We start from the raw sequence: 56,327 nt of genomic DNA, 5'->3' as shown, positions 1-56,327 counted from the left end.
TTGGGATATCCAGCGTCAGCAGCCAGCCTTCCTGCTCTTTGGCCTCGGCCTGTGCTTTCGCCGCCGCCATTGCGCTTTCCGGCATACCGGCCAGTTCGCTTTCATCGGTGATCAGCTTGCTCCAGCCCATGGTGGCATCAAGCACGTTGTTGCTGTAAGCCGAACCCAGCTCAGAGAGACGCGCGGCGATTTCGCCATAGCGCTGCTGTTTCTCTTTTGGCAGACCAATACCGGAGAGTTCAAAATCACGCAGGGCATTGTCGACCGCTTTCTTCTGCGCCAGATCCAGTGCAGCGTACTGATCACCCTCTTTGAGGTTGCGATACGCCTGATAGAGACCTTCGTGCTGACCGACCCACGTGCTGTATTCAGAGAGCAGTGGCAGCGTCTGCTCATAGGCTTCACGCAGCTCCGGGCTGTTTTTAACCGCGTTGAGGTGGCTGACCGGTGAGAAGATACGGCTCAGGCGATCGTCGGTTTCCGCCAGCGGCTGAACCAGATTATCCCAGGTGTAGGGCGCGCCCTGTGCCACCACTTTTTCAACTTCTGCGCGACAGTGGCTCAGCACTTCCGTCACGGCAGGTACCACATGTTCAGGCTTAATGGCAGAAAAAGGGGGAAGCGTAAAAGATGTCAGTAGCGGATTGGTCATAGCGCAGTCCTTTATAGATGTATGGGGCGCAGCGGGTCGCGCAACGCAATCTAAGTAACATGCGGCTTAGTGTAGCGGAAATCAATGGCAGCCAGGATGAGGTGGGGAAGAAACGCGCGAATGGCCGCACGGAAGATGCAGGCGGGAGTCTCATGCCCGAGATCCTGGCGGGCACGCCGGGCAGGTTTTGCGGCCGGTTTATGCATCTGGAAACCACAAACCAAACCTGCCACCCTGAACCACGCCCTGCAATCCCGATTTGTTATCACGCTTCTGGCCCATCAGCGGGTCATCCCTGATATAATCGCGAATTCTCATGCTTTTCCTGCGTCGGTTGCTGTGCGTCGTTCTGTGGGTAATACGTGAGGTAATAATTGGTATAAATTGATTTTCCATCAATTAAAACCTTATACATTCAACAGGATAAACAATGCTGAGTTATCGCCATAGCTTCCATGCTGGCAATCACGCCGACGTGCTGAAGCACACCGTTCTGAGCCTGATCATCACGGCGCTGAAAGAGAAAGAGAAACCATTTTTCTACCTGGATACCCATGCGGGCGCAGGTCGCTACCAGCTGAGCGGCGAGCACGCCGAGCGTACCGGTGAATATCTGGAAGGCATCTCACGTATCTGGCAGCAGCCCGATGCGCCGGAATTGCTGCAACCCTATTTTGACGCGATTCGTGCGCTGAACCGTAGCGGTACGCTGCGCTACTATCCCGGCTCACCGCTGATTGCCCGTCACCTGCTGCGTGAGGATGACAAACTGCAACTCACGGAGCTGCACTCCAGCGACTACCCGCTGCTGCGTAACGAATTCAGCAAAGATGACCGCGCGCGCGTCGATCGTGCCGACGGTTATCAGCAGTTAAAATCGAAACTGCCACCGCCATCGCGTCGCGGACTGGTGCTGATCGATCCACCGTATGAGATGAAAAGCGACTACCAGGCAGTAGTGAAAGGCATTCAGGAAGGCCATAAGCGTTTTGGCACCGGCGTCTTTGCGCTGTGGTATCCGGTGGTGTTACGCCAGCAGATCAAACATATGCTGCGCGACCTGGAAGCAACCGGCATCCGTAATATCCTGCAGATTGAACTGGCCGCCCGTCCAGACAGCGATCAGCGCGGCATGACCGCTTCCGGCATGATCGTGATTAACCCACCGTGGAAGCTGGCCCAGCAGATGAATACCCTGCTACCGTGGCTGCACCAGAAACTGGTTCCGGCGGGTACCGGCCACTTCGTGGTTAACCAGATCGTCCCCGAATAACTCTCTTTGTCTTCTACGCCGCTCACTACCGGTGCTGCGGCGTTGTATCAGGTCTTTACCATGTGGATCATACTGGCTGGCGCGCTGGCCGCGCTGCAACCGGCCCGACGGCTGGCATTATTATTACTGGCGCTCGCCACCCTGCTGGGTTTTTATCAGGACGTGTTAGCGTGGCCGGCACTGCTGCTCTTTACCGGCACCGCCGCTGTGGTGGCACTCCGTATTTATGACCGTGACCATCATCGACGACAAATGCTCTCCGAAGCGCTGCTGGTACTGATTGCTATCGGGTTGCTCCTCCATCTTTTCCCAGGCTTTACTAACCCCCTTCAGGCAGAGGATGTGCAGGCCGGGCCGCGCAGCGTGCCTTTCAGCTTCGGGTTTAACTTCGATAAAGCGCTTATTCCTTTTGTACTGCTGGCCTGCCTGCCGACGCTGTTTCGCGCGCCTGCCACGCCACCACGCTATCGGCTGCCCGCCGCACTGGCGCTGGTCGCGGCCATTCCGCTGTTGCTGTACTGCGCGGTATTATTGGGCGGATTAGCGTTTGAGCGACACTCGCCAGACTGGCTGGGCGCATTTATGCTCGCCAATCTGTTCTTTGTTTCACTGGCGGAAGAGGCCCTGTTTCGTGGCTATCTGCAGCAGCGCTTAAAGCCGGTAGTGGGCGGCATCCCGGCGCTGTTACTGAGTGCGCTGCTGTTTGGTCTGGTGCATCTGAGCGGCGGCCTGTTGCTGGTGATCTTCGCCACCCTGGCCGGGCTGTTATATGGGCTGGCGTGGCACTGGAGCGGCCGCTTATGGCTGGCGACCGCCCTGCACTTTGGCCTTAACCTCACCCATCTGCTGTTTTTCACTTATCCCGCACTGCATCATTAGAGGTTAAAAACTGCCAGGTCCGAGGCCAGCTCGGTGCAGGGGAAAATGGTCTGGCACTCCGCCAGCAGGCGGCTCATGTCCTTTGCCAGATAGCGGGAGCTGAAATGGGTGGCGATCAGCCGTTTTGCCCCGGCACGCTTTGCCACTTCCGCAGCCTGCAGTGTCGTGGAGTGTCCGCGACCGTTGGCTTTTTCCACCATCGCCGCCTCCAGCGTGGTTTCATGCACCATCAGGTCAACATCCGCCGCCAGTTGCAGCGCGACCTCGGTCGGTGCCGTATCGCCGAAGATAGCCAGCTTTTTGCCGGGTGTTGCCGGTCCAAGGTAGTCAGCACCGTTAACTATCCGCCCATCCTCCAGCGTCACACATTCCCCCTGCTTCAGTTGCTGAAACCATGGGCCGCGAGGCACCCCTTCCGCTTTCAGACGCGCGGCATCCAGCAGGCCGGGTTTGTCATGCTGTTCAATGCGGTAGCCAAAACACTCCACCGGATGGCTCAGCGGCCAGGCACTGATACGAAACTCTCCGTCATCCAGCGTCCAGCCCGCCTCAATCTCAACAATGGTCAGCGGATAGTCAGTGTAGGAGCCGCTGATCGACAGCGCCGTCTCCACAAAGGTCTTTAATCCTTTGGGGCCATAGACCGTCATCGGTGAGGTCAGTCCGGCCATCGACCGGCTGGTGAGTAATCCCGGCAGCCCGAAAATATGATCGCCATGCAGATGGGTGATAAAAATCTTATCCAGCTTGCCCGGTTTCAGGCTGGAGCGCATAAACTGTAGTTGCGTGCCTTCCCCGCAGTCGAACAGCCAGGTTTCACCACTCAGCGCGCGGGTAAAAGCGATGGACGTTACGTTACGTTGCAGGCTGGGAGCACCGCCGCCGGTGCCGAGAAAAGTAAGGTGCATGGTATGCTTCCCTGTAAGCGAATAAAAAACAGAACCCTATTACAATCATAGGCGCAAACTTTGCGTCATTTCGACCCGCAGCGTTACACTCAACCCCAATTTTTTTATGCAACCGGATGGATACTTCAATGACCCGACATTTCGACTATCTCGCCATTGGCGGCGGCAGTGGCGGCATCGCCTCAATTAACCGTGCGGCTATGTATGGCCAGAAATGTGCCCTGATTGAAGCGAAAGAGCTGGGCGGCACCTGCGTGAACGTGGGTTGCGTGCCAAAAAAAATCATGTGGCATGCCGCGCAAATCGCCGAAGCTATCCATCTCTATGGGCCGGACTATGGCTTCGACACTACCGTGAACCGCTTCGACTGGGCCACGCTGGTGAAAAACCGCAGCGCCTACATCGATCGCATCCACAACTCTTACGACAACGTGCTGGGTAAAAACAACGTTGAAGTGATCAAAGGCTTCGCCCGCTTTGTCGATGCGCACAGCGTTGAAGTTAACGGCGAGATTATCACGGCCAACCATATTCTGATCGCGACCGGTGGTCGTCCGGTTCACCCCAACATTCCGGGTGCGGAGTACGGTATTGATTCCGATGGCTTCTTCGAACTGGATGCCCTGCCAAAACGCACCGCCGTGATCGGCGCAGGCTATATCGCGGTCGAACTGGCGGGCGTGGTGAACGCGCTGGGTTCAGAAACCCACCTGTTCGTGCGTAAACATGCGCCGCTGCGCAGTTTCGATCCGCTGCTTACTGAGACGCTGGTCGAAGTGATGAACACCGAAGGCCCGGCGCTGCACACCGAATCCATTCCTAAAGCCGTGGTCAAAAACAGCGATGGCAGCCTGACGCTGCAGCTGGAAAACGGCAGTGACTACACTGTGGATTGCCTGGTCTGGGCGATTGGCCGTGAGCCCGCTAACGACACCCTCAACATTGAAGCCGCTGGCGTGGCGCTGGATGACAAAGGCTATATCAAAGTCGATAAATTCCAGAACACCAGCGTGTCAGGCGTCTACGCCGTGGGCGACAACACCGGTGCAGTTGAGCTGACGCCGGTGGCGGTCGCGGCGGGCCGTCGTCTCTCTGAGCGTCTGTTTAACAACAAGCCGGACGAGCATCTGGATTACAGTAATATCCCGACCGTGGTGTTCAGTCATCCGCCGATTGGCACCGTGGGACTGACCGAGCCGCAGGCACGCGAACAGTATGGCGACGATCAGGTGAAGGTCTACAAATCGTCGTTTACCGCCATGTACACCGCAGTCACCCAGCATCGCCAGCCGTGCCGCATGAAGCTGGTCTGTGTCGGCGCAGACGAGAAAATTGTCGGCATTCACGGTATCGGATTCGGCATGGATGAGATGCTGCAGGGCTTTGCCGTGGCGCTGAAAATGGGTGCGACCAAGAAAGACTTCGATAACACCGTGGCGATCCACCCGACCGCAGCAGAAGAGTTCGTGACGATGCGTTAATCTGCACCGGATTTCAGAAACAGAACAGGCGACTCCGGTCGCCTGTTTTTTTGTGTCACATTCTCTCAACCGCTTTCTGACCGTGAAGTGCAGCAACGCACCGCGCCAGTGCAACTCAGCTAACCCGATCCAGCCAGCGCACATAAGCCTGATCCCACAACGCCGCGGGCGTTCCCGCCTTGCCAAGACCAAACCCATGTCCGCCTTTGCTGATCTGAATCAGCTCAACCGGCACACGGTTGCGGCGACAGGTGTCGCGCATCAGCTCGGTGTTAAAGGGATTTGAGGTGTGATCGTCCTCGGCCTGCGCCAGAAACGTGGGCGGATATTGCCGGGTTACATAGTTCTGCACTGACCAGTTCGCCTCATCCTGCGGCGTAGCATTTTTGCCAACCATCATCAGATGCGTATTGGTGTGCTGGTAGGGCGCTTCCAGCGTAATGACCGGATAGATCAGGCCGACGCTGTCGACTTTCGGCACCACTTCATCCAGCGGGTCGATGGCCGGATAGGACTCAAAATCCGGCCGCGCCGCCGCCATTCCCAGCAGATGTCCACCTGCGGAGAAGCCCAGTACATGCACCTTGCGCTCAAAAGATCGCACCAGCCGGATGGCGCGTTGCGCATCCTGCAGCGGTGCCAGCCGACCTGCCTGCCACTTCTCATGCGGTAACCGGTAGCTGAGCACGTAGGCGGTATAACCACTGGCATTGAGCCAGCGCGCGACCGGCCAGGCTTCGCGTCCCATGCCGATCCAGCGATAACCGCCGCCTGCAGCGATCAATACCGCTTCGCCATTCGGATTTTCCGGTTTAAAGCGTTGAATCGCCGGGCTGACGATATTTGACCACGAACCGGTGCTGTTAATGTGCAACTGGCCGGATGGGCCGCCGCCGCCGGGCGGATCATCCGGCCAGAGGGGAATAATGTCATCACGGGCAAATAATTTGCCAGTGGTCATGGAGAGCCCGAGCGCTCCCGTGCCGAGAATAAAGCGTCGACGCGTAATCATAATGCCTGTTGTGTGATGCCCGAAGTGTCAGCAAACCGTTGCGGCAGGCTGCAGAAGATAGAACCGATGCAAGTGTGGTGCCATGGCTGGCGATTATGTACGCAATGGCCCCTGAAAAGCCATAAAAAAACGCCAGTCAGTTAAGCGACAGGTGATAATGCAGTCTGGTGCCGCTCAGGGGCTGGCGGTCCTCGCGCCGCTGCGCGGTTCCTTCACTTCATTCGCCTGCCTGACGGACCGCCGGGGATGGCACATCCTGTGCCGCCCCGCCTTTCGCCCGCGTCCTGCGGGCTCTCCTGGCAGACTCATTCTGTTCAGCGCTGCGGATTGCCTGCTCCTGATCGGCCCCGGCCTGCTCTGAAGCGTCAGTGCGTGCTGTTAAAAAGGGCACGAGAGTGGAAGCCTGAGCGCCTCTGCTGCTGAAAGGGCTATCCGCAGCGCTGAGGTGTGACGGTGGGCCAGAAGTCCACGCCGGGAAGCGTGGACAGTTCGGGGCCGGCCAGGGAGGGCCGATCCCCGAACGGTTCGTCGGCACGACGTCAAAGCCGAAGGTACCGCGTGAGCGGCGCGAGGACGGCCCGGCAGCAGCAGAGGTGCTCTGGCCCGCAATGCGGCTCGCTCGCCCAGAAAAAAAGCTGCCACGTTTGACCGTGACAGCCTTTACAAATCTAATCTTAACTGACCAGCATTAGCCCGACAGGCGCGTTTTTATTTAATCCGCTGGGGTTAATCTTCCTGCTGGAATTGGGCCATCACGGCCTGCTCACACTGCTGCTCGTTGACGCGCAGTTTGGCACGCTCATCATCACCCAGTTGCAGCCAGGCACTGGCCACTTCACGCGCAGACTCTTCATCAAATTCGGGCTGATTCATCGCCGATGACGACTGACTGCTCGCCACTGAAGATTTCATCTGTTCAACATATTGATCCGCACTCGCAACCTTTTTCTCGCCGCTGACAATGTGGCACAACTGACTGGCATAAACATTCTGCTCCGTATCAGTGTCGTCCGCCGCCAGCGCGCTGCCGGTGGCGAGGATGCTCAGCAGCACTATCTGAGTCACTTTCATTCTTAACTCCTGTTCGTTCGGGTTAAACCTTGCGCTGAAGGGCTTCGAGGCGCTTCTGACGCCAGTTCAGCAGCGGCGTCACTGTCGTGCCGTGAACCACCACGCTGCAGACCACCAGCGTTAACGCCATATTCGTCATAATTTCCATCTGCGGGCCTTGCATGCCGTGCGTCCAGGCATAGGCGATGTAGTTCAGGCTGCCAATGCCGCGGATGCCCAGCCAGCCAATCAGCAAACGCTGCCCCAGCGGCAGTCCGGCGCGAACTGTCACCAGCCAGACGGCCAGCGGCCGCACCACCGCAAACAGCACCAGGCCAATCAGCACGCCGTAGATGTTCCAGTGCTGCGCCAGTGTGACGCCCAGCACCACCATCATGCCAGCCGCCAGTAAACGTTCAATAGTATCGCCAAAAGAGAGGGCGTCGCCTACTACAAACCCAATCGACTTCACCATATTGTTGTCGCCCTGATGCGCCAGACGTTTGTTAGGGTTCACCAGCGCCTCAGAGGGCAATACACGCTCGTCGTCAGAGAGATCTTCCGGCTGATGGCGACGGAACACGCCCAGCTCGGCACGACGTAACCCCAGCCCGGCGGCGAAGGCGGCCAGGAAGCCGGAGGCACCCAGGTACTCCACCAGCGAATAACTCAGCGCAATCAGCGCCAGCGCCAGGAAATCATTGGGCGCAACGTCGCCATTAGCATTGCGCAGTCGGGTCGCCAGCATGCCGATTAACTGCCCCAGAACAAACCCGATCATCAGACCGCCGCCAATCGCCCAGAGCACCTCGACCGCACCCCAGTGCGCCAGCATCGCGCCGTTCAGGCTTTCGCCATTGAACAGCAACAGCGCCAGCATCAGCAGTGGTAATGCGGAGCCATCGTTCATGCCTGCCTCGCTGGAGATCGCCACGCGCAGCGAGTCATCATCCTGCGCATCGTTGACCGAGATTAAACTCGCCAGCACCGGATCGGTCGGCGCGACAATGGCCCCAAACGCCAGCGCAATCGGCCAGTCTAATCCCACCAGGAAGTGGGCCAGCAGGGTCATCGCGGCGACGGTGAGCAGCATGGCGGGAAAAGCCAGTTTCAGCCCGGTGTGCCAGCAGTTGTTCTGCAGCGGCTGACGCAGCTTGAGACCGGTGATAAACAGCGAGGCCGCCATGGTGATTTCAGTGATATGGGCCACGGCTTCGGAATGGGTGACGATATCGAGGTGGATAACATCAAATCCCCACGGGCCGCACAGCATGCCCGCAATAAGGAACAGACCAAATGAGGTAACTGGCCCCCGGTGAATCCAACCGGAAGCCAGCGACATCAGCAGCAAGAGGCCGCCCGTCGCTGCTGTCCAGGCTAAAAAGTTCATAACACTCCACAATATTTTGGGTTTATGAATAAGCCTGGCACATTTTTTGACGGGCGCGGTGTCAGTTTTTCAGGTGGCGACTGGCGAAGCGGACCGCGAGAGCGGCGGCACCGGCTAAGGTGGCGAGCGCAACCACGCCATTCCAGCCCCAGTGTGCCAGCGCCAGACTTCCCAGCGCCGCACCGGTGGCCATACCGATAAACACCACGGTAAACAGCAGCGCATTCAGGCGACTGCGCGCTTCCGGCGCCAGGCCATAGACCAGCGTCTGATGCGCCACCAGCGTGGCCTGCACCCCTAAATCGAAGCCGATGGTACAGAGGACAATCAGCGCCAGCTGGGCCGGCATCGGCAGCAGCGGCAGTAGAAACATCAGCGCAAAGGAGATCGTTACCAGCGCGGCGCCAGCCTGCGTGACCCTTGCCGGACCGATGCGGTCAGCAAAACTTCCCGCCAGCGGTGCCGCCATGGCGCCCGCCGCACCGGCTAAACCAAACGCCCCGGCCACGGCACTGTCCAGATGAAAGCGGTCGCTGAGCATTAACGCCAGCGTCGACCAGAAGGCGCTAAAGCCCACTGACAGCAGCCCCTGAGCCAGTGCGGCACGACGTAGCGTCTGATGGTGACGCCACAGGTGCACCAGCGACAGCAACAGGCGCGGATAGCTCACCGAGGTGCCTGGCGCGAAACGCGGCAGTACCCGCCACAGCGTCAGCGTAATCAGCAGCACTGCCAACGCGGCGATCATATACATGGTGCGCCAGCCGAAATACTCCGCCACCACCCCGCTGACCACCCGCGACAGCAGGATCCCCACCAGCAGCCCGGTCATCACCGTGCCGACTGTTTTACCCCGGCTGCGTTCCGGGGCCAGCGCCGCCGAAGCGGGCACAATATCCTGCGCCACGGTGGCGGTCAGGCCGGTGATAAAACTGGCAATCAGCAGCGCGCTGAGTCCACCGGAAAAACCACACAGCAGCAGCGCCGCCACCAGCATTAAGCCTTTGATAAAGATAATGGTGCGCCGGTCATGGCGATCGCCCAGCGGAGCCAGCAGCAGAATACCCAGCGCATAGCCCGCCTGGGTCAGCATCGGCACCATGCCAACCGCGCCGATGCTGGCGTTAAACTGCTTGCTGATGATATCCAGCATCGGCTGGCTGTAGTAAATCGACGCGACGCTGAGTCCGGCACCGGCGGCCAGCGTAAATACCAGCGGCGCAGAGAGCGGTTCATTTTGAGTCTGGGTCTGTATGGCTGACATGCTGTAATCCTCATCATTTCGTCCTGCCATTAAAGCGCATTGCGGTTATACGCGGTAGACTGATATCAGGCAAAACCGTTATGCGTGGTGCGTATGAATAACCCAAACAGCAGCGATCGCATCGATCTGATGCAGACGTTTATCCGTATTGTCGAGAGCGGCAGCTTATCCGCCGCCGCCGCGCAGCTCGGCACGACGCAACCCACCGTCAGCCGCCGATTGCAGACCCTGGAGCAGCGGCTGGGCCTCAAGCTTATCCTGCGCACCACCCATGCGCTGAAGCTTACCGATGATGGCGAGTGCTGCTACGCCCAGGCGCGGCAGCTGCTGGCGACCTGGCATGCGCTGGAAGATGAGCTGACCGGGGCCAGCGATGACCCGGTCGGTACGCTGCGGGTTCGCGCCCCACACGCCTTTGGTCAGGATCAGCTGATCGCCCCGCTGGTGGACTATCTGCACCGTTATCCCCGGCTCAATATTGAGTGGATGCTGAATGACCGCACGCCCGACTTTATGGCAGAGAATGTGGACTGTGCCATTCAGGTCGGCGCGCCAACCGATCCTTCGGTGGTGGCGATACTGCTGGCAGAAGTGCCGCGTATTGTGGTGGCCGCCCCGCACCTGCTGGCGCAGCAGCCGCCGATAGAGCGGGTTGAACAGCTGCGCGATCTGCCGTGGCTGGCGCTGACCAGTTTTTACCGTAACGAAGTGGCGTTGCAGAAGATTGACGACGGCCAGCCGGTAAACCTGGCGATTACGCCCCGGCTGAGCAGCGACAGTTTATATGCGGTGCGTAAAGCGGCATTGGCTGGGATGGGAGCCGCGATTGTCTCGTCATGGGCAGTGCAGGAAGATCTGGCGGATGGCAGCCTGGTTCAGCTGATGCCCGCATGGCAGGCACCGCCGCTGCCGGTGTGGCTGACCTATCCCTGGGCGAGTTACTACCCGGCCAGGCTGCAACACTTTTTTGCCATGATCAAAGAGGTGATGCCGCAGCTGGCGGGCACGCGTCCGGCCTCACAGCCAGCGGGTCGTTCAGGGAGAACAGAGCGGAAAGGGTAAAGCAGGCGCCCGCCTCAGCGGGCCGCCAGAGAGGTTACTTCGGTTTTTTATCGCTGCGCGACATCTGATCCAGCCAGCCCATCACAAAGGCGGAGAGCACAAAGGTCAGGTGGATAATCACGTACCACATCAGCTTGTCGTTTTCGACGTTGCGCGCTTCCATAAATACCCGCAGCAGGTGAATCGAGGAGATGGCGACAATGGAGGCGGCGACTTTGTTTTTCAGCGAGCCGGAGTCCATCTTGCCCAGCCAGCTCAGCTTCTCTTTATCTTCGTCGATATCGAGCTTAGAGATGAAATTCTCATAACCCGATAGCATCACCATCACCAGCAGGCCGCCAACCAGCGTCATATCCACCAGCGACAGCAGCAGCAGGATCAGATCGTTTTCCGCAATGCTGAAAATGTTGGGCAGCAGGTGGAAAATTTCCTGGAAAAATTTAATGGTCAGCGCCAGCAATCCCAGCGAAAGTCCAATGTAAACCGGGGCCAGCAACCAGCGCGATGCATACATCAGGTTTTCGGTAAAACGTTCCATACAATCCCACGAATAATCAAACAGGTCCGGGAGTATAACCGATCAACTGTGAAGTTATTTCAGCCCTTCGTCAGAAATTTCAGGGACCGGCGGCAGCGGCAGCGAGAGACGAAATGCCGCGCCGCCTTCGGCCCTGTTCTCTGCCCAGATCTGACCGCCGTGGCTTTCGATAATGGTTTTACAGATTGCCAGACCCAGCCCGACGCCCGGCACCGCCGACTCTTTGTCGCCCCGCCAGAATTTATCGAATATCCGGCTTAAATCGTCTTCGGCAATGCCCGGTCCGCTATCCCAGACAGAGATCTCCAGCCGTGACGCCGCACGCCAGGCGCGAATGCCGCGTGGTGCGCTGTTACCGGCATACTTCAGGCTGTTCTCAATCAGGTTGGTGAAGACCCGCTCCAGCAGCGTGCTGTCGCCTTTGATCAGCACGATGTCGTCCGGCAGATCGAGCCGGACCTCATGCCCTTTCAGCGACGGTGCCATGCTGCTCAGCGCCCCGCCGACCACCTCTTCCAGCGCCAGCCACTCCTCACGCAGGTTGAGGCCGCCCGACTGAATGCGCGCCATATCCAGCATGTTGCTCACCAGCCGGATGGTGCTCAGCGTCTGCTCGCGGATCTGACTCGCCTGCGGCACATATTTTGAGTTGTCGCTGGCCAGGTCGAGCATCAGCATTTCCGCCTGACCAAACAGCACGGTCAGTGGGGTGCGCAGGTCGTGAGACAGCGCCGACAGCAGCGCATTGCGCAGCTGTTCACGCTCCGCCGAGAGCCGGGACGCCGCCTCGCTATGCGACAGCGCCATCCGTTCCAGTGCGTTAGCAATCAGCACCGTAAAGGTTTCCACCAGCCGCTGCTGCTCGGGGATCATCAGCTGACGCAGGTTCTGCGGCTCCACCACCAGCAAACCCCGGCAGTGCGCGCCACTTTTCAGCGGCAGGATCTGATAAGGCACCGCCGGTAAGGTATCGGTGCCCGCACCCGCAGGCTGGCCTTTGCTGTAACTCCATTTAGCAATCGCGCGATCCGGCTCGCTGGCCGGTAACGCATCGCCCACCGGTTGCAGTTCGCCCTGCTCATCCGGCAGCAGCAGCAGGCAGCGCGCCTGTAACGTGGCATCCAGCACCCGCTGGCTGGTGGCGGCGATATCCTGCGGCGTTAACGCACTGCCCAGCGATTTCGCCATCTCATAGAGCTGGCGCGCCCGCTGCTCGCGGTAGCGCGCCACCCGCGCCTGATAACGCACGCCTGCCGTGAGATTGCCGACGATTACGCCTACCGCCAGCATCACGCCAAAGGTCACCAGATATTGCAGATCGGAGACCGCCACCGTGCCGGTGGGGGCAACAAAGAAGAGATCAAAGGCGACGATATTCATCACCGTGGCGATCACCGACGGCCAGCGGCCATAGCGCAGCGCCACGATCACCACCGCCAGCAGATAGATCATCACGCAGTTGGCGGGATCGAAACCGATCAGCACCGACTGCCCGGCGGCGGTTACAAGGATACAGAGCACCAGCGCCATCATTACGCCGCGCAGCTGAATACGCCATTTTTCGCTGGTGACGCGGCCATCCGGCAGCGGATGCGGCGCATCCTTCAGCGGCTCATCCAGCGCCACCACCAGCAGGTCGAGATCCGGCCCCAGCTGGCCGAGCCGTTCGGCAAAACTGTCACGCCGCCAGCGACGCAGCGGGCGACGACCCGTGACAATTTTGCCCAGATTGTGCGCGCGGGCGTAACCCAGTACCGCTTCGGCTTCATCCGGCTCAGAGAGGGTCGCGGTTTCCGCGCCCAGCTCCTGCGCCAGCTGTAATGTGCGCAGAATAGCCCGTCGCCGCGCTTCCGGCAGCCGGTGCAGCCGGGGTGTTTCGACATAGACCGCGTGCCATTCACTGCCGAGCCGTGCCGCCAGTCGGGCGGCGGTGCGCACCAGCTTTTCACTGCCGCTGTCGTCGCCAATGCAGAGCAGAATGGCGTCGCGGGTGTGCCAGACGCGCTCCCGTCCCTGCTGATCGCGCCAGGCGCGCATCTGATCATCCACCCGATCGGCGGTGCGACGCAGGGCCAGCTCACGCAGGGCGAACAGGTTACCTTTGCGGAAAAAGTTTTCGATAGCGCGTTCCGCGCGGTCGCCAATATAGACTTTGCCCTCTTTCAGCCGCTGCCGCAGATCGTCGGGCGGCAGATCGACCAGCACCACTTCGTCGGCGCTGTCGAAAAAGGGATCGGGCACGGTTTCGCGCACCTGAATGCCGGTGACGCCGCCCACCACATCGTTGAGGCTCTCAAGATGCTGCACGTTAACGGTGGTCAGTACATCGATGCCCGCTTCCAGCAGCTCCTCAATATCCTGCCAGCGCTTGGGATGGCGCGAGCCCTGCACGTTGGTGTGCGCCAGCTCATCCATCAGGATCACCGCCGGATGGCGAGCCAGCGCGGCATCAAGATCAAACTCCGCATGACGCGAGCGGCCGGTTGCGCGACGCGGTAGCAGAGTTAACCCTGTCAGCAGCTGTGCGGTTTCCGGCCGGTCATGGGTCTCTACCACGCCGATTAAGACATCCAGACCCTGCGCACGCAGCCGCTGTGCCTCCTGCAGCATGGCGTAGGTTTTACCCACGCCAGCACAGGCACCAAAGTAAATTTTCAGCTGCCCGCGATGAGTCTCGCGGTTAGCCTGCAGCAGCGCGTCGGGATCGGGACGCTGGGGTTCGTGGTTCATCGCTTCCTTTACACCATTACAGTTCGTTGAGCGCCATATTCAGCTGCAACACGTTGAGGGTCGGTGTGCCAAGAAATGGCAGCAGCGGACGATGCGTCATCTTATCAATCAGCGCCTCGACCTGCGGCAACGGCAACTGGCGGCTGGCGGCGATACGCGGGGCCTGCCAAAGGGCGGCCTGTGGCGAAATATCCGGATCCAGCCCGCTGGCTGAGGCGGTGACCAGTTCAACCGGGACGGCGGCCGGTGCCTGCGGATTGGCGGCCCGCAGCGCAGCGACGCGATCGGCTACCGCTTTGTCCAGCGCCGGGTTGCTGGCGGCCAGATTACTGCCCCCTGAGGCCAGCGGATTATAAGGTTTATCGCCACTGGCTGAAGGGCGGCCCCAGAAATAGTTGGGCTGGGTAAAGTTCTGGCCAATCAGCGCCGATCCGCGCGCCACGCCATCCTCCTCCAGCAGCGAGCCGCTGGACTGGGACGGAAACAGCCACTGCGCCAGACCGGTGGTGAGCAAAGGATAAACCACGCCGGTAACAAGCGTAAGCAGCAACAACAGTAAAATTGCCGGACGTAACTGACTCATTTTTCTCTCCTCAGGCCATGCCTGAAAACACTAACAGCAGATCGATCGCTTTGATGCCGACAAACGGCACCAGCAGGCCACCCAGACCGTAAATCAGCAGGTTGCGGCGCAGCAGCGCAGCAGCGCTCAGTGGGCGGTAGCTGACGCCTTTCAGGGCCAGCGGGATCAGGAAGACAATCACCAGAGCGTTAAAGATCACCGCCGACAGAATCGCACTGGCTGGCGAGTGCAGGTGCATCACGTTAAGCATGTTGAGCTGCGGATAGGTCGCCGCAAACGCCGCCGGAATGATGGCGAAATATTTCGCCACGTCGTTGGCGATACTGAAGGTGGTCAGCGAACCGCGCGTCATCAGCATCTGTTTACCAATGTGCACCACTTCAAGCAGCTTGGTCGGGTTCGAGTCGAGATCGACCATGTTGCCCGCCTCTTTCGCCGCCTGGGTACCGGAGTTCATCGCTACCGCCACATCCGCCTGCGCCAGTGCAGGCGCATCGTTGGTGCCGTCGCCGGTCATCGCCACTAAACGTCCTTCCGCCTGATACTGGCGGATCAGCGCCAGCTTGGCTTCCGGCGTGGCCTCTGACAGGAAGTCATCCACGCCCGCTTCCGCTGCAATCGCTGCGGCCGTCAGCGGGTTATCGCCGGTGATCATCACCGTTTTGATACCCATTTTGCGCAGTTCGGCAAAGCGCTCTTTGATGCCGCCTTTGACGATATCTTTCAGCGCCACCACGCCCAGCACGTTTGCGCCCTCTGACACTACCAGCGGCGTGCCGCCACTGCGTGCCACCTCTTCCACCTGCGCATTGACCTCGGCCGGGAAACGGCCATGGTTCGCTTCGATGTGGCGTCGTACCGCATCGACCGCGCCTTTGCGGATCAGTCGATCCTGCACGTTCACGCCGCTCATGCGGGTCTGCGCAGAGAACGGAATAAAGCTGGCACCCATGCTGCTGAGATCGCGCTCACGCAGATTAAATCGCTGTTTCGCCAGCACCACGATGCTGCGCCCTTCCGGCGTCTCATCGGCCAGCGAGGCGAGCTGTGCGGCGTCGGCCAGTTGCTCTTCACTGACGCCCGGCGCGGGCAGGAACTGGGTCGCCTGACGGTTACCCAGCGTGATGGTGCCGGTTTTGTCCAGCATTAGCACATCCACATCGCCCGCGGCTTCTACCGCACGCCCGCTGGTCGCAATGACGTTAGCACCAAGCATCCGGCTCATCCCCGCCACGCCAATCGCCGACAGTAAGCCGCCGATGGTGGTCGGGATCAGACAGACCAGCAGCGCCACCAGCACCGTGATGCTGACCGGCGTTCCGCCCCATGCCGAGAACGGCCAGAGTGTCACGGTCGCCAGCAGGAACACGATGGTCAGTGACACCAGCAGGATGGTCAGGGCGATCTCATTCGGGGTTTTACGGCGTTTCGCGCCTTCCACCATGGCGATCATCCGGTCAAGGAAGGTTTCGCCCGGGTTGGCGCTACAGGTGATCACCAGCCAGTCAGAGAGAATGCGGGTACCGCCGGTGACGGAGGCGAAGTCACCGCCCGACTCGCGGATCACCGGTGCGGACTCACCGGTAATGGCGCTCTCATCCACCGAGGCACCGCCCTCCATCACTTCACCGTCGCAGGGGATGATGTCGCCCGCTTCCACCAGCACGGCATCGCCTTTGCGCAGCTCATCGGCACTGACCTGCTTCCACTCGGCGCCATAGCGCGCCGCTGAGAGTTTTTTGGCAAAGCTGGTTTTTTTCACCCCTTTCAGGCTGCTGGCCTGGGCCTTACTGCGCCCTTCTGCCAGCGCCTCCGCCAGGTTGGCGAACAGCACGGTGAACCAGAGCCAGACCGCAATCGCACCGGTAAAGCTGGCGCTGCCGCTGATCCGGCCGGTCAGCATCGCCAGCGCCAGCAGCGAGGTCAGAATGCTGCCGAGGTAGACCACAAACATCACCGGGTTACGGAACTGCACCCGGGGATCGAGCTTTTTCACTGCATCCCAGGCCGAGGTACGCAGCAATGCTGCGTCAAATAACGCCTGTTGTTGACGACTCATGAGGATTGTCCCTGAACAAGTTGCAGATGCTCAGCCACCGGGCCCAGCGCCAGAGCAGGAATAAAGGTCAGTGCACCCACCAGCAGCACCGTGCCGATCAGCAGTCCGATAAACAGCGGACCGTGGGTTGGCAGCGTGCCGTTACCCACCGGCTGCACTTTTTTCACCGCCATCGCACCGGCAATCGCCATCACCGGAATGATGATGCCGAAGCGGCCCAGCAACATGCAGGCAGCCAGTAGCAGGTTCCAGAACGGCGTGTTAGCACTCAGTCCGGCAAAGGCGCTGCCGTTGTTGTTGGCCGCCGAGGAGACCGCGTAGAGCACTTCGCTGAAGCCGTGAATGCCGGGATTGGCCATGGCACTGCGTCCGGCGTCGGTCATCATCGCCAGTGCAGTACCGATCAGCACCAGCGCCGGTGTGACCAGAATCGCCAGCGCGGTCATCTTCATCTCCCACACATCGATTTTTTTACCGAGGAATTCCGGAGTACGACCGATCATCAGCCCGGCGATAAACACCGCCAGCAGCACAAACAGCAGCATGCCGTAGAGACCGGCACCGACGCCGCCAAACACCACTTCGCCCAGTTGCATCAGCCACATCGGCACCATGCCACCCAGCGCGGTAAAGGAGTCGTGCATGGCATTCACCGCACCGCAGGAGGCGGCGGTAGTGATAACCGCGAACAGGCTGCTGTTAAGAATGCCAAAGCGCGTCTCTTTACCTTCCATGTTGATGGCGCTGTCAGCACCCAGCTGGAGGAAGTGCGGGTTGCCCTGCAGTTCGGCCCACATGACGACCGAGACCGCCGCCACAAACATCAGCGTCATCGCCCACAGCAGCATGTGGCCCTGACGACGGTCACGCACGCTTTCGCCAAACGCGAAGCAGAGCGCCGCCGGGATCAGGAAGATGCTCAGCATCTGCACCAGGTTAGTCAGCACCGTCGGGTTTTCAAATGGATGTGAGGAGTTGGCGTTAAAGAAGCCGCCACCGTTGGTGCCCAGCATTTTGATCGCTTCCTGCGACGCCACCGGTCCCATCGACAGCGTCTGCTGCACGCCTTCCAGCGTGGAGAAACTGTGATAAGCCGCGAAGTTCTGGATACTGCCCTGGCTGACAAAGAACAGCGCCATCAGCAGGCTGATCGGCAGTAAGACATAGAGCGTGATGCGCGTCAGGTCGCGCCAGGCGTTACCCAGGGTCGCAGAGCTGCGATTAGCAAAGCCACGGATCAGCGCAAATGCCACGGCGATACCGGTCGCGGCTGAGAGGAAATTCTGCACCGTCAGGCCCACCATCTGACTGAAATAGCTCAGGGTGCTTTCGCCGCTGTAGGATTGCCAGTTGGTGTTGGTGACGAAGCTCACGGCGGTGTTCAGCGCCAGATGCCAGCTCAGGCCAGGCAGCTGCTGCGGATTCAGCGGCAGCGCGCCCTGCATCAGCAATATTGCCAGCAGCACCACGAAACCCAGCGCATTAAACAGCAGAATCGCCAGCAGGTAGTGCGGCCAGCGCATGTCCGATTGTTGCGCGCCCAGCAGTCGCCACAGCGGCGCTTCCAGGCGGGCAAACACCGGCTTGTCAGCCACTAACGACGCCAGACCCCGTCCGAGCGGCTGCGCCAGCACCATCAGCAGCAGCAGATAAAATGCGATGAGTAAAAAAGCATTGGCCGCCATCAGAAGGCCTCCGCATTTAACAGGGCATAGATCAGATAGCCCAGTAACAACACCACCAGCACAATGCCGGTTATTACGCCCACGCTCACAGGAACCTCCAGAGGATTGGATTTATGGCTTAGCTTGCGCGGAGGCGTATAAAGAAGGGGTTAAAATGCAGCGGGCGGGCGTAAAAATAGTGTAAAAATGGCGAAAAATCAGGCGACTTCCAGCGCCCAGATACGATTGAGATCGACGTTACCCCACAGCGTGCTGTCCTCTGCGCCCACAATGCTGTCGGTGCAGAAGCTGTCGCCGAGGTCGAGCTCTTCCGGTTTCACTTCACGCTGGGCGTGCAGCGACCAGAAGACATGTACGCAGGGACGCATCAGCGATTTTTCGCCCGCTTTCACCACCAGCGCCACCCGGCCGGAAGCCAGACGCACCAGCGATCCCACCGGATAGATGCCGATGGTCCGCACGAAGGTGTGCAGCAAGGCAGGGTCGAAATGGCCGCGCCAGCTCAGCATCTGGTGCATCGCCTCGGCGGGTGTCCAGCCGTTGCGATAGGAGCGGGTCGAGGTCACGGCATCATAGACATCACACACCGCCGCCATGCGGGCGTAGAACGAAATCGCCTCGCCTTTCAGGCGGTGCGGATAGCCGCTGCCATCATATTTTTCATGATGATGCAGGGTGATATCGAGCAGATCGTCATCGGCGTCAGCTTCTATCAGCATCTGCGCACCGACCACCGGATGCTCACGCATCACCCTGAACTCCTCTTCAGTCAGCTTGCCCGCTTTGTTCAGGATCGCCAGCGGCACGGCCGCTTTGCCGACATCATGCAGTAAACCGCCCATGCCCACCCGACGCAGTTCCTGCTCATCCAGCCCGAGTTTTTTACCCAGCGCAATCATCAGCCCGCAGACCGCCATGGAGTGCAGGTAGGTGTAATCATCATGATTTTTCAGGCGCGCCACACTCAGCATGGCGGAGGGTTCACGCGTGATCGATCCGGCGATTTCATCCACCAGGTCCATCATATAATCGAGCTTCAGGCCGTTACCCAGCCGCGCTTCGTTGAACATTGCCAGCACTTTCGGTTTGCCCTGCAAAAAGATCTGCTGTGCCTGATCCAGTTCCTGGAAAAACGGGGTGCGGCCAATGGTTCTCTTCGCGACCGTGGAGGCGATCGGCGCCTGCACCGATCGATCGAGGTCGATCCAGAGCTGGCGGATCCCTTCAGTGCGAAGCATGGCAATTTGTCGGGGATCGGTGATCAGCATCTCATTATGAATGCGCTGGTCTTTTATCCACCAGACCTCCAGCTTGTGGATAAACATCCCTGGGCGCAATTCATCAATGGTAATCAGCTTTATCACGCTATCACTCCTTAATATCAGCGGGTGGTAAGGTGATATCGGCAGCCGGACAAATTTTCTTCAGGCTGTTTTGTGCGAAGGTGAGGGTCTGGTGAGTGGTCAGAGGAGAGGCGTCCTGCCTCGCCCCTGTTTCAGCAGGGAGTTAAGACGCCGCGGTGGTTACACTACCCGGGTCAGCACCGGCTCACCACGGGCAAATGCCAGCATATTCTCAAAGACCAGGTCAGCCATCGCCGCCATGGTTTCGCGGGTGCTGCTGGCGATATGCGGCGTAATCACTACATTGTCGCGCTGGCGCAGTGCGTCAGGCACCTGCGGCTCCTGTTCAAACACATCCAGCCCGGCACCGGCGATCTGCCCGGTTTCCAGCGCATCCACCAGCGCCTGCTGATCCACCACGCTGCCGCGCGCAATGTTAATCAGATAGCCCTGTGCTCCCAGCGCCTGCAGCACTTCCGCATTGATAATGTGGCGCGTCGCGGCACCGCCCGGCAGGGTCAGCACCAGGAAATCGGCCTGCTGCGCCAGCGCCACCAGGCTCTCATGACGGGTGTAGGGCACATCGGGGCGTGAACGCGGGTTGTAATAGTGAATCGCCATATCAAACGCCTGCGCGCGCCTTGCCACCGCCTGACCGATATTGCCCAGCCCGACGATACCGCACACCTTGCCACCGATTTTGCTGCTCAGCGGAAAGCGGCCCTGCAACCAGTGACCGGCGCGTGTGAAGCGATCGGCTTCGCTGATGCGGCGCGCCACATCCAGCAGCAGCGCCATCCCCAGATCGGCGACGCAATCATTGAGCACTTCTGGCGTGTTGGTCACCACAATGCCGCGCGACCGGGCGGCTTCCGTATCAATGCTGTCATAACCGACGCCGTTACTGCAGATGGCTTTCAGGTTTGGCAACGCGGCGATCAGCGCGGCCGGTGCGCCCATCACCGCGTTGCCGCTGGTGACCAGCATGTCGATATCTGCGCCCTGCTCAGCCAGAAAGGCTGTCTCATCTTCCGCCTCCCACAGCCGGAACGCGGTGAACGTCTTTTCAATGTTCTCTATCAGCTGCGGCGGCAGAAACCTCCCTTTGATCAGCACATTACATTGCTTTAATGCCATCTTCTTTCTCCTGATTGTTATAGGATGCCGGGCGATCGCTCTCTTCACCAACGCGTTCAATCGGTCCCATCACCAGCAGGAACAGCAGGGCCGCTACCACGCAGTGTGCCGCCACAAACGCCAGCCCGATGCTGTAGCTGCCGGTCAGACCGACGATGATGCCGAACAGCAGCGGCGTGGTGAAACCGGCAATATTGCCGATGCCGTTAAAAATGGAGCCGGCCAGTCCCACCGCCTCTTTGGGTGCGGTGTCGCTGATCACCGTCCAGGTACCTGCACCGGCCGCTATGCCTTTACCGAAAAAGGCGAAGGACATAATCGCGATAATGCCGCTATTGCCCGGAATGATCGCCGCCAGCACCAGACTGGACGCCATCAGCATGCCGACGATATAGGGCGTTTTACGCGCCCTGGAGACGCTCCAGCCCCGGGCGATTAACTTGTCTGACAGGTAGCCGCCGCTGATCCCGCCCAGAAAACCAAACAGCGCCGGGGCAACGGTGGCGAAGCCCGCCTCCATGATGTTCATGCCGCGCGCCTGCACCAGATAGATCGGAAACCAGGTAATAAAGAAGTAGCTGAGCGCGATGATGCAGTACTGACCGAGATAGGCGCACCAGAGCATGCGATTAGTGAGCAGCTTTCTGAACATCGCTTTACTGACCGGTGGCCGCGCTTTCAGCGTCTGCGCCGAGTCGATATCCACCAGCGCACCACCGTCGACGATGTGGCGCAGTTCACTTTCGGACACGCCAGGGTGATTGCGTGGCTCCCGCATCCAGGCAGCCCAGACAAACACCGCCAGCAGGCCGATGCCCCCCAGCACAAAGAACGGCCACTCCCAGCCAAAGCGCGACACCAGCCAGCCTGACAGCGGCGAGAAGATGGCGACGGCAAAATATTGCGCCGAGCTGAACAGCGATGAAGCCCGTCCCCGCTCTGCGCCAGGGAACCACATAATCACCACGCGCGCATTGGCGGGAAAGCTGGGTGCCTCTATCAATCCCAGCATAAAACGCAGACCAAACATCAGCATCAGCGCGCCGGTCATGCCGCTGGAGAACTCGCCAACGAATCCCATCGCCAGCGTCGAGACTGACCAGAGCGCCAGCGTGACGCCATACACTTTTTTTGCCCCAAAGCGGTCAAGAAACAGCCCGCCGGGGATCTGACCGATGACATAGGCCCAGCTGAAAGCAGAGAGGATCAATCCCAGCTGGATCGCTGACAGGCCGAACTCCTCTTTGATCGCCGATCCGGAGATCGAGAGGATCGAACGGTCGGCATAAGCCACAACCGACAGAAAGAGGATCAGGCAGAGGATCCAGATGCGCACATGAGACGTCCGGTGAGTCGTTTGGTCTTTAAGCATGAGCTGAATTCCTTAAAAAGCGGCAGGTTGCGCCACGAGGTTTTTTTCAGGAATAACGCTGAGATTTCCCGCTTAAGGAAATATAGATAGGAGGCTAACTATGGATCATTGTGCGGATGTTGAGATCGTCAGGCCCGATTCAACGGTTTTCTGACAACCACCACAAAGGCCAGTGCGATGGTGCACAAAAGCGCAAAAAGCCGCGGCTGCCTGCCGCAGAGTGTGCGCCACGTCGAGGATTTCATCGGCGCTGGCAGCTATGACGCGGCGATTTTACGGCAAAGTGTGTCAGCGCTAGCAAGAGTGAAAAGGGCCGGTTGTCAAACCCGGCGACTGTCCATAAGCTGCAAATGATAATCTTTGTCCATTTTTATAATAAATGAAAAATATATTCCACACAGTTAACCTCGGGAGTCTGCAATGAAAAAACGTGCATGGGCAATACTCTGTCTGCTCTCTCTTTCCACGTCGGCGCTGGCAGAGAAAATTGGCGTCTCAATGGCCTGGTTCGACCAGAACTTTCTGACCATTATCCGCCAGTCGATCGAGAAAGAGGCCAAAGCGCGTCAGCTGGATGCGCAGTTTGAAGATGCACGCGGCGACGTGGGCCGTCAGACCGATCAGGTGCAGAGCTTTATCAGTTCCGGGGTGGACGCGATTATCGTCGATCCGGTCGACTCCGCCAGCACCCCTGCCCTGACCAGGCTGGCGCAGCAGGCTCACATTCCGCTGGTCTACGTTAACCGCACTCCGGGCGATAAAACCCTGCCGCCGGGCGTGGTGTTTGTCGGCTCTGACGAACGCGAATCGGGCACGTTGCAGATGGAGGCGCTGGCGAAGCAGGCGGGTTATCGTGGCAGGGTAGCCATTATCATCGGTAACCTCAGCGATGCGGGTGCGCTGCAGCGCACCAAAGATGTCGAGCAGGTGGTGGCAAAGTATCCCGACATGAAAGTGGTGCTGAAGCAGACCGCCAACTATTCGCGTAATGAGGGCATGGATTTAATGCTCAACTGGCTGTCGAACGGGGAAGAGATCGATATTGTCGCCGCCAACAACGACGAAATGGCGATTGGCGCAACCATGGCAATTGCCCAGGCGAAACCGAAAAAAACCATTCTGGTGGGCGGCATTGATGCCACGCCGGATGGCCTGAAAGCCCTGGCAAGCGGCAAACTGGCCGTCACCGTGTTCCAGGATGCCGTAGGCCAGGGCAAAAAATCGGTCGAGGTGGCGCAGCAGATGATCAAAGGGGAAAAAGTCGATTCCCACCAGTGGATCCCGTTTGAACTGGTGACGCAGCAGAACATGCAGCAATACAGCAATAAAAATCCGTAATGCAAAGCGGAGCGGCAGCGCTGCCGCTCCGGTTATGACTTTCCGTGCAGCAGTTTCGCCATCATCACCACATCGCGCAGCTGACCGTCGCGCAGGGCGGCCTGGCGCATCAATCCTTCACGCTCAAAGCCCAGCCGCTCATAGAGCCGCAGCGCCCGTTCGTTGTCGTGAAACACCTCCAGCTCCATACGCGTAATCCCCAGCCAGTTACGGGAATAGTCGAGCGCGGTGCGGATCAGGCGCTCACCGACGCCGCGACCGGCGTAATCGGGATGCACACCCAGCCCAAAGCTGATGCAGTGGCGGGTGCGCGGCTTATTATCCACAAACAGCGTCAGCTCACCGGCCAGCACGCCCTCGATCTCCGCGACAAAGGCGATAAACCCTTCGGCATCCATTCTGGCGATTTTTTTCTCCCAGGTGGCAACGCTGGGAAACGGCAGCTGCAGCGTCCAGGGATAAACATCGGGATGACTGTAGAGTCGCTGATAGGCGGCGGCATCCTGCGGTTCCCGTGCCCGAATAATGATTTCCATATTTTCTCCTTTTAGCCGAACGGGGTTCATGCACTAAGCTGTAGCTCTTTACCGGACGGAAAGAGTATCGCTATGTTGTATCGCCGTTTTGAGCGTTTTATCAATATATTTCATGACGCGCCCACCGACTCGCCCCCCTCAACGGTCTGGTCGTTTTACCTCTACTATCTGAGGCAGGTCTGGCCGAGTTTCGCGGCACTGCTGGTAGTGGGGCTGGCGTCAGCCCTGATTGAAGTGTCGCTGTTCAGCTATCTGAGCCGCATTATCGATATGGTCAATCACTCCACGCCCGCCAGCCTGTTTCAGGATAACTGGCCGATACTGCTGTGGATGGGGGCGGTGGCGCTGATTCTGCGGCCGATTTTTATCGCCCTGCACGACATGCTGGTGCATCAGAGCATCAGCCCGAGCATGACCAGCATGATCCGCTGGCAGAATCACAACTACGTGCTGCGCCAGAGCCTCAATTTCTTCCAGAATGATTTCGCGGGTCGCATCGCCCAGCGCATTATGCTGACCGGCAGTTCACTGCGCGATTCTGCGGTGCAGCTGGTGGATGCCATCTGGCACGTGCTGATCTACGCGGTAACCTCGCTGGTGCTGTTTGCCGGTGCCGACTGGCGGCTGATGATCCCGCTGATTCTGTGGATGGTGGCCTACAGCGCCTCGCTGCGTTTCTTTGTGCCGCGCGTCAAAGCGCGTTCGGTGGTCTCCTCAGAGTCGCGATCTAAACTGATGGGCACCATAGTTGATGGTTATACCAACATCGCCACCATCAAGCTGTTCGCTCACAGCGATCTGGAACGGCAGTATGCGCGTGAGGCGATTCAGGAGCAGACCGAAAAAACCCAGAACGCTGGCCGCATGGTCACCAGCATGGATCTGACGCTGTCAGCGCTGAACGGCCTGCTGATTGTCTCGACCTCCGGGCTGGCGCTGTGGTTATGGAGCCAGTCGCTGATTAGCGTCGGGGCAATTGCGCTGGCGACCGGTCTGGTGATCCGCCTGGTGAATATGTCCGGCTGGATCATGTGGGTGGTCAACGGCATTTTCGAAAATATTGGTACGGTACAGGATGGCCTGAAAACCATTGCGCAGCCGCTGAGCGTGCAGGATGCACCGCAGGCAAAGCAGCTTAAGGTGACGCGCGGCAACATCCGTTTTGAGGATGTGCGCTTCGATTATGGCGGTGGCCGTCAGGTGATTAACGGCTTTAATCTCGACATCAAACCTGGCGAGAAGATTGGGCTGATTGGTCCCTCGGGCGCCGGTAAATCGACGCTGGTGAACCTGCTGTTGCGCCTCTATGACCTGAACGCGGGGCGGATTGTGATCGACGATCAGGATATCGCCGCTGTGACGCAGGAAAGCCTGCGCAGCCAGATTGGCATGATCACCCAGGACACCTCGCTGCTGCACCGCTCAATCCGTGAAAACCTGCTTTATGGTCGTCCCGACGCCAGCGAAGAGGAGCTGCAGCTTGCGATTCACCGCGCCCGCGCCGATGAGTTTATCCCGCTGCTCTCCGACTCACTGGGCCGCACCGGGCTGGATGCCCACGTGGGAGAGCGCGGCGTGAAACTGTCGGGCGGTCAGCGTCAGCGTGTGGCGATAGCCCGCGTGCTGCTGAAGGATGCGCCGGTTCTGATCATGGATGAGGCCACCTCGGCGCTCGACTCCGAAGTGGAAGCGGCGATTCAGGAGAGCCTGGAGTCACTGATGCAGGGCAAAACCGTTATCGCCATCGCGCACCGCCTGTCGACCATCGCGAAGATGGATCGGCTGGTGGTGCTGGATAAAGGCGGCATTGCCGAGATGGGCAGCCATCACGAACTGCTGGCGCAAAACGGTCTCTATGCCCGGCTGTGGCAGCATCAGACCGGCGGTTTTGTCGGCATCGATTAATCGCCGCGTCGATAGGGTAAGGCGTCGCGTGCTTCTTCCGCCCAGCCGCGCACGCCTTCCCGCTCCTGCACCAGAAAATCTGCCACGGCATCGCGCAGGCCGGGATGCAGCAGATAGTGCCAGGAGTGGGTAATCTGCGGCTCGAAGCCGCGCACCAGCTTGTGCTCGCCCTGCGCGCCTGCATCAAACCGCGTCAGCCCCTCATCAAGGGCCAAATCCATTCCCTGATAGAAACAGGTTTCAAAGTGCAGCCGGTCAAACTCCGCCAGACAGCCCCAGTAGCGGCCATAGAGCGCGTTGCTGTCCCGCAGATAAAACGCCATCGCGGCCGGTTGCTGCTGTAAACGGGCGATCACCACCACAATATTCTGCGGCATGCGTTCCGCCAGCAGGCTGAAAAAGTCACGCGTCAGATAGGGACGCTGACCGCGCACCGCATAGGTGTTGGCGTAACAGGTGTAGACAAAATCCCACTGATCTTCGCGCAGCTGGTAGCCCAGGTAGCGGTCAAACTCAAAGCCGCTCTGCATCACCTGCTCACGCTCTTTACGCAGCTGTTTGCGCTTGCGCGACATCAGCGAATCCAGGAAATCCTGAAAATCGCGGTAGCCACGGTTATGCCAGTGATACTGACAACCGAGCCGGGAGAGCCAGTCGGGCTGATCGGCCAGCAGCTGGTTAGCCTGAGCATCGGTAAAGTTGATATGTGCCCCGCTTAAGCCCTGCTGTAACAGGCTCTCAGGCAGGGCCGACAGCAGTTGCGCAGCGGCAGCGGTTTCACCCAGCAGGCGCGCGCCGCTGACCGGGCTGAAGGGTATCGCGCCCAGCCATTTCGGGTAGTAGCGGATCCCGGCGCGCTGGCTGGCATCCGCCCAGGCGTGATCAAAGACGTACTCGCCCTGTGAATGGCGTTTGCGGTAGCCTGGCAGCGCAGCGCGGGTCACGCCCTCCTCCCGCCACAGCAGATGATCGGGCTGCCAGCCCGCCTCTAACCGCACGCTGCCGCTCTGTTCTAACGTGAGCAGAAAGGCGTGGCGCAAAAACGGCTGGTCATCAGGCAACAGCGCATCCCACTCGGCGGCCGGGATCTCCGCCAGTGACGTCAGGTGAATCAGCGACATGAATTACTCCAGAGAACGTCGGGCAGAGAGTCAGTCAAGCAGGTTTTCCGCGCCAGCGAAAGGGTTAAGGCACGCAAAGTGAAGGCTGCATCAGCGGAGCACAGCTTCTATACTGCGACTTTATCTCCACAGGACACCGCCATGGATCGACTCGATTGTGACCGGATGTTTGTCACGGTGCTGGAAACCGGCAGCTTTTCTGCGGCGGCGTTACGTCTCGGCACCAGCAGCAGTCAGGCTTCCAAGCTGGTTTCAAAGCTGGAGCAGCGGCTCGGCGTTCAGCTGTTTAAACGCAGCACGCGCGCTCTGTCGCCCACCGATGTCGGGCGCAGCTATTATGAGCGGGTCAAAAACCTGCTCGATGCGTTTGAAACGCTGGATGCCAGCGTGCGTGAAAGCGCCACCACGCCTACCGGCAGGCTGAAAATCAGCGCACCCGGCTCCTTTGGTACTGTGGTGTTGTCTGAGGTGCTGGTGGCGTTTGCCCGGCGCTATCCGCTGATTGAACTGGATGTCAGCTTTTCAGACCGGTCCGTCAACATCGTCGATGAAGGTTTTGATATGGCGATCCGTATCGGCACCCTCAGCGACAGCAGCCTGGTCGCGCGCAAGCTGGGTGAGGTGCATGTGCGCATCGCCGCCTCGCCGGTCTATCTTGAGCAGTTTGGCACGCCGCAGCACTGGCGCGAGATGCCCCAGCATCAGTGCATCATCGACACCAATTTTCGCGATCCCTGGCACTGGCCGTTTGCCGGCGGCGACGGCGACGGCAGCAGCGAGATTGTCACCGTACCGGTCCGCGGGCGTCTGCGCTTCGCCAACACCGAAGCCTGCCTGCAGGCCGCGATGGCCGGACTGGGCATTGCGCGGCTGCCCGGTTTTATCGCAGCTCCCGCGCTGCAACGCGGTGAGATTGTCCGGCTGCTGGAGAATTTCGACACGCCACCGCTTGGCCTGTTTGCGGTTTATCCGCCCGCCCGTCATCTGGCACACCGGGCGCGCCTGCTTATCGACTTCCTGGTGAGTCACTTTACCCGTTTTCCGCCCGCGTAATTTATTCCAGAATGGAAGAAATGATTGTCTTTATGACCGGATTATCAGCCGTTTAGTCATCAGTTAAGCTGCTTCTCACATTACAGAGGAGTCGCGCGATGTTAGTAGAAGGCAAATGGAGTAGTGACTGGCACCCGGTGCAGTCGACCGATAAACAGGGCGGATTTGTCCGTCAGACGTCCGGTTTCCGGCATTTTATCAGCAGCGATGGCTCCACTGAATTTGCGGCAGAAGCGGATCGCTACCATCTCTATGTGGCGCTGATCTGTCCGTGGGCGTCGCGCGCGTTAATTGCCCGCAAGCTCAAAGGGCTGGAGTCGCTGATTAGCGTGACGGTGGTTGAACCGCAGCTCGGTGCCCAGGGCTGGCGCTTTGGCCGTTTCCCCGGCGCACAGCAGGACACGCTGAATAACGCGCAGTACCTGCATGAAATCTATACCCGCGTCGCGCCCGATTACACGGGCCGGGCCACCGTGCCGGTCTTGTGGGACAAGAAAACCGGCACCATCGTCAGCAACGAGTCCGCTGACATTGTGCGTATGTTCAACAGCGGCTTTGGCGATCTGGCCGATAACCGCATCGACCTCTATCCCGCCGCGCTGCGCCCTGAGATTGATGCGCTGAATGAGAGTCTCTATCCGCGTCTGAATAACGGCGTTTACCGCGCCGGGTTCGCGACGACACCAATCAGCTATCAGCAGGCCTTTAACGACGTCTTCAGCCAGCTCGACGAACTGGAAGCCCTGCTCAGCGATGGTCGCACCTTCCTGCTGGGTGAACGGCTGACTGAAACCGATATTCGCCTGTTCGTCACCCTGATTCGCTTTGACGTCGCCTATCATGGCCTGTTCAAATGCAACCTGCGCCGCATACGCGACTATACGCTGCTGAATCGCTATCTTAAGAGCATGCTGTCAGTCTCCGGCGTGCGTGAGACGGTCAACATCGATCATATCAAACAGGGTTACTACTCGATCAAGGCACTGAACCCGAACGGGATCGTTCCGGCAGGCCCGGATCTGAGTGAATACGGCCTATAAAGGAGCAATAATGGCAAAAGCACTGGTGATTTTTCTGCATGGCGTAGGCAGTAACGGCGACGATCTGGCACCGATTGGCCGTCACTGGGCGACGCTGTTGCCGGATGTGATTTTTGCCTCACCCAACGCCCCAGAACGTTTTGCCGCCGGTTTTGGCTGGCAGTGGTTCAGCCTGGAGGAGGTGACGCCAGAGAACCGGCCAGGTCGGGTACGGGCCGCGCGGGCGGCGTTTGACGCGACCCTCAGCGACGTTATCGCACAGCACGGCTTCGCCGACCGCTGGCAGGATGTGGTGCTGGTCGGCTTTTCACAGGGATCGATCATGGCGCTGGATGCGCTGGCATCTGGCCGTTATCCGCTGGCGGGCGTGGTCGCCTTTTCGGGTCGTCTGGCGGTTGACGGTGAACTGACGCCACAGCCTCATTTGCCCGCGCTGCTGATCCACGGCCAGGCCGATGAGGTGATCCCGTGGCAGGAGAGCGAATCTGCCGCAGCACGACTCAGGGCCGCATTGGTGCCGGTAGAAGCGCGATTTGAACCCGCCACCGGCCACACCATATCCGCTCAGGGTGCCATGCACGCCGCCGCGTTTATCGGGCAGTGCTTACAGGATTAACCCCAGCAGCGCTTTAATGCCTGCCAGGCATGACGGGCAGCAACCTCAGGCGGCAGGCGTTTCAGCGCATCATTAAAGACTTCAATGCCCACTGGTCCCTGATAGCCCGCGCTTTTGAGCTTATCGACAAAGCGTTCAATGTCGATAATGCCATCGCCGGGCAGCAGACGCTGGTGCTTCGCCATCGCCATCAGGCTCTGTTTATCCTGCGCAGGCATGGCGGCCATATCACACAGCTGCACTTCATAGATGCGATCGGCCGGAATGCCGTCCAGCTGTGAAGCGTCGCCACCCAGTGCGCAGATATGAAACAGATCGACCACCAGCCCGATATTGGGCTGATCGAGCCGCTGCAATCGCTGCCACGCCAGTGGCAGCGTGTTATCCACGCTGCACCAGGCCATCGGCTCATACATAATACGCATGTTGTAGCGCGCAGCTTCAGAGGCCATCCAGCGCAGGTCATCATCAATCTGGTCGGCGCAGCAATCCTCGCGGGTGCTGGCCGGCGCCTGAATGGTGTCGCAGCCCAGCGCCTGGGCAATCTGAATAAACTGGCGCAGCTCTTCGCGCTTCTGTCCGCGCAACGCGCTGGGTGCCCCGGTAAAATCACGCAGCACCTGGAGATTAGTAAAGCCAGGTCCCTGCCGGGCAGCGATCTCAGCCAGTGCCGCCGCGCCACCCTCGCACGCCTGGACATCCTCGCGCCAGATCTCCACCTGATCGAAACCGGCGTTACGCGCCGCCTGAAGTTTCTGGCCGGGCTCACCGTTTAACAGCACCAGGTTAAGGAATGTGGGGTTAGTTCGCATTGCTCGGCTCCTTAATCGTCCGGAATAATCGGTGACGTTCAGCTTCTGCGCCCGTTCATGCGGGATGGTCGGGCGTAAAACCTGAAACAGTATCTACCTCTTAAGGAGTATGACAAGCGCCGCTTAGCCGGATCAGCCCAGCATCGTGACCAGTGCGAAACCGGCAAACGCCATCAGCAGCGAGCCGATCACATGCACCAGCGCGCTGGTCATCGCCCAGAGATAGTTCCCTGATTGTAGCAACCCCATTAATTCCGCCGTGAAAGAGGAGAAGGTGGTCAGCCCGCCGCAGAGTCCGGTGACAATCAGCAGTTTCCAGATCGGGTCGATGTCGGGATGGCGAACAAACCAGGCCATCGCGCCGCCGATTATCAGACCGCCGATCAGATTTACCAGCAGCGTGCCCGGCGGCAGATTGGGAAAGAGCGCATTAAAGCGCATCGCAAAAAGCCAGCGCAGTACACAGCCGGCAGAGCCGCCGATCATCACAGCCAATAACGGTTTCAGCATGTCTTGCTCCTGATTGCAGATTAACGCCGGGCTGAGGGGAAAGGCAGAGATAAACTGCGCCTGACACCTCAGCTCCCGCGAAAGGATTGAGTGTCAGGCGTCATCAGCCGGTGTTAAGCCCACCGGCGGTTGGGAAAGGTGGCACGCCATCACCTTGAGCCGGTGATAATACGACGGCCGTTTCAGGCTGGCAACAGTGAGGTCATGGCGGCTTAAAACCTTGACGCGCACGCCACAGACGGAGTAATGCTGACGGTTTACAGCCTGTTGCGGAGACCCTATGCGTACCCTGATTTTTGATACCGATATCGGCGTGGATGACGCCTTTGCGCTGGCCTATGCGGCGCGGACGCAGCGTCTGCTTGGGATTACCACGGTCTTTGGCAACGTGGCGGTGGGTCAGGCGGTGAAAAACGCCCGACTGTTTTGCGGGAAAATGACGATTAACGCGGAGGTCTATCGCGGCTGTTCACGACCGCTGGCGCTGCCACCCTCTGCGCCCGCGAGACTGCACGGTGAAGATGGGCTGGGCGATGCGTTTGATAATGCCTGCAGCGATCAGGCACCGGGCGCGGTGCAGTTTATTATCGACAGCGTGCGGGCGCAGCCGCATCAGATCACCCTGGTGGCGATTGGTCCGCTGACCAATATCGCCACGGCCATTAATCAGGCGCCGGATATTATTCCGCTGGTGAAAGAGCTGGTGATCATGGGCGGCGCATTTGGCACCGATGGGCATAGTGGCAATGTGACGCCCTTCAGCGAATTTAATATCTGGAAAGATCCGCATGCTGCCGATCAGGTGCTCGCCTCAGCGCTGAACGTGGTGGTGATCCCGCTGGATGTCACGCACAAGGTGCTGATCAGCGGCGATGAGGTTCAGCGTCTGAATCAGCCGGTGCTGAGTGCGATCTGTCGCCCTTACCTGGCTTACAGTCTGGAGAAAGAGGGATTCGAGGGTATGGCGCTGCATGACACCCTGGCGGTGGCGTGGCTCACTCTGCCACAGGCATTTACCCTGACCGAAAGCCCGCTGCGGGTGATCACGGAGGGCATCGCCTGCGGTCAGACGGTGCGTAAGCTGAGCGCGCTGGCATCCCGTCAGGATCCCTTTAACGGCCTGCCCGCCCAACGCATCGCACTTGGCGTGGATGCTGATGCGGTGCGGGCGCACTTCTTTCAGACCCTCACCGCGCCCTGAACCACGCGAACCGACTGGCCGCGTTACCGATCGAAATGAATCACGCCTTTGATCAGCTCGCGGTTGTTGATGATTTGCGCCTCAAAGGTTTCATCCAGCGTGGAGAAGGCCAGATGGTGATTCAGCATCATTTCGGCGCGCAGCTGGCCGCTGGCCATCAGCGCACGCACCCGATCGAAATCTTCACGGGTGGCGTTGCGGCTGCCCATCAGGGTGGTCTCTTTTTTATGGAATTCACTGTCCGGGATCACCAGATCGCCTTTGTGCAGGCCGACATAAACAATAGTGCCGCCGTGCCGCATCAGGTTGACCGCATTGTTCATCGCCGCCGGGCTGCCGGTGGCGTCGATCACCTTCAGCGCCAGACGGCCACCAAACTGCTCGCGCAGCGCGCTGTAAAACGCTTCATCAGCCGGATTCAGTGCCGCCAGACCGAGCTGGTCAGCAACATGCTGGCGACGAAATTCGCTGGTATCCGCCACCACCACCTGCGCGCCGCTGGCGGCGGCGATAGCGGCAACACCCAGCCCAATCGGTCCGGCACCCACCACCAGCACCTGCTCATCCGCCACAATTGCGGCACGACGCACCGCATGGGCGCTGATGGCAAAGGGCTCAATCAGCGCAGCCGCTTCCGGCGCGACATCATCCACCGCCAGCAGCGTGCTGACTGGCACGCTTAAGTAGTCGCAGAACCCGCCATCCTGATGCACACCAATCACTGAGATCTGCTCACAGCAGTTGGTCTTGCCGCTCTGGCAGGCGTCACAGCGCAGGCAGGAGATATAGGGCATTAACGCCACCCGCTGGCCCGGCTGAAAGCCCGCGGCGTCCTGACCCGGCGCCACCACTTCCGCGCAGATTTCATGGCCCAGCACCCGTGGATAGCTGAAGAATGGCTGATTACCGGACCAGGCGTGGATGTCGGTGCCGCAGATTCCCGCGGTGAGGATTTTAATCAGTACCTCGCCAGCGGCGGGCGTGGGGATATCGCGGGTGGTCCATACCATCTTACGTGGTTCAGCGATGACCAGTGCTTTCATTGTTGTCATGGTGATTCTCCGGTTGTCCTGCAGGCAGTTATGGCGAATCCTGCACGCGCTGCGGTGTTCGTTTGCGGGAAGTGTGAAGCACCGCGATTTTTTTGGGCTTTGAATGGTTTTTAATGCATAAAAAACCGGAGAGTGAGATGAGCCGCAGCCAGAATTTGCGCCAGAACGTCATCAACCAGATGCTGGAAAGCATCGCTCAGCGCCATATTCGTTCACCGCTGCCGCCCCAGGCGGCACTGGCGGAAATGTTCAATATCAGCCGGACTACAGTGCGCCACACCCTGCACTATCTGCATCAGTGCGGCGTGCTGGATAAGGTGGATGAAACCTGGGTTATCGTGCGCGATCCGCGAGAAGATGACGGTTTTAGCGCGTTAACGCCGCCGATTGAGCAGCAGGCCAGCCACTTTGAGCAGATGTTTTTTAATATGATTAATCAGCGGCAGCTGGTGCCCGGCGATACCTTCAGCGAGCTGCAACTGGCGCAGCAGGTGAAAGTCAGTCCGGTGGTGGTGCGCGAATTCCTGCTGCGCTTTATGCGCTATGACCTGCTGGAGCCGGTCAGACGCGGCCAGTGGCGGATGAAAAAATTCACCCAGGATTACGCCGAGAAGCTGTTTGAACTGCGCGAGATGCTGGAAACCCACGCCCTGAGCCGCTTCCTGAATCTGCCCGCAGGTGACGAGCGCTGGGTTCAGGCGCGGGATCTGCTGGATCGTCACCGATCGATGCGCGACACCATCGCCAGTAACTATCGCCACTTTGCCGCGCTGGATCGTCAGATGCATTCGCTGATTTTATCCGCCGCCAACAACCCATTTTTCAATCAGTCGCTGGAGATTATCTCTGTGATCTTTCACTCGCATTATCAGTGGGATGAGAGCGACCTCAAGCAGCGAAATATTGTGGCGCTGGAGGAGCATATGGCGATTCTGACCGCGCTGATTGGCCGTCAGGATGTCGACGCCCTCTGTGCATTACATAACCATCTGGCAACCGCTAAAACCTCAATGGTGCGCTCAATCGGTCAGTACAATTAAAAACCGATTAAAAACCACAAAGCATTAGCTCCCGCACGATTCAGAAACATCTTTGCAACATCCTTAACCCTTTGCTCTTAGTCTCGACTGCAACGTCACGGCGGCCTTTTGCCGCTGCGCGCAGACCCCTTCTCACCATAACGATAAGTACCCAGTTTCGGGAGAGTGCAATGGAAAAGACTTCAGTAACCGGCCGCGACAGCGCAGCTGGCGACACGCCATCAGACCAGGATTTCGTGCCGATGCGTAGCGACGTGGTGCGTTCACCGCGTATCCGCAAGATCCAGATCACGGCGATGCTGTTGTTGCTGTTCGCCGCCATCATCAACTATCTGGATCGCAGCTCGCTGTCGGTCGCGAATATGACCATCCGCGAGGAGATGGGGCTGAGCGCCACCGAAATCGGCTTCCTGCTCTCCGCCTTTTCGCTGGCTTACGGCCTGGCGCAACTGCCGTGCGGCGCGCTGCTGGATCGTAAAGGGCCGCGCATTATGCTCGGCATTGGCATGTTTATCTGGTCGCTGTTTCAGGCCGCCTCTGGCCTGGTGCATAACTTTACCCAGTTCATCCTGGTGCGTATCGGCCTGGGCATTGGTGAAGCGCCGATGAACCCGTGCGGCGTGAAAGTGATCAACGACTGGTTCAACATTAAAGATCGCGGCATGCCGATGGGGATGTTCAATGCGGCTTCGATGATTGGACTGTCGGTGGCTCCGCCGATTCTGGCGGCGATGATGCTGGTGATGGGCTGGCGTGGCATGTTTGTCACGATCGGTATCCTCGGCATGTTCCTCGCCATCGGCTGGTATATGATCTACCGTGACCGCGACAACAATACCCTGAGCGCTGAAGAGATCCACTATTTACAGGCGGGCAGCGTTGCCTCGCGTAAAGAGCCGATCAGCTTTAAAGAGTGGCGCGGCCTGTTTAAGCAGCGCACCATGTGGGGCATGATGATTGGCTTCAGCGGCATCAACTATACCGCCTGGCTCTATATCGCCTGGCTGCCGGGCTATCTGCAGTCGACCTATCATCTCGATCTTAAAAGTACCGGCCTGCTGGCGGCGATTCCGTTCCTGTTCGGTGCGGCGGGCATGCTGCTGAATGGCTATGTGGTCGACTCGCTGGTACGTCGCGGCTTTAACGCGGTGAAAACCCGCAAAGTCTGCATCGTCAGCGGGATGCTGCTGTCCGCCGGCTTTACCGCCGTGGTGACCCGCGCGACCGACACCACCAGCGCCGTAACGCTGATTGGGATGGCGTTGTTCTGTATCCACTTCGCCGGAACGTCGTGCTGGGGATTGATCCACGCCAACGTCACCGCCCGTATGACAGCGTCTGTCGGCAGCATCCAGAACTTCGCCAGCTTTATCTTCGCCTCGTTCGCGCCGGTCATCACCGGCTGGGTGCTCGACACCACCAAATCGTTCAGCATGGCGCTGATGATTTGTGCCTGCGTGACGCTGGTTGGCGCACTCGCCTACCTGCTGCTGGTGCGCCAGCCGATCACCGACGGCGAATAATCACGACTGACGGCGCGACTGCTACGTCAGCGCCGTCAGGGTGACCCCATGTTTTGCACCATAACGCTGAATACCCGTCATCACCTTCTCCGCGCTCAGCGCGGGTGGTGGTGGCAACAGCGGTGCCCGTTCACGCAATGCCGAGTCGAAGCGGGCAAACGTTGCGAAATCACGCGGGAAACGTTCCTCATCCACGCCAATCAATACGCCTTCATCACGTGCATGGGAGAGCAGCGCCCGCCAGCGATCAATCTCCGCCAGACCGATACTGTCGGTGCCGTGAGAAAAGAGCATCATGTCGATGTTGCGGAACGGCGGCTGTTTTTCCAGGAAGCGTTGCAGGGCCGCGGCCGAAGGCTCGGTGCAAAAGACCAGCCAGAACGGGATGGCGTGCTGATGCATGCTGCACCACGGGTCCATCAGCAGGAAGCTGTCCACCGTCAGCCGGGTCGGTAAAATTCCCGCCGCCAGATACCAGTCGCGGTAGATCTCTGCCACCACATAGCTCATCGCCTCTGGGTCTTCGTAACGAATCTCCATCAACTTCCAGTTCTGAGCTTCCGCCAGTTTTTTCAGCGGCGAAATCAGGTAACCATCCAGTCCCCACTCCGCTTCCGGCACGTGGTCAGTAATGGCGGGCGGCGTCCAGCGCTCACGATCGATGCCATAGCGTGCCAGATATTCCGCCACCCGCGGGCCGCCCTGTAAGTACTCTTTTTCGGTTGCGCCGCCGAGCGCACCAAACTGGAAAAACGAGCGATCGCTGGTGCGTGTTACCGGCCACTGTCGGGTACAGTGATTGATAAACAGCGTTGATCCGGCGGGCAGACTTCCCATCAGAAATTCGTTGAAGGCCAGCGGCAGTTCGCGCAGTTTCAGCCGGAAGTAGCGCATCTGATCGAGCATCAGCCGATCCTGATTCGGGTCCTGCATATGGTGCACCGCCAGCCGGGGCCAGGCAGCCAGCAGCGCGGCAGCAATCTCTTTGCCCTGCTCAAAGCTGGTCTGTGCGTCATCGGGATCGTTATTTGCGGCCCGCACCGGGCAAAGAAAAGTCTGGGGCAACCAGGGCACACCCATCGCCGCCGCCAGATGCACCAGTGCACCATTCGATGAACCGATAAAGGCCGCCGGATAATCCTGTTGCGGGTATTCACTCACCATCCATTCGGCGATCCCTTCCACATCCAGTTCACCCGCCTGGCGCAGGCTGATGCCTTCTGCCATGCCGCCCAGCGCATAGCCCCACTCACGCAGCCCGGTCGGTAGACGGTTCAGTGAGGGCAACAGGCGATCCAGCGTCGGTGACTGGCTGGGGCTGGCAAAGGGGCGGTCGTGCAGCGCATTGGCCAGCGCAAGCAGCATGGCGGCAGCAGAGTCAAAGCGGGCAATCCCTCTTGGTGGTTTACTCATGTTGATCCTCCTGCTGGATACGTGCCAGGAACGGGCGGATGGCGTGACAGAAACTCCACGGGTAGACGTAGTGCAAAGTGTGCGTCCCGTCGCGTAATGTCACTCGTTCGCTGCGCGGCATCAGGGCGGCGAGTTCATCCAGCCAGCGGGCCGGACAGACGGGATCGCGCGAGCCCCGCAGCAGTAACGTGGGTGCGTTAATGTAAGTAAGGCGATGCTCAATGCGGTCACGCATCATGGCGCGCATGGTGCCGAAGGCGCGCCGCAGGCCCGCTTTGGCGTAATCAATTCGGGCCAGTGGCCCCGGTGGACGACGTGATTCCAGCCGGCCATTACGCCAGTCGCGCCAGAGCTGACGCGGCAGACTGCGGGCATGACGATCGACCGTCGGCCCCTGCAGCACCAGTCCCGCCACAGCCTGTGGATGTTTCACCGCCAGCGCGGCCAGAATCTGGCAGCCAAACGAATTGCCGACCCAGATAGCACGCTGGAAACCGTTATGCTGTAGCCACAGCCACAGCGCATCCGCCAGCTGATCCACCGACATGATCGGCGCAGAAGGGGGCAGTGTGCTGGCGCCAAAACCGGGCAGATCCGGCACCAGCACGTGATAGTCGCGCCCCAGCGCCAGCGCCAGTGGCTCCATCGCCCGGCCCGACATCACCAGACCGTGGATCAGCACGACCGGCAGTCCCTGATCCTCATTGGGCGTAACGCGGGTAAACATGCGCCAGTCACCAATCTGCTGATAATAACCGGCCAGACCGGCGTGATGACTGTGCGGCGACACCGGCGGCGTCTCCTTAAGCTGCCGCCAGCTTTTCATGCCCCATAACGTGGCCGCCACACCCAATCCAATACCTGCCACAATCGCTGCCTGTTTTCGTCGATGCTTCTGGATCATCCGCTGCTCCTGGTTTGGGGAGAATAATTCAGTGTAGGTCGGGATCAGACAGCAGGCGGGTTATCCGCGTGATGGTGTGAAAAAGTATGGGGTTTCGCCTAAGAAGACGCTGGCTTTGCGGGTGATGAACTCTGGCGGGGGATGTGTCTGATGTAAGCGGGAAGGCAATGACGGCAGTGAATGATGTGTGTACGTTGTGAGCGAGAAGCGGACATAAGAGATATAATTAATCCGGTGAATGACGCCATTAAAAGGGAGAAAGGATGGCAATCGATCACAACGGTTTTATTGCCCTGCCAGAAACCAATAAATTGCAGCCAGAGTTCCGGAATATTGTTGCACAGGTCGAGGCAAAGCTAATCCAAAGTTTTCCTGAGCTTATACATAGCCTTTATTTGTATGGCAGTGTGGCTGAAGGCCGGGCAAAAATCGGGAAGTCCGATCTGGATATGACAGTCATATTTAGCGTTGATCCCGGCGAAGTGGCTAAAGTGCAACTTACTGAAATCCAGCGCAAACTTGAAAAAAATAATCCTGTTGTCAGTAAAATCGATTTTGATTGTGGCCTGTTACAACAGGTAGTGCATCCGGATAATCTGCTTAGCTGGGGATACTGGCTCAAACATCACTGTGTCTGCGTTTACGGAGAGGACCTGAGTCAACGATTCCAGTCATTTAAACCTTCAAAAGAAATCGCGGTAGCAGTGAATGGCGACTTCCTGCCGGTGCTGGAAAAATTAATAACTCAAATGCAGTTATCTGCTGACGAAAATAAAAAGTTGCAGCTACAGCGTGCTGCTGCACGAAAGGCAATCAGAGCAACCAATATTCTTCGCAGTGAACATGACAAACAGTGGCCTGAAACACTCGAGGAGTATCGCTTTACATTCAATGCCCGATATCCAGCGTTAGCAAAAGAAATGGATGACTTGCTGGCAATCAGTAATACGCCTCAGGGGAGCATCGCTGATTTCAAAAAGCGCGTTATGGCTTTTGCCCGATGGCTTAACGTCACATTTCATCACGGGCAGGGCTTATGAAGAGAGGATTAACTTCGGGATGGACGAATAAACACGGAGCAGGTTAACGGATCAGAGATAATACGAATTTCAGGCAATAAAAAACCCGCACTGGGCGGGTTTATTTTATTATCAGCAGAGCTTATCTGCTCAGACTTATGTCTTCATCGCTATTGTAGGCGTCGCTGATAATGAGCGCGGCTTACAGCGCTGTGACGTTGCCAGCTGCAGGGCCTTTAGCGCCATTTTCAATGGTGAAGGAGACTTTCTGACCTTCATCAAGCGTTTTGTAGTTATCACCCTGGATAGCAGAGAAATGTACGAATACATCTTTGCTGCCGTCATCGGGAGTGATAAAGCCAAAACCTTTATCTGAATTAAACCATTTTACTAAACCAGTCATTTTGTCAGACATAGATATTTCCTTAATCGATTAGCCACTAAGAGCGGCGAAGATGGCCTGTAGTTAGAGATTTACTTATTGGGCACTTAGGAGGAGGCTCTCGAAGAAGGATATCTGTGGATAACACTTGAACTGAGGACTACTTTACTAAAACTGCTTTCATAAGGTCTGTGTTCCAAACCGATGACGCATTAAGACATAGCGATAATAATTTAGCAATGTATATGTTTATTTATTTTAACCATTTAAACGCTCAGATGGCTGAATGGCTGTTTTATTTTGGCTGCTCAGGAAGAGCTTCAGGCTCCGCTATGTGCGAAGAGGAGCAGGCTAACCCCGTCATAACAATGGTGCCGATTTAACGTTGATGCTTAACAATAAACAGAGCCAGTTAAGTCACATCGCGGGAAACTCTCCGCACGGCCAATGAAGGGGTTTCCTCGCCCTCCTCATCTGTGAGCTTTACCTGCTGCATATCGTACGCCCGGCTCTTCGGTATCTTTCATCCTGATACCGGTCAGTATCTGAACGACCTGCCCACCCTGCATCTGAAATGCTGGAGGTTTGCCACCCGCCACCATTCTGGCGCAGCCGTCGCCTGCCGCGATGAGCGAGAAGCGGGCTAAATCACACCCGGGCGCCCGTAATGGGCATGCTGACTGTCTCAGTGACCGTGAACGGTCAATCCTACGAGCCGGATAACAACAGGACGGACAACCAGGATGCAAAAGAAAGCCGCTGGCATGGCGACCTGGTAAGCATTCATCACATTTGTCATGTAATGAGGCCCCATTCCGAATTCGGCTAACGTGATGACCAGACTCATCAGGAACGCCATGATGATCGCCATATAAAACGCAAATATGTAAGGTGCCGTGCGCACCGGCAGGCGGGTTCGTAAGGTTTTTTTTGTTGCAGCATCAGTCATCTGAATATCCTGTTTAACAAAAGTGGACGAAACTGCGGCTAACTTAACAAGCTTATGCGGGGGGTTGTAGAGCGGTTATGCTTTAATCATTATTAAGTAAAAGTGACGAATAAACGGTTGAGGATGCGATGGACGTTTTAGGGTTGATTAGCACTTTTATCCGCGTGGTGGAAAACGGCAGTATTGCAGCGGCGGCACGCGCTAAAGGTATGAGTCCGGCAGCAGTCAGCCAGAGTCTTTCCCGTCTTGAAGCGCATCTGGGCGTGCGACTGCTATCGCGCACCACCCGCAGCATGACCTTAACGGAAAACGGTAAACGCTATTTCGAGAAAGTCCGTCACATCCCACATGATATCGAACTCGCCTCGCAGGCTGCTGCGAATGAAACCAAACCGCAGGGGCCACTTTGTATCGCCACAACAGCCGCGTTTGGTCGGTACGTTCTGGCTCCCCTTATGCCCGCTTTCAAAGCGTCCTTCCCCGATATAGATATTGAACTGATCAGTACCGATCGCAACGTCGATCATCGCCTGGAAGGCGTCGATGTCAGTATCCGCATCGAAGCACAGCTGAATGATCAACTGATCGCCAGAAAAATTGCATCGCTACCCTTTATATTCTGTGCGGCTCCGGCTTACCTTGATCGCGCTGGCACGCCTCAGACGCCTGGAGAACTTAGCCAGCACGCCTGTCTGGTTTTCCGCTATCCCACCGACAGACGGTTTCTGCCATGGACGTTTATGGTCAACGGACAGCCTGTTAATGCAAAACTCAACCCCAGTTTTATCAGCGATGATATTGATATCATCGCCAGAATAGCCGTAAACGGCGGCGGCATTGCCCGTCTGGCAAGCTTTGTAGCTCAGCCACTGATAGACAGCGGTCTGTTAAGGTCTTTGTCCTGGTCAGGTCACAGTGGCGAGAGCACCATTGAGTCCCTGCCGATGAATATCTATGCCTGTGTCACCGAACGTTCGGCACTGAATTCGAAAGTACGGACATTTATTGAATTTTTGGCCGATGCGCTTTAAGACAGGAGCGTTTTTGCCGGGCGAAAATTGTCTGTACTTTTCGGCTTATCCACCCGCAAAGATAACCCTCCGCCACCGGTCGTGGTGATACGAAAAGCGGCCCTTTTGGTAATGTGCAGAAGGAATATAAGCACGCTTTGAGAAGGGGTTTAACGCGGTGAGAGTGGGATTAAAAAGTATCTGGCAGTCAGTAAAAACTGCCAGAATTGAGGAATAAAAAGTCGTTATCAGTCACTAATTCTAATGACGATTTTGCCAAATGCACCACGGGAGAGGTGCCGGAAGGCTTCAACCGCCTCATTAAAGCTGTAAACCTGTTCAATGACGGGTTTGATATTATGTTTATTGAGGAACGGATTCATCCGATCAAACGAGGAGCGTGGTGCAACCGCAATACCCCGGATCTTTGTCTGACGGAAAATTAACGGCATCAAATCAAGTTGTGCTGTCTGGCCGGTCAGAAATCCTACCTGAGCAATCGTACCGGCAACTTTTGTCGCAGCAATTGACTGATTGATGCCATTGCCCCCGGCGACATCTATCGTTACGTCAGCGCCTTTACCATCAGTCATTTCAAGCACTTTTCTTTCCCACTCAGGGTATTTTTTATAGTTAATTCCTTCATCGGCTCCCAGTGATTTAATGCGTTCAAGGTTTGCATCGTTACTGGAGGTGGCAATGACACGTGCACCATAGGCATGCGCTATCTGAGCAGCGAAGACCGATACACCACCGGTTCCCTGTACGAGCACGGTCTGACCGGGTTGCAGATTGCCGATATCCATTAGCGAGTACCATGCCGTAAGTGCAGCGATGGGAAGTGTAGAGGCTTCTTCATCTGTCATGCTGTCAGGCGCTTTAACTGCGCTGTCCTCATGAATGATCATGTACTCAGCCAGCCCACCGGGTAACGGCATTCCAATACACCATGCTGGCTCATCGGCTGCAGGTTCACCCTCTAACCAGCGTGAATAGAGATGCGAGTTAACGCGATCACCCGTGCTAAAACGGGATACACCCTGTCCCGTGGCAACAACGGTGCCCGTGGCATCCGAGACAGGAATCAGTGGCTTTGGAACCAGATGAGGCTCATAGAAGCCCTCTACTATTGCCTTATCCCTGAAGTTCAGAGACACCGCGCCAACTTTAACCAGAAGTTCACCCGGACCGGGTACAGGCGTTTCCACCTCTTCAAGCTTTAAGTTTTCAAGGCCAAAATCTTTCAGTAACCATGCTTTCATTTTGTCATTTCCCATGTGTATGCATCGAATAGGGTGATGATAAAAAAAGCAGGCGGGCGTAAAAAGCCACGTAAAAGGACTTCAGTGTTACTGCAGGAGAAACAATCGGAATGAGATATAATCCGCAATACACTATTTCGGCAGGAATATTTTTTGTGGAGTTAAATGATGCGCTCGAACATGCTGGAATTGATGGATATTTTTGTTCACGTCGTTGAATTCCGTAGTTTCACCCGGGCCGCTGACGCCTTGCAGCTGCATCGCCCTGCGGTCAGTAAGTCCGTACAACAGCTGGAAGACAAGCTTGGCGTTAAGCTATTGCACCGCACCACGCGCAGTCTGAGTGTGACCGTTGAAGGGGAAGAAATTTATCAGCGGGCTAAAACGCTGCTGAGTGATGCCAGCGATATAATGGCTTCTTACTCTTCAAATCAGCGACCTCGTGGCCAGCTGCGCATTGATGTTCCACTGGCGCTGGCACACAGTATCCTGATCCCACAATTAAGCGAGTTTCAGGCTTTATATCCTGAAATTGAAATAGTCTTAACCGCTTCAGATCGCCTGACCAATTTAATTACAGAGGGTGTCGACTGTGTTATTCGTCTCGGTGAGCTTGCTGATTCGAATTTTATTTCGCGCAGAATGGGCAGCCTGCAGATGGTCACCTGTGCAGCACCCTCTTATCTGGATAAATATGGCACTCCTTTAACGCCTGATGACCTTAAAGACCATAAAGCCATTTATTTTTTTAATGAACACAGTCGGGACATTCAGGAATGGAAATTCGTTATGAACGGCGAAATTGTTTCACGGCATCCGGGAAGCAGCGTACGAGTTAACAATTCTGACGTACTTCTTTCCTGTGGCGTGGCGGGCCTCGGCATGCTTCACGCATTATATACGGCATTAAAGCCCTGCCTCGAAACAGGCCAGCTGAAGGAAGTATTATCGGGTTATGCGACAGTGACGAAACCGGTTTCAATACTCTACCCTGACAGACGCTATCTTCCGCCTAAGGTCCGGGTCTTTATCGAATGGTTTACTGAAGTATTCAGGAAGAATGATCAGTGTTAAACGTGAATCTTAGCTTCGGCACAGGCACTCCCGTGACCCATTAAAAGTGCGTGTTTCCTGTTTAAGGTATGCCGCCATTTTGTCTGGCATCCGGAAATCTCCCGGGCAGATTAGATCACTGCAGCAACGTCCGTTTCTGGCTCAAAGTGGCGCATAACGGCAATCAGAAGGAGAGGGGTAGCAATAAACAGGATGCACCAGAAGTGCGAAAGCGCGGGTTTAAATCAGCAGAAGCAGAAAAGGTGATAATCACAGGTCGATCCCTGACCGCGATTATCGAGGGTTTCTTGCGGGGTGCTTAGTACATGGCACCCGGCGGTACGTGTTTGAACGTCTCAACGTAAGCGCGGAACACGTGTTTAAAAATACGTTTCATGGAACACCTGATTCAAATTTAGTTGAACATATACCGAAAAAGTATAGCTCCTGTGCGTTTTAACAGCAAATAAATTTGAACCAGATCACAAAAATGACGGTTTTATGTGCAAAAGCCCTACGCGGTGTAGCCGAGATGCTGCAACAGAATGGTGGAGCCGACAGCTATCAGCACTACTCCACCCAGCACTTCCGCCCATTTGCCCAGGACCGGACCAATAAAGCGCCCGACTAATACGCCAGTCGTCGCCATCACCGTAGTGGCTGCACCAATGGTCAGCGCGGTAGTAATGATGTTCACCTGCAGGAAAGCCAGACCCACACCGACAGCCAGCGCATCCAGGCTGGTCGCTACCGCGGTGGTAGCCAGTACCATAAAGCCATGGCTTTGCGGGGCTTCACAGGGCTCTGCGACGGCAGTCTGACGGAAGCCTTCCATCATCATGCGGCCACCCAGAAACGCCAGCAGAATGAAGGCAACCCAGTGATCCCACGCCATGATGTAACGGCTGGCGGCCAGGCCAAGCGCCCAGCCAATCAGCGGCGTCAGCGCTTCAATTGAGCCGAAAATCAGACCGGTACGCAGCGCTTCTTTAAAACCGGGACGATGCAATGTGGCACCTTTGCCCAGAGCAGCAGCAAACGCGTCCATCGACATGCCCAGCGCAAGAATTAAAGTGGCAATAAAGGTCATGATTTATTCACCTGGGGCGAAAAAGCGGCAATTCACGCTGAATTCACCACACAAAGTGTTCAGTTATGAAAAAGTGGGCGCAGTCTATCATGCAAACCCAAAGATAAAAAGACAGTAAAATCAGGGATTTAAGTATAGCAAAGGCTATAACTCTTATCATCCGCTATGAATCGCGCTAAGTCGATGGTAGCAAAGCATTTTCTGACCATTTTTCTGGCCATGCAGCATGCCGGATGCGCACGAAGCAGCGCGCCACCATTGAACCGTGTCGCCGTTTACCGGAAAATGCCGGGCTGATAAATATGGGATACCGGTTATGAATAACCCTTTTGAAACGTTGATCGTGCCTGGTGGCATTTTACTGCTGGGCTTTCTCTCGGCGCTGCTGCTGCCCGCGCCCGCCTTTAGCGTGACGGTGGCGCAGCATCTGTTGCAGATGTTGCATTTGCAGGACCTGAATCAGCTCTATACGGTGGTGTTTTGCGTCTGGTTTTTGCTGCTGGGCGCACTGGAGTTTTTTGTGATCCGTTTTGTCTGGCGTCGCTGGTTCAGGGGCTGACAGCAGGATACGCATCGACCAGCGCCTTTAGCCGTTCGGCACTGCACGCATAACCTTCACGTGGCAGATGTGCCGCCCCCAGCAGCAGGCCCGCACAGCGCTGATCCGCCTGCTGATACCAGATCGACAGCGGCGACGGCGCCATGCCCCACTCCACCGCCTGCTGCGCAATCACCTGATCCGGTGAACCGGCGGGTAAACGAACAATCACCGCCAGCCCGGCGCGTTGCAGGTCAGGAAAGTGAGGATGCAGCGCCGCGATCATCTGCTCCAGCCGCTCATGATAGACGCGCTTCATCCGCCGCAGATGCCGCATAAAGTGGCCATCCCGCAGAAATTCCGCCACCGCATTATGCAGCAATCCGGAGGAGGCAGGCGAAAGCAACGCGCAGACCTCGCCGAACCGGGCCGTCAGAGCGGGTGGCACCACCATAAAACCGAGCCGCAGTTGCGGCGTCAGCGTCTTGCTGAACGTGCCGATGTGCAACACCCGCCCCTGGCTGTCGAGCGCGGCCAGTGCCGGCGCGGCGCGATTGCCGGGCTGAAGCTCGCCGAGATAGTCATCTTCGATAATCCAGCGCTGCGCGCGGCTGGCCCAGTTAAGCAGGGCATGCCGGCGTGCCAGGCTCATCGTCATACCAAGCGGCGCCTGCTGTCCCGGCGTGACCAGCGCAAAAGCGGCATCCGGCGCGCGGGCAATCCCGGCCTCAACCTGCAACCCTTCGGAATCAACCGGCACGGCAACCGGCGTGACGCGCAGCGCTTCAACCGCGCGACGCGCCACCCAGAATCCGGGATCTTCCAGCCATGCTGTTTTACCCTGAAAATTCATCACCAGCCCAATCAGTCCCATTGCGCCAGCATAGCCGCTGGTAATAATGATCTGGTCCGCCTGACAGCGCAGGCCGCGTGCCACCGCAAGGTAGGCCACCAGCGCCTGCCGCAACGCTAAGCTGCCGCGGGGATCGGGATAGCTGGCCGGTCTGCTGACCTGCAGGCGCGTCTGACGCTGCAGAATGCGCAGCCAGACTTTGGCCGGGAATGCATCGCTGGCAGGAATGCCCATCTGGAAGGTCAGCGGTGGCGCTTCATACTCCTCTGCACCTTCCAGCAGCTGGCGTTCAGCATCGGCGCTGACCGGTTTTAACGGCGGTAATGGGCTGACGAAGGTACCCGCCGCGCCTCTGGCCTGCAGAAACTGACCATCAACCAGCATGTCGTAACTGGCGCGAACGGTGCCACGCGCCACGCCGAGCTGAGCCGCCAGATCGCGACAGGAAGGCAGACGCGCGCCAGGTTGTAAACGTCCTTCACCAATCGCCTGTTCAATCAGCTGACGCAGTTGTTCACTGAGGCCACGTGACGCGCCGCGCTGCAGTGTCAGCGTGGAAAGCGGCGATGGACCAGTCAGACTCTCATTTTTTGGCACTTTATCTGCTCCATTGAAAGGCTGAAAATCGCCTTATCAACCCTGAATGAGGCAATAAGATGAGCGAACGTATCGATTTTCACAGTGCAGCACCGGCGGGCATGAAAGCGCTGGGCGGCGTATACAGCTATCTGGCACAAACCGATCTGCCGCTCACTTTACTGGAACTGCTGTTCCTGCGCATATCGCAGATTAATGGCTGTGCCTACTGTATTGATTTACATACCAAAGCGCTGAATAAAGCGGGCATGGGCTGGGATAAGATCGTACTGACCTCGGTCTGGCAGGAATCCGGTACGCTGTTCAGTGATAAAGAGAAGGCTGCCCTGCACTGGGCTGAATGCCTGACCCTGATTGCTCAGCAGGGTGCGCCAGACGACCGCTATACCGCACTGAAAGCGCACTTCAGTGAAAAAGAGATTGTCGATCTGAACATCGCGATTGGTCTGATGAACACCTACAACCGCATGGCGATAAGTCTGAAAAAGTTGCCCGCCAGCGCCAGTCTGTCATAAGTGAATCCGATGCGTGCGCCGGTGTGCACGCATTTTCAGACTCACAAAAATGTAACATTATTTTTACACAAGCGGCCTTTCAGGCGCTCTGCTCCCGATTCCCGTTATTCCTTACTGCATAATAAATCGCTAAATTTCAGCTAATTAAATAATTCCGCACGGTTCATATCCATTCCGGCGTTGCACCAGCATGGAGCTTTTCAGCAACATGCTATTTTTGTTAAACCACTGACTTCACACTAAAAAACTCCTAATACGCTGCCAGCCCTGATGATTAATTCTTATGCTGAATCATTTCTGCATTTAAAAAATAAACAAATGTTTAATTCAGATGCGAGAATGTTATATTCGGATGACAAAGCATAACGTGCAGTTAACGCGTTATTACCGCTTTAACCCTATACCTGAGACTTAACCTTTGAGAAATAGCGCAACGCGCTCGTAAGAAGCGTGACTATTTCGCCTGCGAAACTGTTGGGCTTCAGGTCAACAGAAGAGGAGATGTCGCCTCATGTGCAATTCAGCTGTAAACCTTGCGCTCGCGATGAGTGCCATGGCAAAGGACACCACTACTACCGCGCAGGAGCGCAAAGACGTTGACGTGCTGCTGATTGGCGCAGGTGTGATGAGCGCTACCCTCGGCGCGTGGCTGCAGGATTTAGAGCCAGACTGGTCCATCGAAATGGTGGAGCGGCTGGATAGCGTGGCCGAAGAGTCGTCCAACGGCTGGAATAACGCGGGCACCGGTCATGCGGCGCTGGCGGAGCTGAACTATACGCCTCAGCAGGCGGATGGCAGCATCGACATCACTAAAGCGGTAACGATCAACGAATCGTTCCAGATTTCCCGCCAGTTCTGGGCTTATCAGGTCCAGAAAGGCAACCTGCGCAACCCTAAAAGCTTTATTCACAGTACGCCGCACATGAGCTTTGTCTGGGGTGACGACAATGTCGACTTCCTGCGCAAGCGCTTTAAGGCGCTGCAGAAAAGCACCCTGTTCCGTGGCATGGCCTACTCCGAAGATCCGCAGCAGATTGCCCGCTGGATCCCGCTGGTGATGAATGGCCGTGACCGCAGCCAGAAAGTGGCCGCGACCTGGACGGAGATGGGCACCGACGTGAACTTCGGTGAAATCACCCGTCAGCTGATCGCCTCGTTAGAGAAGAAAGCGAATTTCCAGCTGCGTCTGCGTCAGGAAGTGCGTGAGCTGAAGCAGCTCGCCGACGGTCGCTGGCAGGTGACGCTGCAGTGTCTGAACAGCGGCACGCGTCGCACACTGACGGCGGGTAGAATATTTATCGGTGCTGGCGGCGCAGCGTTACCGCTGTTGCAGAAGGCTGGCATCCCGGAAGCCAACGGTTACGCTGGTTTCCCGGTGGGCGGTTCATTCCTGGTAACGGAAAATCCGCAGGTCGTCGCGCAGCACATGGCCAAGGTCTATGGCAAAGCCAGCGTCGGTGCGCCGCCGATGTCCGTGCCGCACGTCGACACCCGCGTGCTGGATGGCAAGCAGGTGCTGCTGTTTGGTCCGTTCGCCACCTTCTCGACTAAGTTCCTGAAGCAGGGTTCGCTGATGGATATGTTCACCTCACTGAACAGCAGCAATATGCTGCCGATGGTGAAAGTGGGACTGAAAAGTTTTGATCTGGTGAAATACCTGATGGATCAGGTGCTGCAAAGCGATCGCGACCGGATGGACGCCCTGCGCGCCTATGTGCCGCAGGCGAAGCAGGAGGACTGGCGCTTAGTGACTGCCGGTCAGCGTGTGCAGATCATCAAGAAAGATGAGAAAGAGGGCGCCGTGTTACGCCTGGGCACCGAAGTGGTCGCCTCACAGGATGGCTCGATTTCAGCACTGCTGGGTGCATCGCCTGGCGCCTCTACGGCGGCACCGATCATGCTGGAGCTGCTGCACAAGGTCTGTCCTGAGCAGATGGCTTCGCCGGAATGGCAGAATAAAATCCGTGCGGTGATCCCATCCTGGGGACGTAAGCTGAACGGTGACGTAGCGCTGACAGAGAAAGTGTTAGCCGAAACCAGCCGGATTCTGCAGCTCGACTATTCGCCGGTTACCCCGATGGCGGCAAACGATGAAGGACGGGAAACCGCGTTCGTCGTCGGCAAATAATTCAGCGCCATTGATAAAAAGGCTCCGCACTGCGGGGCCTTTTTTATTGGCCGGTTACCTGGTCGATCCGGGCATTCTCTATTAGGGTTAAGGCATCTTTTAGCTGCACGATCAGGAGGAAACTGCATGTCTTACTCCCCTGCTTCACCGGAATTCACGCTGCTCGACCGCTACTGGCGGGCAGCAAACTACCTCTCCGTCGGACAAATTTACCTGATGGATAACCCGCTGTTGCGTGAGCCACTCAGGCCGGAACACATTAAACCGCGTCTGCTGGGTCACTGGGGCACCACGCCAGGCCTGAATTTTATCTATGCCCACCTCAACCGTGTTATCCGGAAGCAAAACCTGGATATGATCTACATCTGCGGACCAGGACATGGCGGCCCCGGTATGGTGGCGAATACCTGGCTTGAGGGCAGCTACAGCGAGATTTATCCGCACATCACTCAGGATGCGGCAGGCATGCAGCGTCTGTTCAAACAGTTCTCTTTTCCGGGGGGCATTCCCAGTCATGCGGCACCGGAAACGCCTGGCTCGATTAATGAAGGCGGTGAACTGGGCTATTCGCTCTCCCATGCGTTTGGCGCGGCCTTCGATCATCCCGAGCTGGTTGTACCCTGCGTGATTGGCGACGGCGAAGCGGAGACCGGCCCGCTGGCTTCCAGCTGGCACGGCATTAAATTCCTGAATCCTGAACGTGACGGCGCGGTCCTGCCGATTCTGCATCTCAATGGCTACAAAATCGCCAACCCGACGCTGCTGGGTCGCAGCAGCGATGAAGATTTGCACCAGTTGTTCAGTGGCTACGGCTACGAGCCGCTGTTCGTCTGCGGGCATGAGCCTGAAAAAATGCATCCGCTGATGGCGGAGGCGCTGGATAGTGCTTTCAGTAAAATCGCTGCTTATCAGCGCGAGGCGCGTCAGGGCAAAGCCACCACCGGGGTGCCGCGCTGGCCAATGATTATCCTGCGCAGCCCCAAAGGCTGGACCGGCCCCAAAACGGTCGACGGCAAGAAAGTGGAGGATTTCTGGCGGGCGCATCAGGTTCCCGTCGCGGCCTGTCGTGAAGATGAAGGTCATCGCCAGATCCTTGAGACGTGGATGCGGAGTTATCAGCCAGACGACCTGTTTGATGAACAGGGTCGCTTAAAGCCGGAACTGCAGGCGCTGGCACCGGAAGGTGATAAACGCATGGGGTCTTCGCCTTATGCCAATGGCGGCCTGTTGCGCCGTGAGCTGGATGCGCCTGAACTCGCGGAGTTTGCCTGCGATGTCAGCGAGCCAGGCGCACAGATGGCGCAGGCCACTGAGCATCTGGGCCGTTATCTCAGCGTGCTGTTCCAGCGCAACCGCGATAATTTCCGCCTGTTTGGCCCGGATGAAACTGCCTCTAACCGCCTGACGCCGGTCTTCGACGTGACCAGCCGTACCTGGCTGGAACGAACAGAGCCTTACGATGAACAGCTGGCGCGTGATGGCCGGGTGATGGAAATTCTCAGTGAGCATCAGTGTCAGGGCTGGCTTGAGGGCTATCTGCTGACCGGCCGCCACGGGCTGTTTAACTGTTATGAAGCTTTTATTCATATCGTCGATTCGATGTTTAACCAGCACGCCAAGTGGCTGAAAGTCTCGCGTAAACTGGGCTGGCGTAAGCCGATCTCGTCGCTGAACTATCTGCTCTCTTCACACGTCTGGCGACAGGATCACAATGGCTACAGCCATCAGGATCCGGGCTTTATCGATCACGTAGCCAATAAAAAAGCGGACATTGTGCGCATCTATCTGCCGCCCGATGCCAATACGCTGCTGTGGGTTGGCGATCACTGCCTGCGCACCTGGGACCGCATCAATGTGATTGTTGCGGGCAAGCAGCCTGCGCCGCAGTGGCTGGACATGGCGAGTGCGGTAACCCATTGTGAAGCGGGCATGGGCGAGTGGCGCTGGGCGGGCACCACGCCAGAGCATGAGGAGCCGGATGTGGTGATGGCCTGTGCCGGTGATGTGCCGACCATGGAGACGATGGCGGCGGTGGATCTGCTGCGCGGTATGCTGCCCGAACTGCGTATCCGCGTGGTGAACGTGGTCGATCTGCTGGCGCTACAGCCGCAGGATCAGCATCCGCATGGCAAATCTGATGCGGAATTCGACGCGCTGTTTACCCCGGATAAACCGGTGATCTTCGCCTTCCACGGCTATCCGACGCTGATACATCGCCTGACCTATTCGCGAACTAACCACCGCAACTTCCATGTGCGCGGCTTTAATGAAGAGGGAACCACCACCACGCCATTTGATATGACGGTGCTGAACGAGCTTGACCGCTATCATCTGGCGCAGGAGGCGATTCTTCGCGTGCCTGGCCTGGCCGATGCGCATCCTGAGCTGCTGGACGATCTGCAGGAGCGCATCGCTGAGCATCATCGCTATGTGCGTGAACACGGTGAAGATGTGCCGGAGGTGCAGAACTGGAAATGGCCGTCGGCCACAGCACCTGGTGCACCCGATTAAGCGGCCAGCAAGGCGTCGGTCAGCATCCAGATGGTAGTCGCCACCAGCGACAGCGCCATCAGGCTGTTAAATAACTGACGCTTCCAGGCAATCTGCAGATGGCTGCGCAGGCGATCGCCCAGCGCAGCCCAGATCAGAATGCAGGGCAGGTTCAGCAGCATAAAGCCGATCATCACCGTCAGCACGCCGCTGCTGGCGCTGTACAACAGCGCCACATTGGTCGCCATCAGCCAGGCTTTGGGATTGATCGCCTGGAAACAGGCACCGCCCAGCAGCGTCATGGGCTGCGGCTTGCTGCGCACTTCAGGTGCTGCCGCACGGAAAATCTTCCATGACAGCCACAACAGATAGGCACAGCCTGCCAGCGTCAGCGGCAGGCGAATCGCCGCCATCCAGTGCAGTAAGACCTCCAGTGCGACGCCGGCGATCACCGTTTGCAGCGCACAACCTACCAGTATGCCAAACACCATCGGCAGCGTGCGGCGCATGCCGAAATTGACGCCTGAGGTCGCCAGCAGCAGATTGTTCGGGCCTGGCGTAATCGACATGACGGTAACGTAACTGAAGAAAGAGGGATCGAGCATGGTGACTCTCCTGAAAACAGACAGAGTTCTATGCTACGGCGGGAAAAGGGATGGTAACAGTGACACAAAATCACTATTGTTATGGTTACAGTTCCCGTTAACAGCAATTGTACCCATCCAATCCGGAGGCTACTGTGTCCCTTGCTCCCACTTCCGATCAGCCGCTCTATCAGCAGCTGGCAGACAGCTTCGCTGAGGCTATCCATCAGGGCACGCTGAAACCCGGCAAACGTCTGCCGGCGATCCGCCGCGTCGCCCAGTCACATCAGGTCAGTGTCAATACGGTACTGAATGCCTGGCAGTTGCTGGAAGATCGCGGGTTGATTGAGGCGCGTCCCCAGTCGGGCTATTACGTGCGCGGCGTGTTGCCCGCCGTGACCCGTCATGGTCAGCATAAAACCCGGGTACGCGACCCCAGCAGCGGCAAGCTCGACCTGATCGATAAGGTGTTTGCGGCGCAGAACCATCCCGACTACATCAATATTTCCCTGGCCTGCCCCCAGGATAGTGAGCTGTTTCCTGCGGCGCGTATTGCCCGGATTACCGCCTCACTGCTGCGCCGTCATCCGAACATGATTGGGCGCTATGCGCTTCCGCCCGGTAGTGAGCGCTTACGGGAGGAGATTGCGCGACGGGCGCTGCACGCCGGACAGACGCTCACCGCCGATGAGATCACCCTGACCCACGGCTGTATGGAGGCGCTTCAGCTGGCGCTGCGGGCGGTCACGCAGCCCGGCGACTGCGTGGGGCTGGAGTCGCCAACCTACTTTTTCCTCTTCCCGCTGCTGGCTTCACTGGGCCTTAAGGCGCTGGAAATCCCCACCGATCCGCAGCATGGGCTGTCGCTGGATGCGCTGGAGATGCTGCTTCAGGAGCAGCGAATTAAGGCGCTGATTGCGATGCCGAGCGCGCAGAACCCGCTGGGCTGCGGCATGTCGCTGGAGAACAAGAAGCGGCTGGCGAAGTTAGTGAATACTTACCACATTCCGCTGATAGAAGATGGGCTGTATGACGAGTTGCAGTTCGACTGGCCGCTCTCGCCCGCGGTAAAAGCCTTTGATCGCGACGGCTGGGTGATCTACTGCACCAGCTTCACCAAAACTGTGGCGCCCGATTTCCGTATTGGCTGGACCGCCGCTGGCCGTTTTCATGATGCGATTGCCCGACTGAAAGCGGTGTCGTCGATGGCAGAATCCGCCCTGCTCTCTGAAACGCTGGCGGAGTTTCTTGCTTCCGGCGGTTATGACCACCATCTGCGCACGCTGCGTCGTCGCTACGCGGCCAATCTGGATGAGGCGCGGGGACTGATCGCACGCTACTTCCCGGAGGGCACCCGCGCGACGCTGCCGCGCGGTGGCTTCGTCTTCTGGGTCGAGTTACCGGGCGGCGTAAATACCACCGAGATGTTTGATCGGCTGCTGCAGGAGCAGATTTGCGTCACGCCCGGCGCGCTCTATTCGCTGAGCGAGCGCTACAACCATGCACTGCGCCTCTCCTGCTGCTATCCGTTTGATGCGCGCTACAGCTGGGCAATCAGACGCGCGGGCGAAATCGCCTGTGAACTGGCGGGAGTCGCATGCGGCGAGACTCAGGGTGTGCCGTTGCGGCCCCAGACGGTATAGCCGCGGCGTTCAGTCAGGCGTTCGTAATAGGTGCGTACCGCCGGATAATCAGGGTGTTCGAGCGGGGTTTCAAACCAGCGGTTCACCGCCAGGCCAATCGGAATGTCTGCCAGCGTGAAATTACGCCCGGCAACGTAACGACCGGTTTTTTCCAGCTGCTGATTGAGAATGCTCATGGTATGTGCCCAGCCTTTGCTGGCCGCGGCCAGCAGACGTGGATCCTGATGAGCCGGTGAATTTCGCACCAGCGACATAAATGCGTAGCGCCATGAAGTGTTGAGTTCGGTGGACTGCCAGTCCATCCACTGATCGACAGGCGCACGCGTTTGCGGATGATGAGGATAGAGCCACTCGCCACCATAGGCGTTCGCCAGATAGCGCAGGATGGCGTTGGATTCCCACATCACAAAGTCATCATCTTTCAGTACCGGCACCATCGCATTGGGGTTGAGTGCCATGAATTCGGGCAGGTGAGTTGAGCGGAATCCATCGCCCCACTCTTCGCGCTGGTAATCAAGGTCAAGCTCGTCACACAGCCATAATACTTTGCGCACGTTGATTGAGGAGGCGCGTCCCAGGATCGTTAGCATTCACAGTCTCCGGTAAACTCTTTAACTTATTGATAACGCTGTTAGCTGTTATAAGCAATCATCCGGCAGAGAAAAGGCCGCACTGAACCCAATCGCAAGGAGTCATCATGAAGGTCGCGTTTAAGCAAGTCGATGTGTTTACCTCAGCAGCCTTTAATGGCAATCCGCTGGCGGTGATTATGGATGCTCAGGGGTTAAGCGACAGCCAGCTGGCGTCGATTGCCCGCTGGACTAACCTGTCGGAAACCACCTTTGTGCTGCCGCCACAACATGAAGAGGCGGACTACCGGGTGCGTATTTTTACCGTTGAAGGCGAACTGCCGTTTGCCGGTCACCCAACGCTGGGCACCGCACACGCGCTGCTGGAGGCGGGCTGGCCAACCCGTACGCCGGGTGAAATCGTTCAGGAGTGTGGTGTCGGCAACGTGACGGTGAAGATTAATGAGACGGGCGGACTGGCCTTTGCCGCGCCTGCTGCCACCCTGATGCCATGGCAGGATGCGCTGATGAGTAACGCCTTAAACAGCGATGCGTTCGATCTGACGCAAAGCCCGACCGTGGTGGATATGGGTATCCGCTGGCTGCTGGTGCCGATGGTCAGCGCCGAGGCCGTGCTGGCGCTGCAGCCCAATGTCAGCGATTTGCAGCGCCTGATAAAACATGCGGGTGTCTCGGGCGTGATGCCCTTTGGCCGTTTGCCCTCGGGCGAGCATGAACAGTATGAAGTGCGTGGCCTGCTGGTGGAAAATGGCAGCCTGACCGAAGATCCGGTGACCGGCAGCGCCAACGCCTGTCTGGCGCGGTATTTTGCAGCCGCAGGCCATACCATCTCCTATCGCGTGCGTCAGGGTACTGCCCTGCAGCGTGCCGGTCGGGTGAACGTAACCTTTAATGGTGAGACCATCTGGATTGGCGGTAATACGGTAACCGTCATCGATGGCACCATTACGCTGTAAAAGGCGGCGGCGTCGCGGGGTGCTTTCCGCGATGCCGCCAGCGGTTAAATCCCCTGCCCGCCTGAAGCTTCAATACGCTGAGCGGTGATCCAGCCGGTTTCGTCACTGAGGATCGCGCTGATGGCGTCGCCGATATCATCCGGCAGTCCGACCCGGCCCAGCGCCGTGAGCCCGGCAATCTGATTG

The 56,327-nt window shown here is 57.8% G+C and carries 52 protein-coding genes and 1 riboswitch (2 of these 53 only partly in view); of the genes, 21 read left to right on the top strand and 31 right to left on the bottom strand.

What is annotated here, in order from left to right; all coding sequences use genetic code 11:
* Positions 1–652, bottom strand: partial view of an oligopeptidase A gene (gene prlC, locus ACR8BN_RS01325; RefSeq protein WP_434747257.1) — the beginning only. 1,391 nt of this gene lie to the left of the window's left edge; 652 of the gene's 2,043 nt are visible here — the first part of the coding sequence; its start codon is at positions 650–652; its stop codon lies off the left edge, out of view.
* Between the two features lie 430 nt (positions 653–1,082).
* Here prlC and ACR8BN_RS01320 point away from each other — a divergent pair, with 430 nt between their 5' ends.
* Both ACR8BN_RS01320 and ACR8BN_RS01315 read left to right on the top strand, forming a co-directional pair.
* Entirely contained in the window at positions 1,083–1,925 is an 843-nt protein-coding gene (locus tag ACR8BN_RS01320; RefSeq protein ID WP_136196222.1) for a 23S rRNA (adenine(2030)-N(6))-methyltransferase RlmJ, read from the top strand.
* A 60-nt stretch (positions 1,926–1,985) separates the two neighbouring features.
* Positions 1,986–2,804, top strand: a complete 819-nt coding sequence (locus tag ACR8BN_RS01315) for a lysostaphin resistance A-like protein (RefSeq protein WP_434747564.1) — start codon at positions 1,986–1,988, stop codon at positions 2,802–2,804.
* Here the strand turns inward: ACR8BN_RS01315 and rnz are convergent.
* Complete coding sequence (rnz, locus tag ACR8BN_RS01310) at positions 2,801–3,712, bottom strand: ribonuclease Z (RefSeq protein WP_434747256.1); 912 nt, start codon at positions 3,710–3,712, stop codon at positions 2,801–2,803. The two genes, ACR8BN_RS01315 and rnz, sit on opposite strands and share 4 nt — an antisense overlap.
* A 128-nt stretch (positions 3,713–3,840) precedes the next feature.
* Between rnz and gorA the strand changes: the two genes are divergently transcribed.
* Entirely contained in the window at positions 3,841–5,193 is a 1,353-nt protein-coding gene (gene gorA / locus ACR8BN_RS01305) for a glutathione-disulfide reductase (protein WP_434747255.1), read from the top strand.
* A gap of 115 nt (positions 5,194–5,308) precedes the next feature.
* Here the strand turns inward: gorA and ACR8BN_RS01300 are convergent, their stop codons facing one another.
* The 4 genes from ACR8BN_RS01300 to ACR8BN_RS01285 all read right to left on the bottom strand — a co-directional run bounded on the left by ACR8BN_RS01300 (position 5,309) and on the right by ACR8BN_RS01285 (position 9,909).
* The gene (locus ACR8BN_RS01300) at positions 5,309–6,205 is read right to left on the bottom strand and encodes an alpha/beta hydrolase (RefSeq protein WP_090966942.1); all 897 of its coding nucleotides are present in this window, start codon (positions 6,203–6,205) and stop codon (positions 5,309–5,311) included.
* A 726-nt stretch (positions 6,206–6,931) separates the two neighbouring features.
* Positions 6,932–7,276, bottom strand: coding sequence for a hypothetical protein (locus ACR8BN_RS01295; RefSeq protein ID WP_090966944.1), 345 nt, complete (start codon positions 7,274–7,276; stop codon positions 6,932–6,934).
* A gap of 22 nt (positions 7,277–7,298) precedes the next feature.
* Positions 7,299–8,645 carry a cation:proton antiporter gene (locus ACR8BN_RS01290; RefSeq protein ID WP_434747254.1) on the bottom strand — a complete coding sequence of 449 codons (1,347 nt, stop codon included), beginning with the start codon at positions 8,643–8,645 and terminating at the stop codon, positions 7,299–7,301.
* Between the two features lie 61 nt (positions 8,646–8,706).
* Complete coding sequence (locus ACR8BN_RS01285) at positions 8,707–9,909, bottom strand: MFS transporter (RefSeq protein ID WP_434747253.1); 1,203 nt, start codon at positions 9,907–9,909, stop codon at positions 8,707–8,709.
* Between the two features lie 93 nt (positions 9,910–10,002).
* Between ACR8BN_RS01285 and ACR8BN_RS01280 the strand changes: the two genes are divergently transcribed.
* Positions 10,003–10,971, top strand: a complete 969-nt coding sequence (locus tag ACR8BN_RS01280) for a LysR family transcriptional regulator (protein ID WP_434747252.1) — start codon at positions 10,003–10,005, stop codon at positions 10,969–10,971.
* 34 nt (positions 10,972–11,005) lie between these two features.
* Here ACR8BN_RS01280 and ACR8BN_RS01275 read toward each other — a convergent pair whose 3' ends face one another.
* The 9 genes from ACR8BN_RS01275 to ACR8BN_RS01235 form a co-directional block, all read right to left on the bottom strand.
* Positions 11,006–11,509 carry a TIGR00645 family protein gene (locus ACR8BN_RS01275; RefSeq protein WP_010253431.1) on the bottom strand — a complete coding sequence of 168 codons (504 nt, stop codon included), beginning with the start codon at positions 11,507–11,509 and terminating at the stop codon, positions 11,006–11,008.
* 54 nt (positions 11,510–11,563) lie between these two features.
* Positions 11,564–14,239 carry a two-component system sensor histidine kinase KdpD gene (gene kdpD / locus ACR8BN_RS01270; RefSeq protein WP_010671497.1) on the bottom strand — a complete coding sequence of 892 codons (2,676 nt, stop codon included), beginning with the start codon at positions 14,237–14,239 and terminating at the stop codon, positions 11,564–11,566.
* A 16-nt stretch (positions 14,240–14,255) separates the two neighbouring features.
* Entirely contained in the window at positions 14,256–14,822 is a 567-nt protein-coding gene (gene kdpC, locus ACR8BN_RS01265) for a potassium-transporting ATPase subunit KdpC (RefSeq protein ID WP_010253435.1), read from the bottom strand.
* Between the two features lie 10 nt (positions 14,823–14,832).
* Entirely contained in the window at positions 14,833–16,881 is a 2,049-nt protein-coding gene (gene kdpB / locus ACR8BN_RS01260; protein ID WP_064704101.1) for a potassium-transporting ATPase subunit KdpB, read from the bottom strand.
* Positions 16,878–18,566: a potassium-transporting ATPase subunit KdpA gene (gene kdpA / locus ACR8BN_RS01255; protein ID WP_031593054.1), complete on the bottom strand. Its 1,689-nt coding sequence runs from the start codon at positions 18,564–18,566 to the stop codon at positions 16,878–16,880. Before kdpA ends, kdpB begins: the two co-directional genes overlap by 4 nt.
* Entirely contained in the window at positions 18,566–18,655 is a 90-nt protein-coding gene (kdpF, locus tag ACR8BN_RS01250) for a K(+)-transporting ATPase subunit F (RefSeq protein WP_010253443.1), read from the bottom strand. The genes kdpA and kdpF overlap by 1 nt, the downstream gene beginning before the upstream one ends.
* Positions 18,656–18,763: 108 nt before the next feature.
* Positions 18,764–19,930 carry an HD-GYP domain-containing protein gene (locus ACR8BN_RS01245; protein WP_031593053.1) on the bottom strand — a complete coding sequence of 389 codons (1,167 nt, stop codon included), beginning with the start codon at positions 19,928–19,930 and terminating at the stop codon, positions 18,764–18,766.
* A 159-nt stretch (positions 19,931–20,089) separates the two neighbouring features.
* Complete coding sequence (locus ACR8BN_RS01240) at positions 20,090–21,046, bottom strand: 2-hydroxyacid dehydrogenase (protein WP_434747251.1); 957 nt, start codon at positions 21,044–21,046, stop codon at positions 20,090–20,092.
* Entirely contained in the window at positions 21,027–22,418 is a 1,392-nt protein-coding gene (locus ACR8BN_RS01235; RefSeq protein WP_434747250.1) for an MFS transporter, read from the bottom strand. The genes ACR8BN_RS01240 and ACR8BN_RS01235 overlap by 20 nt, the downstream gene beginning before the upstream one ends.
* 420 nt (positions 22,419–22,838) lie before the next feature.
* Between ACR8BN_RS01235 and ACR8BN_RS01230 the strand changes: the two genes are divergently transcribed.
* Complete coding sequence (locus ACR8BN_RS01230; RefSeq protein WP_031593051.1) at positions 22,839–23,756, top strand: sugar ABC transporter substrate-binding protein; 918 nt, start codon at positions 22,839–22,841, stop codon at positions 23,754–23,756.
* Positions 23,757–23,788: 32 nt separating this feature from the next.
* On the opposite strand, the gene ACR8BN_RS01225 is transcribed toward ACR8BN_RS01230, so the two are convergent.
* Entirely contained in the window at positions 23,789–24,292 is a 504-nt protein-coding gene (locus ACR8BN_RS01225; RefSeq protein WP_143991332.1) for a GNAT family N-acetyltransferase, read from the bottom strand.
* A gap of 72 nt (positions 24,293–24,364) precedes the next feature.
* On the opposite strand from ACR8BN_RS01225, the gene ACR8BN_RS01220 reads away from it, so the two are divergent.
* On the top strand, positions 24,365–26,197 hold the full coding sequence (locus ACR8BN_RS01220) for an ABC transporter ATP-binding protein (protein WP_031593049.1): 1,833 nt from the start codon (positions 24,365–24,367) through the stop codon (positions 26,195–26,197).
* On the opposite strand, the gene ACR8BN_RS01215 is transcribed toward ACR8BN_RS01220, so the two are convergent.
* Positions 26,194–27,318 carry a GNAT family N-acetyltransferase gene (locus ACR8BN_RS01215; protein ID WP_010253462.1) on the bottom strand — a complete coding sequence of 375 codons (1,125 nt, stop codon included), beginning with the start codon at positions 27,316–27,318 and terminating at the stop codon, positions 26,194–26,196. The two genes, ACR8BN_RS01220 and ACR8BN_RS01215, sit on opposite strands and share 4 nt — an antisense overlap.
* Positions 27,319–27,459: 141 nt before the next feature.
* On the opposite strand from ACR8BN_RS01215, the gene ACR8BN_RS01210 reads away from it, so the two are divergent.
* From ACR8BN_RS01210 to ACR8BN_RS01200, 3 genes are all read left to right on the top strand, one after another.
* A complete protein-coding gene (locus tag ACR8BN_RS01210; protein ID WP_029519450.1) occupies positions 27,460–28,371 on the top strand; it encodes a LysR family transcriptional regulator in 912 nt (303 codons plus the stop codon).
* 98 nt (positions 28,372–28,469) lie between these two features.
* Positions 28,470–29,411: a glutathione S-transferase family protein gene (locus ACR8BN_RS01205; RefSeq protein WP_115764062.1), complete on the top strand. Its 942-nt coding sequence runs from the start codon at positions 28,470–28,472 to the stop codon at positions 29,409–29,411.
* 10 nt (positions 29,412–29,421) lie between these two features.
* Positions 29,422–30,027, top strand: coding sequence for an alpha/beta hydrolase (locus ACR8BN_RS01200; RefSeq protein WP_010253470.1), 606 nt, complete (start codon positions 29,422–29,424; stop codon positions 30,025–30,027).
* Here the strand turns inward: ACR8BN_RS01200 and ACR8BN_RS01195 are convergent.
* Both ACR8BN_RS01195 and crcB read right to left on the bottom strand, forming a co-directional pair.
* Positions 30,024–30,839 (bottom strand): sugar phosphate isomerase/epimerase family protein, encoded by an 816-nt coding sequence (locus ACR8BN_RS01195; RefSeq protein WP_434747249.1) that lies wholly within the window; start codon positions 30,837–30,839, stop codon positions 30,024–30,026. The genes ACR8BN_RS01200 and ACR8BN_RS01195 overlap by 4 nt on opposite strands.
* A gap of 132 nt (positions 30,840–30,971) precedes the next feature.
* Positions 30,972–31,349: a fluoride efflux transporter CrcB gene (gene crcB, locus ACR8BN_RS01190; protein ID WP_069025493.1), complete on the bottom strand. Its 378-nt coding sequence runs from the start codon at positions 31,347–31,349 to the stop codon at positions 30,972–30,974.
* A gap of 87 nt (positions 31,350–31,436) precedes the next feature.
* Positions 31,437–31,512: riboswitch (Fluoride riboswitch) on the bottom strand.
* A gap of 117 nt (positions 31,513–31,629) precedes the next feature.
* On the opposite strand from crcB, the gene ACR8BN_RS01185 reads away from it, so the two are divergent.
* Positions 31,630–32,550, top strand: coding sequence for a nucleoside hydrolase (locus tag ACR8BN_RS01185; protein ID WP_069025494.1), 921 nt, complete (start codon positions 31,630–31,632; stop codon positions 32,548–32,550).
* A gap of 23 nt (positions 32,551–32,573) precedes the next feature.
* On the opposite strand, the gene ACR8BN_RS01180 is transcribed toward ACR8BN_RS01185, so the two are convergent.
* Positions 32,574–33,602 carry a zinc-binding alcohol dehydrogenase family protein gene (locus ACR8BN_RS01180; protein WP_039388056.1) on the bottom strand — a complete coding sequence of 343 codons (1,029 nt, stop codon included), beginning with the start codon at positions 33,600–33,602 and terminating at the stop codon, positions 32,574–32,576.
* A 137-nt stretch (positions 33,603–33,739) separates the two neighbouring features.
* On the opposite strand from ACR8BN_RS01180, the gene ACR8BN_RS01175 reads away from it, so the two are divergent.
* Together ACR8BN_RS01175 and ACR8BN_RS01170 are read left to right on the top strand one after the other, a co-directional pair.
* Positions 33,740–34,642 (top strand): GntR family transcriptional regulator, encoded by a 903-nt coding sequence (locus ACR8BN_RS01175; protein WP_031593040.1) that lies wholly within the window; start codon positions 33,740–33,742, stop codon positions 34,640–34,642.
* Positions 34,643–34,812: 170 nt separating this feature from the next.
* The gene (locus ACR8BN_RS01170; RefSeq protein ID WP_010671480.1) at positions 34,813–36,165 is read left to right on the top strand and encodes an MFS transporter; all 1,353 of its coding nucleotides are present in this window, start codon (positions 34,813–34,815) and stop codon (positions 36,163–36,165) included.
* Between the two features lie 21 nt (positions 36,166–36,186).
* Here ACR8BN_RS01170 and ACR8BN_RS01165 read toward each other — a convergent pair whose 3' ends face one another.
* Together ACR8BN_RS01165 and ACR8BN_RS01160 are read right to left on the bottom strand one after the other, a co-directional pair.
* A complete protein-coding gene (locus tag ACR8BN_RS01165; protein WP_031593039.1) occupies positions 36,187–37,578 on the bottom strand; it encodes a hypothetical protein in 1,392 nt (463 codons plus the stop codon).
* On the bottom strand, positions 37,571–38,482 hold the full coding sequence (locus ACR8BN_RS01160; protein ID WP_434747248.1) for an alpha/beta fold hydrolase: 912 nt from the start codon (positions 38,480–38,482) through the stop codon (positions 37,571–37,573). The genes ACR8BN_RS01165 and ACR8BN_RS01160 overlap by 8 nt, the downstream gene beginning before the upstream one ends.
* A gap of 263 nt (positions 38,483–38,745) precedes the next feature.
* Between ACR8BN_RS01160 and ACR8BN_RS01155 the strand changes: the two genes are divergently transcribed.
* Positions 38,746–39,522 (top strand): nucleotidyltransferase domain-containing protein, encoded by a 777-nt coding sequence (locus ACR8BN_RS01155; RefSeq protein WP_434747247.1) that lies wholly within the window; start codon positions 38,746–38,748, stop codon positions 39,520–39,522.
* Positions 39,523–39,703: 181 nt separating this feature from the next.
* Here ACR8BN_RS01155 and cspE read toward each other — a convergent pair whose 3' ends face one another.
* Both cspE and ACR8BN_RS01145 read right to left on the bottom strand, forming a co-directional pair.
* The gene (gene cspE, locus ACR8BN_RS01150) at positions 39,704–39,916 is read right to left on the bottom strand and encodes a transcription antiterminator/RNA stability regulator CspE (protein ID WP_031593036.1); all 213 of its coding nucleotides are present in this window, start codon (positions 39,914–39,916) and stop codon (positions 39,704–39,706) included.
* Between the two features lie 652 nt (positions 39,917–40,568).
* Complete coding sequence (locus tag ACR8BN_RS01145; RefSeq protein ID WP_161736900.1) at positions 40,569–40,832, bottom strand: DUF2798 domain-containing protein; 264 nt, start codon at positions 40,830–40,832, stop codon at positions 40,569–40,571.
* 128 nt (positions 40,833–40,960) lie between these two features.
* Here ACR8BN_RS01145 and ACR8BN_RS01140 point away from each other — a divergent pair, with 128 nt between their 5' ends.
* On the top strand, positions 40,961–41,863 hold the full coding sequence (locus ACR8BN_RS01140; RefSeq protein ID WP_115387071.1) for a LysR family transcriptional regulator: 903 nt from the start codon (positions 40,961–40,963) through the stop codon (positions 41,861–41,863).
* 227 nt (positions 41,864–42,090) lie between these two features.
* Here the strand turns inward: ACR8BN_RS01140 and ACR8BN_RS01135 are convergent, their stop codons facing one another.
* Entirely contained in the window at positions 42,091–43,104 is a 1,014-nt protein-coding gene (locus tag ACR8BN_RS01135; protein WP_022623962.1) for a zinc-dependent alcohol dehydrogenase family protein, read from the bottom strand.
* A 168-nt stretch (positions 43,105–43,272) separates the two neighbouring features.
* Between ACR8BN_RS01135 and ACR8BN_RS01130 the strand changes: the two genes are divergently transcribed.
* The gene (locus ACR8BN_RS01130; protein WP_143991379.1) at positions 43,273–44,178 is read left to right on the top strand and encodes a LysR family transcriptional regulator; all 906 of its coding nucleotides are present in this window, start codon (positions 43,273–43,275) and stop codon (positions 44,176–44,178) included.
* A 298-nt stretch (positions 44,179–44,476) separates the two neighbouring features.
* Here ACR8BN_RS01130 and azuC read toward each other — a convergent pair whose 3' ends face one another.
* The gene (gene azuC, locus ACR8BN_RS01125; protein ID WP_111534772.1) at positions 44,477–44,554 is read right to left on the bottom strand and encodes a stress response protein AzuC; all 78 of its coding nucleotides are present in this window, start codon (positions 44,552–44,554) and stop codon (positions 44,477–44,479) included.
* A 117-nt stretch (positions 44,555–44,671) separates the two neighbouring features.
* On the bottom strand, positions 44,672–45,247 hold the full coding sequence (mntP, locus tag ACR8BN_RS01120; RefSeq protein ID WP_031593031.1) for a manganese efflux pump MntP: 576 nt from the start codon (positions 45,245–45,247) through the stop codon (positions 44,672–44,674).
* A gap of 316 nt (positions 45,248–45,563) precedes the next feature.
* On the opposite strand from mntP, the gene ACR8BN_RS01115 reads away from it, so the two are divergent.
* Complete coding sequence (locus tag ACR8BN_RS01115) at positions 45,564–45,806, top strand: DUF1158 domain-containing protein (protein WP_083070524.1); 243 nt, start codon at positions 45,564–45,566, stop codon at positions 45,804–45,806.
* Here ACR8BN_RS01115 and ACR8BN_RS01110 read toward each other — a convergent pair.
* Complete coding sequence (locus ACR8BN_RS01110; RefSeq protein ID WP_434747246.1) at positions 45,796–47,235, bottom strand: PLP-dependent aminotransferase family protein; 1,440 nt, start codon at positions 47,233–47,235, stop codon at positions 45,796–45,798. The genes ACR8BN_RS01115 and ACR8BN_RS01110 overlap by 11 nt on opposite strands.
* A gap of 59 nt (positions 47,236–47,294) precedes the next feature.
* Here ACR8BN_RS01110 and ACR8BN_RS01105 point away from each other — a divergent pair, with 59 nt between their 5' ends.
* The 3 genes from ACR8BN_RS01105 (at position 47,295) to ACR8BN_RS01095 (ending at position 52,389) form a co-directional block, all read left to right on the top strand.
* Positions 47,295–47,750: a carboxymuconolactone decarboxylase family protein gene (locus ACR8BN_RS01105; protein WP_039389685.1), complete on the top strand. Its 456-nt coding sequence runs from the start codon at positions 47,295–47,297 to the stop codon at positions 47,748–47,750.
* 511 nt (positions 47,751–48,261) lie between these two features.
* Entirely contained in the window at positions 48,262–49,878 is a 1,617-nt protein-coding gene (gene mqo, locus ACR8BN_RS01100) for a malate dehydrogenase (quinone) (protein WP_031593772.1), read from the top strand.
* Positions 49,879–50,004: 126 nt separating this feature from the next.
* Positions 50,005–52,389, top strand: a complete 2,385-nt coding sequence (locus tag ACR8BN_RS01095) for a phosphoketolase family protein (protein WP_137230668.1) — start codon at positions 50,005–50,007, stop codon at positions 52,387–52,389.
* On the opposite strand, the gene ACR8BN_RS01090 is transcribed toward ACR8BN_RS01095, so the two are convergent.
* Positions 52,386–52,973 carry a LysE family translocator gene (locus ACR8BN_RS01090; protein ID WP_031593770.1) on the bottom strand — a complete coding sequence of 196 codons (588 nt, stop codon included), beginning with the start codon at positions 52,971–52,973 and terminating at the stop codon, positions 52,386–52,388. The two genes, ACR8BN_RS01095 and ACR8BN_RS01090, sit on opposite strands and share 4 nt — an antisense overlap.
* A gap of 134 nt (positions 52,974–53,107) precedes the next feature.
* Between ACR8BN_RS01090 and ACR8BN_RS01085 the strand changes: the two genes are divergently transcribed.
* Positions 53,108–54,595: a PLP-dependent aminotransferase family protein gene (locus tag ACR8BN_RS01085; protein WP_163793840.1), complete on the top strand. Its 1,488-nt coding sequence runs from the start codon at positions 53,108–53,110 to the stop codon at positions 54,593–54,595.
* Here the strand turns inward: ACR8BN_RS01085 and ACR8BN_RS01080 are convergent.
* Positions 54,562–55,185: a glutathione S-transferase family protein gene (locus ACR8BN_RS01080; RefSeq protein WP_064704078.1), complete on the bottom strand. Its 624-nt coding sequence runs from the start codon at positions 55,183–55,185 to the stop codon at positions 54,562–54,564. The two genes, ACR8BN_RS01085 and ACR8BN_RS01080, sit on opposite strands and share 34 nt — an antisense overlap.
* A gap of 107 nt (positions 55,186–55,292) precedes the next feature.
* On the opposite strand from ACR8BN_RS01080, the gene ACR8BN_RS01075 reads away from it, so the two are divergent.
* Positions 55,293–56,141 (top strand): PhzF family phenazine biosynthesis protein, encoded by an 849-nt coding sequence (locus ACR8BN_RS01075; RefSeq protein WP_207091150.1) that lies wholly within the window; start codon positions 55,293–55,295, stop codon positions 56,139–56,141.
* Positions 56,142–56,185: 44 nt separating this feature from the next.
* Here ACR8BN_RS01075 and ACR8BN_RS01070 read toward each other — a convergent pair whose 3' ends face one another.
* On the bottom strand, positions 56,186–56,327 hold the 3' portion of the coding sequence (locus ACR8BN_RS01070) for an SDR family NAD(P)-dependent oxidoreductase (RefSeq protein WP_031593767.1). It continues 617 nt past the right edge of the window; 142 of the gene's 759 nt are visible here — the last part of the coding sequence; its start codon lies beyond the right edge, outside the window; it ends in the stop codon at positions 56,186–56,188.

Origin of the sequence: Pantoea sp. Lu_F5_004, from assembly GCF_051136245.1 — a bacterium.
Classification (GTDB): Bacteria; Pseudomonadota; Gammaproteobacteria; order Enterobacterales; family Enterobacteriaceae; genus Pantoea; species Pantoea agglomerans.
Note: the sequence above shows the minus strand (reverse complement) of the source record. Positions and strands in the feature narration are given on the sequence as shown.

Bases quoted from the DNA above. Each gene is read 5' to 3' on its own strand.
- ACR8BN_RS01320 (WP_136196222.1), top strand. From the start codon at position 1,083: ATGCTGAGTTATCGCCATAGCTTCCATGCTGGCAATCACGCCGACGTG.
- ACR8BN_RS01315 (WP_434747564.1), top strand. From the start codon at position 1,986: ATGTGGATCATACTGGCTGGCGCGCTGGCCGCGCTGCAACCGGCCCGA.
- rnz (WP_434747256.1), bottom strand. From the start codon at position 3,712: ATGCACCTTACTTTTCTCGGCACCGGCGGCGGTGCTCCCAGCCTGCAA.
- gorA (WP_434747255.1), top strand. From the start codon at position 3,841: ATGACCCGACATTTCGACTATCTCGCCATTGGCGGCGGCAGTGGCGGC.
- ACR8BN_RS01300 (WP_090966942.1), bottom strand. From the start codon at position 6,205: ATGATTACGCGTCGACGCTTTATTCTCGGCACGGGAGCGCTCGGGCTC.
- ACR8BN_RS01295 (WP_090966944.1), bottom strand. From the start codon at position 7,276: ATGAAAGTGACTCAGATAGTGCTGCTGAGCATCCTCGCCACCGGCAGC.
- ACR8BN_RS01290 (WP_434747254.1), bottom strand. From the start codon at position 8,645: ATGAACTTTTTAGCCTGGACAGCAGCGACGGGCGGCCTCTTGCTGCTG.
- ACR8BN_RS01285 (WP_434747253.1), bottom strand. From the start codon at position 9,909: ATGTCAGCCATACAGACCCAGACTCAAAATGAACCGCTCTCTGCGCCG.
- ACR8BN_RS01280 (WP_434747252.1), top strand. From the start codon at position 10,003: ATGAATAACCCAAACAGCAGCGATCGCATCGATCTGATGCAGACGTTT.
- ACR8BN_RS01275 (WP_010253431.1), bottom strand. From the start codon at position 11,509: ATGGAACGTTTTACCGAAAACCTGATGTATGCATCGCGCTGGTTGCTG.
- kdpD (WP_010671497.1), bottom strand. From the start codon at position 14,239: ATGAACCACGAACCCCAGCGTCCCGATCCCGACGCGCTGCTGCAGGCT.
- kdpC (WP_010253435.1), bottom strand. From the start codon at position 14,822: ATGAGTCAGTTACGTCCGGCAATTTTACTGTTGTTGCTGCTTACGCTT.
- kdpB (WP_064704101.1), bottom strand. From the start codon at position 16,881: ATGAGTCGTCAACAACAGGCGTTATTTGACGCAGCATTGCTGCGTACC.
- kdpA (WP_031593054.1), bottom strand. From the start codon at position 18,566: ATGGCGGCCAATGCTTTTTTACTCATCGCATTTTATCTGCTGCTGCTG.
- ACR8BN_RS01240 (WP_434747251.1), bottom strand. From the start codon at position 21,046: ATGGCATTAAAGCAATGTAATGTGCTGATCAAAGGGAGGTTTCTGCCG.
- ACR8BN_RS01235 (WP_434747250.1), bottom strand. From the start codon at position 22,418: ATGCTTAAAGACCAAACGACTCACCGGACGTCTCATGTGCGCATCTGG.
- ACR8BN_RS01230 (WP_031593051.1), top strand. From the start codon at position 22,839: ATGAAAAAACGTGCATGGGCAATACTCTGTCTGCTCTCTCTTTCCACG.
- ACR8BN_RS01225 (WP_143991332.1), bottom strand. From the start codon at position 24,292: ATGGAAATCATTATTCGGGCACGGGAACCGCAGGATGCCGCCGCCTAT.
- ACR8BN_RS01220 (WP_031593049.1), top strand. From the start codon at position 24,365: ATGTTGTATCGCCGTTTTGAGCGTTTTATCAATATATTTCATGACGCG.
- ACR8BN_RS01215 (WP_010253462.1), bottom strand. From the start codon at position 27,318: ATGTCGCTGATTCACCTGACGTCACTGGCGGAGATCCCGGCCGCCGAG.
- ACR8BN_RS01210 (WP_029519450.1), top strand. From the start codon at position 27,460: ATGGATCGACTCGATTGTGACCGGATGTTTGTCACGGTGCTGGAAACC.
- ACR8BN_RS01205 (WP_115764062.1), top strand. From the start codon at position 28,470: ATGTTAGTAGAAGGCAAATGGAGTAGTGACTGGCACCCGGTGCAGTCG.
- ACR8BN_RS01200 (WP_010253470.1), top strand. From the start codon at position 29,422: ATGGCAAAAGCACTGGTGATTTTTCTGCATGGCGTAGGCAGTAACGGC.
- ACR8BN_RS01195 (WP_434747249.1), bottom strand. From the start codon at position 30,839: ATGCGAACTAACCCCACATTCCTTAACCTGGTGCTGTTAAACGGTGAG.
- crcB (WP_069025493.1), bottom strand. From the start codon at position 31,349: ATGCTGAAACCGTTATTGGCTGTGATGATCGGCGGCTCTGCCGGCTGT.
- ACR8BN_RS01185 (WP_069025494.1), top strand. From the start codon at position 31,630: ATGCGTACCCTGATTTTTGATACCGATATCGGCGTGGATGACGCCTTT.
- ACR8BN_RS01180 (WP_039388056.1), bottom strand. From the start codon at position 33,602: ATGACAACAATGAAAGCACTGGTCATCGCTGAACCACGTAAGATGGTA.
- ACR8BN_RS01175 (WP_031593040.1), top strand. From the start codon at position 33,740: ATGAGCCGCAGCCAGAATTTGCGCCAGAACGTCATCAACCAGATGCTG.
- ACR8BN_RS01170 (WP_010671480.1), top strand. From the start codon at position 34,813: ATGGAAAAGACTTCAGTAACCGGCCGCGACAGCGCAGCTGGCGACACG.
- ACR8BN_RS01165 (WP_031593039.1), bottom strand. From the start codon at position 37,578: ATGAGTAAACCACCAAGAGGGATTGCCCGCTTTGACTCTGCTGCCGCC.
- ACR8BN_RS01160 (WP_434747248.1), bottom strand. From the start codon at position 38,482: ATGATCCAGAAGCATCGACGAAAACAGGCAGCGATTGTGGCAGGTATT.
- ACR8BN_RS01155 (WP_434747247.1), top strand. From the start codon at position 38,746: ATGGCAATCGATCACAACGGTTTTATTGCCCTGCCAGAAACCAATAAA.
- cspE (WP_031593036.1), bottom strand. From the start codon at position 39,916: ATGTCTGACAAAATGACTGGTTTAGTAAAATGGTTTAATTCAGATAAA.
- ACR8BN_RS01145 (WP_161736900.1), bottom strand. From the start codon at position 40,832: ATGACTGATGCTGCAACAAAAAAAACCTTACGAACCCGCCTGCCGGTG.
- ACR8BN_RS01140 (WP_115387071.1), top strand. From the start codon at position 40,961: ATGGACGTTTTAGGGTTGATTAGCACTTTTATCCGCGTGGTGGAAAAC.
- ACR8BN_RS01135 (WP_022623962.1), bottom strand. From the start codon at position 43,104: ATGAAAGCATGGTTACTGAAAGATTTTGGCCTTGAAAACTTAAAGCTT.
- ACR8BN_RS01130 (WP_143991379.1), top strand. From the start codon at position 43,273: ATGCGCTCGAACATGCTGGAATTGATGGATATTTTTGTTCACGTCGTT.
- azuC (WP_111534772.1), bottom strand. From the start codon at position 44,554: ATGAAACGTATTTTTAAACACGTGTTCCGCGCTTACGTTGAGACGTTC.
- mntP (WP_031593031.1), bottom strand. From the start codon at position 45,247: ATGACCTTTATTGCCACTTTAATTCTTGCGCTGGGCATGTCGATGGAC.
- ACR8BN_RS01115 (WP_083070524.1), top strand. From the start codon at position 45,564: ATGAATAACCCTTTTGAAACGTTGATCGTGCCTGGTGGCATTTTACTG.
- ACR8BN_RS01105 (WP_039389685.1), top strand. From the start codon at position 47,295: ATGAGCGAACGTATCGATTTTCACAGTGCAGCACCGGCGGGCATGAAA.
- mqo (WP_031593772.1), top strand. From the start codon at position 48,262: ATGTGCAATTCAGCTGTAAACCTTGCGCTCGCGATGAGTGCCATGGCA.
- ACR8BN_RS01095 (WP_137230668.1), top strand. From the start codon at position 50,005: ATGTCTTACTCCCCTGCTTCACCGGAATTCACGCTGCTCGACCGCTAC.
- ACR8BN_RS01090 (WP_031593770.1), bottom strand. From the start codon at position 52,973: ATGCTCGATCCCTCTTTCTTCAGTTACGTTACCGTCATGTCGATTACG.
- ACR8BN_RS01080 (WP_064704078.1), bottom strand. From the start codon at position 55,185: ATGCTAACGATCCTGGGACGCGCCTCCTCAATCAACGTGCGCAAAGTA.
- ACR8BN_RS01075 (WP_207091150.1), top strand. From the start codon at position 55,293: ATGAAGGTCGCGTTTAAGCAAGTCGATGTGTTTACCTCAGCAGCCTTT.